The 57,671-nt window shown below is 25.0% G+C and carries 45 protein-coding genes (2 of these 45 cut by a window edge); 39 read left to right on the top strand and 6 right to left on the bottom strand.

Going from position 1 to position 57,671, the window contains the following annotated elements:
- The 17 genes from ABDZ71_RS06765 to hcp all read left to right on the top strand — a co-directional run.
- Positions 1–232, top strand: partial view of a hypothetical protein gene (locus ABDZ71_RS06765; RefSeq protein ID WP_343760156.1) — the final stretch only. It extends 509 nt beyond the left edge of the window; only the last 232 of its 741 coding nucleotides appear in the window; the start codon falls outside the window, past its left edge; the stop codon is at positions 230–232.
- 34 nt (positions 233–266) lie between these two features.
- A complete protein-coding gene (locus ABDZ71_RS06760) occupies positions 267–998 on the top strand; it encodes an ABC-2 transporter permease (protein ID WP_343760154.1) in 732 nt (243 codons plus the stop codon).
- A 270-nt stretch (positions 999–1,268) separates the two neighbouring features.
- A complete protein-coding gene (locus tag ABDZ71_RS06755; protein ID WP_343760152.1) occupies positions 1,269–2,201 on the top strand; it encodes an ABC transporter ATP-binding protein in 933 nt (310 codons plus the stop codon).
- 171 nt (positions 2,202–2,372) lie between these two features.
- The gene (locus tag ABDZ71_RS06750) at positions 2,373–3,119 is read left to right on the top strand and encodes an ABC transporter permease (protein ID WP_343760150.1); all 747 of its coding nucleotides are present in this window, start codon (positions 2,373–2,375) and stop codon (positions 3,117–3,119) included.
- 28 nt (positions 3,120–3,147) lie between these two features.
- Positions 3,148–4,053 carry a sensor histidine kinase gene (locus tag ABDZ71_RS06745; protein WP_343760148.1) on the top strand — a complete coding sequence of 302 codons (906 nt, stop codon included), beginning with the start codon at positions 3,148–3,150 and terminating at the stop codon, positions 4,051–4,053.
- Between the two features lie 698 nt (positions 4,054–4,751).
- A complete protein-coding gene (locus ABDZ71_RS06740) occupies positions 4,752–6,266 on the top strand; it encodes an L-lactate permease (protein ID WP_343760146.1) in 1,515 nt (504 codons plus the stop codon).
- Positions 6,267–6,549: 283 nt separating this feature from the next.
- On the top strand, positions 6,550–7,338 hold the full coding sequence (locus ABDZ71_RS06735; protein WP_343760143.1) for an electron transfer flavoprotein subunit beta/FixA family protein: 789 nt from the start codon (positions 6,550–6,552) through the stop codon (positions 7,336–7,338).
- Positions 7,339–7,374: 36 nt separating this feature from the next.
- On the top strand, positions 7,375–8,601 hold the full coding sequence (locus ABDZ71_RS06730; protein WP_343760141.1) for an electron transfer flavoprotein subunit alpha/FixB family protein: 1,227 nt from the start codon (positions 7,375–7,377) through the stop codon (positions 8,599–8,601).
- Positions 8,602–8,636: 35 nt separating this feature from the next.
- Complete coding sequence (locus ABDZ71_RS06725) at positions 8,637–10,037, top strand: FAD-binding oxidoreductase (protein ID WP_343760139.1); 1,401 nt, start codon at positions 8,637–8,639, stop codon at positions 10,035–10,037.
- 451 nt (positions 10,038–10,488) lie between these two features.
- Positions 10,489–11,184, top strand: a complete 696-nt coding sequence (locus tag ABDZ71_RS06720) for a FadR/GntR family transcriptional regulator (protein ID WP_343760136.1) — start codon at positions 10,489–10,491, stop codon at positions 11,182–11,184.
- A gap of 261 nt (positions 11,185–11,445) precedes the next feature.
- Entirely contained in the window at positions 11,446–12,030 is a 585-nt protein-coding gene (locus ABDZ71_RS06715; RefSeq protein WP_343760134.1) for a CD3073 family putative ECF transporter S component, read from the top strand.
- 266 nt (positions 12,031–12,296) lie between these two features.
- Positions 12,297–12,995 (top strand): Crp/Fnr family transcriptional regulator, encoded by a 699-nt coding sequence (locus ABDZ71_RS06710; RefSeq protein WP_343760132.1) that lies wholly within the window; start codon positions 12,297–12,299, stop codon positions 12,993–12,995.
- Positions 12,996–13,556: 561 nt separating this feature from the next.
- Positions 13,557–14,747 (top strand): ABC transporter substrate-binding protein, encoded by a 1,191-nt coding sequence (locus tag ABDZ71_RS06705; RefSeq protein WP_343760130.1) that lies wholly within the window; start codon positions 13,557–13,559, stop codon positions 14,745–14,747.
- Positions 14,748–14,749: 2 nt separating this feature from the next.
- Entirely contained in the window at positions 14,750–15,433 is a 684-nt protein-coding gene (locus tag ABDZ71_RS06700; RefSeq protein ID WP_343760128.1) for a GTP-binding protein, read from the top strand.
- Between the two features lie 18 nt (positions 15,434–15,451).
- On the top strand, positions 15,452–16,465 hold the full coding sequence (locus ABDZ71_RS06695; protein WP_343760126.1) for an ATP-binding cassette domain-containing protein: 1,014 nt from the start codon (positions 15,452–15,454) through the stop codon (positions 16,463–16,465).
- A 222-nt stretch (positions 16,466–16,687) separates the two neighbouring features.
- The gene (locus ABDZ71_RS06690) at positions 16,688–16,930 is read left to right on the top strand and encodes a hypothetical protein (RefSeq protein ID WP_343760124.1); all 243 of its coding nucleotides are present in this window, start codon (positions 16,688–16,690) and stop codon (positions 16,928–16,930) included.
- A gap of 203 nt (positions 16,931–17,133) precedes the next feature.
- Positions 17,134–18,837: a hydroxylamine reductase gene (gene hcp, locus ABDZ71_RS06685; protein ID WP_343760122.1), complete on the top strand. Its 1,704-nt coding sequence runs from the start codon at positions 17,134–17,136 to the stop codon at positions 18,835–18,837.
- A gap of 186 nt (positions 18,838–19,023) precedes the next feature.
- On the opposite strand, the gene ABDZ71_RS06680 is transcribed toward hcp, so the two are convergent.
- Together ABDZ71_RS06680 and ABDZ71_RS06675 are read right to left on the bottom strand one after the other, a co-directional pair.
- Positions 19,024–20,178 (bottom strand): VanW family protein, encoded by a 1,155-nt coding sequence (locus ABDZ71_RS06680; RefSeq protein ID WP_343760120.1) that lies wholly within the window; start codon positions 20,176–20,178, stop codon positions 19,024–19,026.
- Positions 20,179–20,386: 208 nt separating this feature from the next.
- Positions 20,387–21,529 (bottom strand): VanW family protein, encoded by a 1,143-nt coding sequence (locus ABDZ71_RS06675; protein ID WP_343760118.1) that lies wholly within the window; start codon positions 21,527–21,529, stop codon positions 20,387–20,389.
- A 367-nt stretch (positions 21,530–21,896) separates the two neighbouring features.
- Between ABDZ71_RS06675 and ABDZ71_RS06670 the strand changes: the two genes are divergently transcribed.
- The 4 genes from ABDZ71_RS06670 (at position 21,897) to ABDZ71_RS06655 (ending at position 25,696) form a co-directional block, all read left to right on the top strand.
- Positions 21,897–23,741: a hypothetical protein gene (locus ABDZ71_RS06670; protein WP_343760116.1), complete on the top strand. Its 1,845-nt coding sequence runs from the start codon at positions 21,897–21,899 to the stop codon at positions 23,739–23,741.
- Positions 23,742–24,054: 313 nt separating this feature from the next.
- Positions 24,055–24,669 (top strand): TetR/AcrR family transcriptional regulator, encoded by a 615-nt coding sequence (locus tag ABDZ71_RS06665; RefSeq protein WP_343760114.1) that lies wholly within the window; start codon positions 24,055–24,057, stop codon positions 24,667–24,669.
- A gap of 132 nt (positions 24,670–24,801) precedes the next feature.
- Complete coding sequence (locus ABDZ71_RS06660; protein WP_343760112.1) at positions 24,802–25,185, top strand: FMN-binding protein; 384 nt, start codon at positions 24,802–24,804, stop codon at positions 25,183–25,185.
- A gap of 25 nt (positions 25,186–25,210) precedes the next feature.
- Positions 25,211–25,696: a flavodoxin domain-containing protein gene (locus ABDZ71_RS06655; RefSeq protein WP_343760110.1), complete on the top strand. Its 486-nt coding sequence runs from the start codon at positions 25,211–25,213 to the stop codon at positions 25,694–25,696.
- 142 nt (positions 25,697–25,838) lie between these two features.
- Here the strand turns inward: ABDZ71_RS06655 and ABDZ71_RS06650 are convergent, their stop codons facing one another.
- Positions 25,839–26,921, bottom strand: a complete 1,083-nt coding sequence (locus ABDZ71_RS06650; RefSeq protein WP_343760108.1) for an NADH:flavin oxidoreductase — start codon at positions 26,919–26,921, stop codon at positions 25,839–25,841.
- Between the two features lie 363 nt (positions 26,922–27,284).
- Here ABDZ71_RS06650 and ABDZ71_RS06645 point away from each other — a divergent pair, with 363 nt between their 5' ends.
- The 3 genes from ABDZ71_RS06645 (at position 27,285) to ABDZ71_RS06635 (ending at position 31,084) form a co-directional block, all read left to right on the top strand.
- Entirely contained in the window at positions 27,285–28,343 is a 1,059-nt protein-coding gene (locus ABDZ71_RS06645; protein WP_343760106.1) for a CdaR family transcriptional regulator, read from the top strand.
- 318 nt (positions 28,344–28,661) lie between these two features.
- Complete coding sequence (locus ABDZ71_RS06640; protein ID WP_425544698.1) at positions 28,662–29,915, top strand: GntP family permease; 1,254 nt, start codon at positions 28,662–28,664, stop codon at positions 29,913–29,915.
- A gap of 32 nt (positions 29,916–29,947) precedes the next feature.
- Entirely contained in the window at positions 29,948–31,084 is a 1,137-nt protein-coding gene (locus ABDZ71_RS06635; protein WP_343760104.1) for a glycerate kinase, read from the top strand.
- Between the two features lie 218 nt (positions 31,085–31,302).
- On the opposite strand, the gene ABDZ71_RS06630 is transcribed toward ABDZ71_RS06635, so the two are convergent.
- Together ABDZ71_RS06630 and ABDZ71_RS06625 are read right to left on the bottom strand one after the other, a co-directional pair.
- A complete protein-coding gene (locus ABDZ71_RS06630) occupies positions 31,303–31,443 on the bottom strand; it encodes a hypothetical protein (protein WP_343760102.1) in 141 nt (46 codons plus the stop codon).
- Between the two features lie 288 nt (positions 31,444–31,731).
- The gene (locus ABDZ71_RS06625; RefSeq protein WP_343760100.1) at positions 31,732–35,469 is read right to left on the bottom strand and encodes a collagenase; all 3,738 of its coding nucleotides are present in this window, start codon (positions 35,467–35,469) and stop codon (positions 31,732–31,734) included.
- Positions 35,470–36,126: 657 nt separating this feature from the next.
- Here ABDZ71_RS06625 and ABDZ71_RS06620 point away from each other — a divergent pair.
- The 15 genes from ABDZ71_RS06620 to ABDZ71_RS06550 all read left to right on the top strand — a co-directional run bounded on the left by ABDZ71_RS06620 (position 36,127) and on the right by ABDZ71_RS06550 (position 56,558).
- Positions 36,127–37,806, top strand: a complete 1,680-nt coding sequence (locus ABDZ71_RS06620) for a methyl-accepting chemotaxis protein (protein ID WP_343760097.1) — start codon at positions 36,127–36,129, stop codon at positions 37,804–37,806.
- Between the two features lie 341 nt (positions 37,807–38,147).
- On the top strand, positions 38,148–38,684 hold the full coding sequence (locus ABDZ71_RS06615) for a chromate transporter (RefSeq protein ID WP_343760095.1): 537 nt from the start codon (positions 38,148–38,150) through the stop codon (positions 38,682–38,684).
- Positions 38,684–39,214, top strand: coding sequence for a chromate transporter (locus ABDZ71_RS06610; protein ID WP_343760093.1), 531 nt, complete (start codon positions 38,684–38,686; stop codon positions 39,212–39,214). The genes ABDZ71_RS06615 and ABDZ71_RS06610 overlap by 1 nt, the downstream gene beginning before the upstream one ends.
- A gap of 130 nt (positions 39,215–39,344) precedes the next feature.
- Entirely contained in the window at positions 39,345–40,796 is a 1,452-nt protein-coding gene (locus ABDZ71_RS06605) for a DEAD/DEAH box helicase (protein ID WP_343760091.1), read from the top strand.
- Between the two features lie 208 nt (positions 40,797–41,004).
- Entirely contained in the window at positions 41,005–44,289 is a 3,285-nt protein-coding gene (locus tag ABDZ71_RS06600; RefSeq protein ID WP_343760089.1) for an SNF2 helicase associated domain-containing protein, read from the top strand.
- 31 nt (positions 44,290–44,320) lie between these two features.
- Positions 44,321–44,527 (top strand): hypothetical protein, encoded by a 207-nt coding sequence (locus ABDZ71_RS06595; RefSeq protein WP_343760087.1) that lies wholly within the window; start codon positions 44,321–44,323, stop codon positions 44,525–44,527.
- A gap of 162 nt (positions 44,528–44,689) precedes the next feature.
- A complete protein-coding gene (locus ABDZ71_RS06590; RefSeq protein WP_343760085.1) occupies positions 44,690–46,009 on the top strand; it encodes a hypothetical protein in 1,320 nt (439 codons plus the stop codon).
- A gap of 78 nt (positions 46,010–46,087) precedes the next feature.
- Positions 46,088–47,467, top strand: a complete 1,380-nt coding sequence (locus tag ABDZ71_RS06585; protein WP_343760083.1) for a hypothetical protein — start codon at positions 46,088–46,090, stop codon at positions 47,465–47,467.
- A gap of 86 nt (positions 47,468–47,553) precedes the next feature.
- Positions 47,554–48,900 (top strand): hypothetical protein, encoded by a 1,347-nt coding sequence (locus ABDZ71_RS06580; RefSeq protein WP_343760081.1) that lies wholly within the window; start codon positions 47,554–47,556, stop codon positions 48,898–48,900.
- Between the two features lie 84 nt (positions 48,901–48,984).
- Positions 48,985–50,331: a hypothetical protein gene (locus ABDZ71_RS06575; RefSeq protein ID WP_343760080.1), complete on the top strand. Its 1,347-nt coding sequence runs from the start codon at positions 48,985–48,987 to the stop codon at positions 50,329–50,331.
- A gap of 79 nt (positions 50,332–50,410) precedes the next feature.
- Entirely contained in the window at positions 50,411–51,757 is a 1,347-nt protein-coding gene (locus ABDZ71_RS06570) for a hypothetical protein (protein WP_343760079.1), read from the top strand.
- Between the two features lie 86 nt (positions 51,758–51,843).
- On the top strand, positions 51,844–53,169 hold the full coding sequence (locus tag ABDZ71_RS06565) for a hypothetical protein (RefSeq protein ID WP_343760077.1): 1,326 nt from the start codon (positions 51,844–51,846) through the stop codon (positions 53,167–53,169).
- A 149-nt stretch (positions 53,170–53,318) separates the two neighbouring features.
- On the top strand, positions 53,319–53,996 hold the full coding sequence (locus tag ABDZ71_RS06560; RefSeq protein WP_343760075.1) for a response regulator transcription factor: 678 nt from the start codon (positions 53,319–53,321) through the stop codon (positions 53,994–53,996).
- A 32-nt stretch (positions 53,997–54,028) separates the two neighbouring features.
- Complete coding sequence (locus ABDZ71_RS06555) at positions 54,029–55,492, top strand: HAMP domain-containing sensor histidine kinase (protein WP_343760073.1); 1,464 nt, start codon at positions 54,029–54,031, stop codon at positions 55,490–55,492.
- A gap of 175 nt (positions 55,493–55,667) precedes the next feature.
- On the top strand, positions 55,668–56,558 hold the full coding sequence (locus tag ABDZ71_RS06550) for a metallophosphoesterase (protein ID WP_343760071.1): 891 nt from the start codon (positions 55,668–55,670) through the stop codon (positions 56,556–56,558).
- Positions 56,559–56,779: 221 nt separating this feature from the next.
- Here the strand turns inward: ABDZ71_RS06550 and ABDZ71_RS06545 are convergent, their stop codons facing one another.
- Positions 56,780–57,671, bottom strand: the 3' portion of a protein-coding gene (locus ABDZ71_RS06545; protein ID WP_343760069.1) for a 2-hydroxycarboxylate transporter family protein. 404 nt of this gene lie beyond the right edge of the window; the window shows 892 of its 1,296 coding nt (coding positions 405–1,296); its start codon lies beyond the right edge, outside the window; the stop codon is at positions 56,780–56,782.

The raw sequence follows: 57,671 nt of genomic DNA, 5'->3' as shown, positions 1-57,671 counted from the left end.
AGTATTATTTTTATCTTTGATAAATTTCTATAATGCTGCAATAGTTATGTTATCAAGAAGAGGAGCACATTTACCTAAAGGAATCTTAGAATATATGAAAACTCCTTTCTATAATGCTACAAATATAATGTATTATGATTTTCCTATAAAATCAATACTTATAAACGTTACTTGGGGAATTATCTTTTTTATAGGGGCAACTATTATTATGAACAGAAGAGAAATAAAATAATTTATATAAGATTAACTAAATTGGAGGGTTTGACGTGGAAAGAACATTAAAAGTTATGACTTTAGATGCTAAAAAGAGTGGATTTTTTAAAACTATAATAATAAATGTATTAACTTTGTTATCTATGTTTTGTTTAGTATATGCTATAGATAAAATATATAAATTTGGGGCAAATATTGATATACCTTGTATGATGATTACAGTTATACCTTATCTTCTCATAATAAATTTTTCAGTGTCTTTAGGTGAAGAATTTACAAATAAAACAGATAAAATAGTTTTTACTGGAATGTTTAAAAGAGATGAGATTATTGTTTCTAAATTAATTAGTTTTTGCATAATGAGTATAGTTATGTTTTTATTATATGATATTATTTTTATTGTATTTAATGTTTTTATAGGAAAAAATTTATCAGAAGTTTTAACTTTTGGCAATTTATTTAAAAACATATATGTATTTCTAATATATTCTTTTACTTTAGGTGCTTTTTCTTTATTAGTTTCTAGTATTACAGAAAAAGGAATGTTTACAGGAATAGTTACTTATATAATGTATTTTGATGTAACATTATTAGTTATGTCTCAGGCTTTATATAGTTCTAAAAATCAGTTGTTAAAAACTGTAATAAGTAATTGTCCTTTTTATATAGCAAATACAGGATTTAGAATACAAAGATATACTTTAAATCAATCTCTTATTATGATTGTTAGTGGAATAGTGTTTTTAGGTTTAACAATATTTGTGATTAATAAAAAAGATATGTAATATTTAATATGAGGAGATTTAATTAAATATAATTTCCATTTAAACAAAAATTTTGGTAATATAATAACGTATTATTAAAAATATATATTATAATATGTAAATGGATTTTGTTTATAATATATGTTTTGAAGTTTTAAAATGGAATTTAAATTATATGTTTAGATCTTAGATGAATTTAATTTAGAGTAGATATGAGTAATTCTAAGTAAATAAATATTTTTAAATTTGTAATTCTTTTAATAATAAAAGATAGAATTAGAGGTTAATAAAATGGATGAAATTATACTGAAAACAAACAATCTCACAAAGTTTTACAGAAAAGTTGAAGCTGTTTCAAACATTAATATGACTATAAAAAAAGGAGAAATCTATGGTCTTATTGGAAATAATGGAGCAGGGAAGACTACATTAATTAAACTTATAACAGGGCTTTCAAAAAAAAGTAGTGGAAGTATAGAATTATTTGGTGAGCTTGAAGATAGAAAAATAGAAAAAGCAAGAAATAGAATTGGGGCCATAGTTGAAAGTCCAGGAGTATATTTAAATAAAAGTATATATGAAAATATGAATATATATAGAATGGAAAAAGGAATTGCTGGGAAAGAATGTATAGAAGATATATTAGAAAAAGTAGGAATTCTTTCTATAAAAAATAAGAAAGTCAAATCCGTATCTCTTGGGATGAAACAAAGATTAGGAATTGCTATGGCACTTTTAGGAGACCCTGAATTTTTGATTTTAGATGAACCTTTAAATGCAATAGATCCTACGGGAATAATTGAAATGCGTGAACTTTTAAAAAACCTAAATGAAGAAAAAGGGGTAACTATTTTAATATCTAGCCATATATTAGATGAACTTTCTAGATTAGCTACATCCTATGGCATAATTCATAAAGGAAAGCTTATAGAAGAATTAACATATAAAGAACTAAAAGATAAATGCAAAAATTTTATTCATATTAAAGTTGATAATACTTCAAAGGCAACAGTTATATTAAATAAAAAATTAAATACTAGTAATTTTGAAATTGATGGAAATAATGCTATAAAACTATATGATCATTTAGATATTATAGGAGAAATAGCTAAAATTTTAGTAGATGAAGGATTAGAACTCCAAGAGTTAATGATAAAAGGAGACAAGCTTGAAAACTATTTATCTAAATGTATAAAAGAATTTGAATCAGATAAACCACAATAAAATAAGGCATATGAAAATAAACAATATAAGTTAAATATCCTATCATACTGATTAGTTATTTATTTGAATGTGAATAAGAGTGAAATTAATTATAAGTTTATTAATTCTTATAGGTAGAAAGAAGGGGAGTAAAAGTGAGAAAATAAAATTATTAGTTCTCACTTAATTAATATGTTTAATTTATTAAAAGTTGAACTACATAAATTAAAAACATATAAGCTTTTTTATTTTATGATTTTTTTAGGAGTATTGCAAGCTGTTGTATTAGTAGGATTTTCAGATATATTTTTAGCAGAGAGTAAAGAAAGTATGTTAAACATTGCTTTTAACACACAAGAAGGTTTACCTAGTATTATTTTTATAGGAGTATTTGTAGGGGATTATATAGTAAAAGAGTTTACTTCAGGGTATATAAAGAATTTAATAACTTATGGGCATAGAAGATGCAATATATTTATTGCTAAAAGTTTAGTTATACTTTTAGCAGTTATGGTGTTTAGTTTAACAGGTCCTACTATACTTTTTATAAGAAGTTTTGTAGTTAGTAGGTATACAAATTCTTTTACTTTAGAAAGTATTATGTTTTTAATTAAATTTATTATAATTATATTATTTGTCCAAAGTGCTCGTGTAGCCATATCAATTTTATATAGCGTTTTGTTTAGAAATTCATATACTACAGTTATTTCTTTAATCTTAGGAATGTATTTTATTAATATAATAGTTGGATTTATTTCTACAAAGATTAGTTTTGTGAAAAAAATTTATAGTAATAGTATATATAATAGAATGCTTCAAACAATACAGCATAATATACCTTTAGCGGAATTATTAAATATAATATTATTTTGTTTAGTTCTTATAATTATTTGTACTAGTTTATCTATATATATATTTGAAAGAGTAGATATAAAATAAAAATCTATAAGAAAGTTGAGGAATAAATATGATATTTATAAATATAGTTCTTATAATAATTATTATAATTTTACTTTTTCAAAAGATGTATAGTAAAAGAGAAATAAAAAATATAACAAAACAACTTAAGTATATAAATGAGGGTAAGATAGATAACAAAGTTACTATAAGACTTATAAATAAAGAGATAGAAGAGTTAACTAAAAATATAAATAAATCTATAGATATAAGAAAGCAATGTGAAGAAAGAGAATTTAAATTGAAAAAACATTTAAAAAGAACTGTTGCTGATATGTCTCATGATTTAAGAACTCCTTTAACTTCTATAAAGGGATATATACAATTTTTGAAATTAGATGATTTAAAAGATAGTGAAAGAAAAGAATATATATCTATAGCAGAAGAGAGAGTAGGCGCTCTTGAAATATTAATAAATGATTTTTATGAGTTATCTCTTATAGATTCTATGGATTTTAAGATAGAATTAAAGAGATTAAATATAACTAAAATCTTAAAAGAGTGTATACTTTCTAGATATAATGATTTTAAGTACAGAGATTTAGAACCTAATATAGATTTATGCAAAGATTATCTATATATAGTAGCAGATGAAAAACTTATAAAGCGTGTAATTTCGAATTTATTACATAACACAATAAAGTATGCAAAAGATAGTTGCTTTATATCACTTAAAAGAGAAGATGATAAAGTGACTTTTAAGATTTCTAATAATGCAGAGAATATCACATTAAAAGATGTAGAGCATATATTTGATAGATTTTACATGGCAGATAAGACTAGGTCAGGTAAAGGAACAGGACTTGGACTTTCAATAGCAAAAAACTTAACTAAAAAAATGAAGGGAAGTATAGATGCTAGATTAAATGGAGATGTTTTAGAAATATCTTTAACATTTAAAGCAATGGATATTTAACTGTTAAAATTTTAAACATTAATGATATTAACATATTGTTTTTATATAATATATTAGTTTCATATGATACAGTATTTATATATATAAATATAAAATAATATTTTAGTAGAAAAAATCATATTTACTATAAATATAATAATTAGGTTAATTATTTATTTAACGGAGCAGAAATTCTAAAATTAATATTATTTATATAAAAGGTACTTAATTTAAAAACCTTTAGTTTTTAATTAAGTATCTTATTTTTATATATAAAATTAATGAATAAGGTATATATATTGAGCTATACTATTATAATTTGAATTATTGACAATATTTAATGTAAACATAAACATTTAAAATGAAATTTAACCTATTATATAATTCAGATTTTAAAACTATATAAAATTCAGAATTTTAATTGGAAAAAATATATATAAATAGAAATTAAAACTTTAACGTTAAAAAATATACCTATTTTAGAGTTATTTTTAAGTTATAAAAAAAATTTAAAAAATTTTTTAGTAAATATATAAAGTAAACTTTTACAATAGGCGGATTTGCAATAAATTTATAAAATTTACCATATTGTTAATAGATAAACTATTATTTTAATATTCTAAAAATTATGATAGCATTAAATTACAAAATAAATGGTTATACCAGTAGCCCAGGCGACCAGTTTTCATAATAATAATTTTATAAATTGGAGGGAAAAGATGAACAACTATGCACTATTTTTTATAGCCCTTATACCAATTGTATGGCTAATAGTTTCACTAGGAGTTTTAAAAATTAAAGGTCATATAACATGTACATTAACTTTAATAACTACTATAGTTCTAGCTATTCTAGTTTGGAAAATGCCAGTTAAAAATGCTTTTACTGCAACTTTTGAAGGAGTAGCATTAGCACTTTGGCCAATAATGATAGTTATCATTGCAGCAGTATTTACTTATAATCTATCACTACATACAAAAAGTATGGACATTATAAAAAAAGTTTTATCTAATATAACTACTGACAAAAGAATTTTAGTTTTGATAATTGCTTGGGGATTTGGCGGATTTTTAGAAGCAGTAGCAGGATATGGAACAGCAGTTGCTATACCAGCAAGTATTTTGGCAGCTATGGGATTCAATCCACTGTTTGCATCAGTAATATGTTTAATAGCAAATACAGTGCCAACAGCTTTTGGAGCTATAGGAATACCAATTTCAACTTTAGCAAAACTTACTGGACTTGATGTAAACCTTTTAAGCTATTATGCAGCTATTCAATTAGTTCTCTTTATAATATTAATAACATTTGTATTAGTAATGCTTACTACTAAAAGCATAAAAGGAGTTAAAGGAGTATTTTTAATAACTCTTGTATCAGGACTTAGTTTTGCCATTCCAGAACTTTTAGCAGCAAAATATACAGGAGCTGAACTTCCATCTTTAATAGGAAGTGTGTGTAGTATGGCAGCTACAGTATTTATGGCAAAAGTTTTTTATAAGAATACTTCAGACACACAAGAAAAAATGGACAAAGCCACTGTTTTAAAAGCTTGGACACCTTATATATTAATATTTATATTTATGATTTTAAGTAGTCAACTTTTCCCAAGTATAAGTAATACTTTAGGAAAAATAAAAACAAGTGTAAACATATATACAGGAGAAGGAGCCAAGCCTTATATATTTAAATGGATAGCAACTCCAGGTTCATTAATTATAATAGCAGCCTTTATAGGTGGAAAAATTCAAGGAGCTAAATTTAATGAGATATTTAGTGTTTTAATAAAAACAATAAAGCAAATGAGTAAATCAGCAATAACTGTTATAGCCATTGTATCTTTAGCAAAAGTTATGGGATATAGCGGAATGATAAATTCAATAGCAGAAGTTTTAGCAAGAATTACAGGAAGTTTTTATCCACTGATTGCTCCAGTTATAGGTGCTCTTGGAACTTTTGTAACAGGAAGTGACACCTCATCTAATGTATTGTTTGGAAAACTTCAAGTTGATGTAGCAAATTCAATAGGTGCAAATCCAACATGGCTTGCAGCTGCTAGTGCTACAGGAGCTACAGCAGGAAAAATGATATCACCACAAAGTATAGCCGTTGCAACTGCAGCAACTGGACTTGTAGGGCAAGAAGGAAAAATACTTAATAAAACAATAAAGTTTTGTATTGGATATGTAGTGCTTCTTGGAATATTAGTTTATATAGGTGGACAGTTCTTGTAACAGAATAGATTTAAAATCTTTAATAATAAAATTAAATTAAATGAAAAGTTATAAATATAGTTTTAAATATAAAATAATTAGAGTTCATTAGATCAAAGTTATAAAGTTTTATAATTTATACATTGCTATTATTAGAACTAATAAGAAGATGTAGTAATTGTAATAAATTATAAAACTAAATGGTCTTACCAGTAGTCCTTTATAAGATAGATAAAAAATAGAGTTAGTTATTTATAAATATAAAGTAAAGAATATACATTCACATAAATGGAGGTTTATTAATATGGAAATGATAGTATGTATTAAACAAGTACCTGGAACTAACAAAGTAGAAGTTGATCCAGTAACAGGAGTTTTAAAAAGAGACGGAATTGATTCAAAGATGAATCCTTATGACTTATTTGCACTTGAAACAGCACTTAAGATAAAAGAAGAAAAAGGTGGATCGGTTAAAGTTTTAAGTATGGGACCTCCTCAATCAAAAGAGGTTATAAGAGAAGCTTATATGATGGGAGCAGATGAAGGGATGCTTTTATCAGATAGAAAATTTGCAGGAGCAGATGTTTTAGCAACGTCATATACAATATCTCAAGGTGTTAGAAAATATGGAAAATATGATTTGATTATTTGTGGTAAACAAACAACAGATGGAGATACAGCACAAGTTGGACCAGAAATGGCAGAGTATTTAGATATACCACATATAGCAAATGTTACTGATATAGTAGAAATAAAAGAAAAATCTATAGTTATAAAAATGGATATGTCAAATAGCATGCAAGTTGTAGAAGTTAAGTATCCATGTCTTATAACAGTAGAAAAAGATATTTTTGAACCAAGACTTCCATCTTACAGAAGAAAATTAGAAACAGAAAATAAAGAAATAGAAGTTATAGGTTTAAAAGATTTTGAAGATAAAGATGAAAAGAAATATGGGTTAAATGGATCACCAACACAAGTTGAAAGAATATTCCCACCATCTCATGATAAAAAGCAAGAAGTATGGGAAGGAAATAGTGAAGATATATCAAATAAAATGACAGATAAATTAAAAGAACTTAAATTCGTTTAATAATTATAGGATTTTATAAAAATTGGAGGAGTAGCTATGGGAAAGTTAATAATAAATAAGGAAAAATTAAATGAAGAAGTTATAAAAGAGTTAGTAGGTATATGTCCGTTTGGAGCAATGGAAGAAAAAAATGGAGATTTAGATATAACAGCAGGATGTAAAATGTGTAGATTATGCGTTAAAAAAGGTCCTAAAGGAGTAGTTTCTTATATAGAAGATGAAGAAAAAGTTAAACTTGATAAAAGTAAATGGAAAGGCATAGCAGTTTACGTTGATCATGTAGATGGAGATATACACCCAGTTACATTAGAACTTATAGGAAAAGGGAAAGAACTTGCAAACAAAATAAATCACCCATTATGTTGTGTCTTTGTAGGCTACGGAATAAAAGAAAAAGCAGAAGAATTATTACATTATGGAGTAGATGAAGTATTTGTTTATGATTATAAAGAATTAAAAGATTTTAGAATAGAACCTTATACAAAAGCTATGGAAGATTTCATAAATAAAGTAAAACCATCATCTATATTAGTTGGAGCAACAACAATTGGAAGATCATTAGCTCCAAGAATTGCAGCAAGATTTAAAACAGGTCTTACAGCAGATTGTACTATATTAGATGTAAAAGAAAATACAGATTTAGATCAAATAAGACCAGCTTTTGGTGGTAATATAATGGCACATATTCATACTCCAAATAATAGACCACAACTTGCAACAGTAAGATATAAAGTTTTTGATGCACCAGAGGCAATAGTTGAAGTTGAAGGAAAAATAACAGTTTGTGAAATAGATGAGAATACTCTTAAATCGGATATAGAAGTTTTAGAAGTAATAGAAAAAGAAAAAGAAGAAAGCATATCAGAAGCAGAAGTTATAGTAGCAGTTGGAAGAGGAATAAAAAATGAAAAAGACATGGAAATGGTTAATGAACTTGCAAATCTTTTAGATGCTAAAATAGCAGGGACAAGACCACTTGTAGAATCAGGATGGATAGATGCTAAAAGACAAATAGGTTTGAGCGGAAGAACAGTAAAACCAAAACTTATAATTACACTTGGAATATCAGGAGCAATCCAATTTGTAGCAGGAATGAATAATTCAGATACTATTTTCGCTGTAAATAGTGATAAAGATGCAGCAATACTTAAAGTAGCAAATTATGCAGTAGTAGGAGATATATATGAAATAGTTCCAAAATTAATAGAAAAAATAAAAGAAAATAGAGGACTTATGGAAGCGGCAGTTGCTATAGAGGACTAGTAGATTAAGTTTATTTAAAATAGGAGGGTTAAGTTATGAGTAACTATAAAAAAATAGATGTTAAAGATATAGAATTTTTAAAGGGTGTAGTTTCAGATAAAAACATTTTTACAGGAGAAGATATAAGTGAAGATTATAGCCATGATGAATTAGGCGGAATAAGTAACTATCCAGAAGTTTTAGTTAAAGTTCATTCAACTAAAGAAGTTTCAAAGATAATGAAATATGCTCATGAAAATGTAATACCAATAGTTGCAAGAGGATCAGGTACAGGACTTGTAGGAGCATCAGTTCCACTTCATGGCGGTATAATGATAGATCTTACTGAAATGAATAAAATATTAGAACTTGATAAAGAAAATTTAACACTTACAGTAGAACCAGGGGTTTTACTTATGGAGATTGGAAAATATGTAGAAGATCAAGACTTTTTCTATCCACCAGATCCAGGTGAAAAGAGTGCTACAATAGGTGGTAACATAAGTACAAATGCTGGAGGGATGAGAGCAGTTAAATATGGAGTAACAAGAGACTATGTAAGAGGACTTGAAGTTGTACTTCCAAATGGAGAAATATTAAATCTTGGAGGAAAAGTTGTTAAAAATAGTTCAGGCTATAGTATAAAAGATTTAATAGTAGGTTCAGAAGGAACACTTGGAATTGTTACAAAAGCTATACTTAAATTATTACCATTACCTAAAAAATCAGTAAGTGTTTTAATACCTTTTGAAAATCTTGAAAAAGCAATAGATACAGTACCAAAGATTATAAAATCAAAAGCAATACCAACAGCAATAGAATTTATGGAAAGAGAAGTTATACTTGCAGCAGAAGAATTTTTAGGAAAGAAATTCCCAGATAACTCATCAGATGCTTACCTTTTATTAACTTTTGATGGTAATTCAAAAGCTCAAGTTGAAAATGACTATTCAAAAGTTGCGGACCTTTGTTTAAAAGAAGGAGCATTAGATGCCTTTATTGTTGATACAGACGAAAGAAAAGAAGCAGTTTGGTCTGCAAGAGGAGCATTTTTAGAGGCGATAAGTGCTACAACACCTGAAATGGATGAATGTGATGTTGTTGTTCCAAGAAACAATGTAGCAGAATTTATAAAATATACTCATAAGCTAGCAAAAGACTTTAATATTAGAATACCTAGTTTTGGACATGCAGGAGATGGAAATTTACACGTATATATTTGTAAAGATAAATTAGATAAAGAGGATTGGGAAACAAAACTAAAAGAAGTATTTGGATGTATGTATAAAAAATCAGAAGAATTAAAAGGATTAGTATCTGGAGAACATGGAATAGGATATGCTAAAAGAGAATTTATGTTTAATCAATATGGAGATGAATATATGATTCTTATGAAAAATATAAAATTAGCTTTTGATTCTAAGAATATCTTAAATCCAGGTAAAGTATGTCAGTAATATCTTAGTATATAAAATATTATATCTGAATGATTATAAATTAAGAAAACTATGGTTAAAATTAAAACACTTTAACTATAGTTTTCTTTTATTATTAAGACATTTATCAAATTCTTTATAAAATAATTAGATTGAATATAAATGGATTTATGGATAAAAGTTTATGTAAAATTGTATTAAGTATCTAATTTTAAGGATTTAAATTTTTGTTTAACATACATAGATAATAATAGTTTAACAAATATTAGTATATTATATCACTATGAATTTAGAGATGGATATTAAGCTAGGAGGATAATTATATTATAAATTAATAGTTATTTATGAGGATAGTTCTAATATTTTTAGCGTTTTATGCAGAAAATAGAAAGAATTTTGATTTTTATATATAATAAATTGTATAATTAGTTTAAGGATAAAAATATATTTATATATTAGAGAGGAGATAAAATTGTTTACTGAGATAAAATCAACAAGAATATATGAACAAGTTATTGATCAAATAAAAGAAATGGTTGTAACAGGAAAGCTAAGGAAGGGAGATAAACTTCCATCAGAAAGAGAACTTACATCAAAGCTAGGTGTTAGCAGATCCTCAATTAGAGAAGCTATTAGGGTTCTTGAAGTTATAGGAATAGTATCTTGTAAACAAGGAGACGGAAATTTTATAAGGACAGATTTTGAAAATATTTTATTTGAACCTTTATCTATTATGTTTTTATTAAATAAAAGTAGTGAAAGGGAAATATTTGAACTTAGAAGAGTAATAGAAGTAGAAACAGCAGGACTTGCAGCAAAAAATATTACTATCAAACAGCTTCAAGAAATTAGACTAATATTAGATGATATGGAAAAAACTGAAGATGAAGATTTAAAAATAAAATTAGATAAAAAATTTCATTACAAAATAGCAAAGGCTTCTAATAACTTTTTAATAGTTACAGTTTTAAATACAATATCTGAGCTTATAGATTCATTTATAAAAGATGCTAGGGCGAAAATTTTAGAGACTAGAAAAGAAAAAAATATAATTGAAACTCATCATGAAGAAATATATGATGGATTAGTAAACAGGGATAGTAAAAAATGTTCCGAAGCTATGAGAAAACATATGAAAATGATAAGTGAGTGTTTTATAGAAGAATAGTTTAAAGGTATTAATTAATTTACGAATATTGTAAACGTATAAAATAGGAACAGTTAAATTAGCTGTTTCTTTTTTTTATAAAATATCTATCATTTTTAAATTTTAACTATTAGTAATACTTATAAGTTTAAGTTTTACTATTCTTATTTGTTATTTAATCTATATGTTTATTCTACGAAAAAAATTTATATAAGAAGTGTAGTTATATAATTTTTTAATAAAGAAAGATAATTTAATATTTTATCTTAGAGGAGTGTACATATGAGAAATAATAAAGTAAGAATTTTGGTATTATGTTCAGTAGCTATAGCATTAAATATAATACTAGGTATTATAGCTAGTAGTTTGAAATTACCACTTTATTTAGATACAATTGGTACTATATTTATTGCAGTATATTTTGGACCTTTTTATGGAGCTACTGTAGGTGGAGCAACTAATTTAATTACAGGAATTATATTTAGTCCAAAAGATATACCTTTTTTAATAGTTAGTGTTGTAGCAGGATTAGTTGTTGGATTTATAAGCAAGAAATTTCAATTTAATTTTATAACAGCAACAATAACAGGTATAGTGTTAAGTATACTATGTCCATTGATAGGAACTCCTATTGGAATTTTCGTATATGGAGGACTTACAGGTACAGGATTGGATTTATTATTTGTGTGGTTAAAGGAAAGTGGAAATAGTATTTTTGTAGCTTCTTTTATTCCTAAAGCTATAAATAATTTATTAGATAAAATAGGCTCTTGTATTATTGTTTATTTTATTATTAAATCAATGCCAGATAGATATAAAATTAGGACTAAGAGAGGTAAAAGTGTAAATTACATTAGCTATCATTAGATTTTTTTAATTATGACCTTATTAAGTTTTGATTTCTTTATATTAAAGAAACCAAAACTTTTTTTATAAATTAATTAATTTAAAAATAATTAGATTAAAGATATATTTTTTGGTAAGAATTTCTTTGTTCTTGTAGTTTTTTTATTAATACATTAGAATATATAATTAAAGATAGTAATCTAATATGAAGAATCAGTATTCTGATATTCATTTAAATATTTTTAGAATGGATTATGAGAGAATTATATAAAACGAAGGAGTAATATATGTATAATAAATGGATAGATTTGTTGGTTAAGGTACCTCTATTTAAAACTATTGAAAAAGAAGAGCTAAGTAAAATATTAATGTGTTTAAGGCCTAAAAAAATCACATATAAAAAGAAAGATTTAGTTGCAATTTCCGGGGAAAAGTTTACTGGTATAGGTATAATTGTTGAGGGGGAAGTTATTATTACAAAAGAAACTCCTTCAGGTAATAGAGTGATGATGCAGAAATTTAAAAAAGGCGATTTATTTGGAGAAATGATAGCTTTTTCAAGTAAAGATAAATGGATAAATACAGTTGTTGCAGATAAAGAGGCTACTATTTTATTTTTAGAACCTTATAAAATTATAGGCAATTGTCCTAAGATGTGTATAGGACATAAAATTTTGATTCAAAATATGCTTAAAATAATCTCTAAAAAAGCTCTTATGTTAAATAAAAAAATAGATTATTTATCTATAAAAAGTATTAAAGGCAAAATAAGTGCTTATTTATTAGAGCAATCTAAAATTTTTAATAGAGATACCTTTACTATTTCTTTAAAACGTAGTGAACTTGCGGAATTTTTAAGTGTTTCAAGACCATCTTTATCAAGAGAACTTATAAATATGAAAGAAGATAAGTTGATTGATTTTTATAAAGCCTCTTTTAAGATATTAGATAAAAATAGTTTAAAGAATATATATGATGAAAGTTAGTATAATGAAACTAAGTATATGATAATTTAAAGAAAGTATTACAAAACTGTAAGAGGAAAATGCTGTGTTGTAAGCTCAATGAATTGTTTTTAAAATATTAAGGATATATAATATTATTAAAGATTGATTGAGGAGGTAACTAATGAAGAAGATATTATTAATTAGTATAGCTACAGCTATAGTAGGAGTTTCTCTTGCTTTCAAAAGAAAAAATATAAGAAAAAAAGCTTAAAAAATATTTTGAATAGTATATATGATTTATATAAAATAGTAAAATGAACTTTAAAAGTTTATTTTGCTATTTTTTTTATTAGGCAAATTATAAGTTCTATTAAGAAATATATTAGGTTAAAATAGCTAGAATCAACGGATAAGAAATTTATATAAAATTATACTATATGCATTTATAATTTCTGTATTTATAATTCAGTTTTTGGTAACTTAGGATACGGAAAAAGAATAGATAAAAATTTATAATTAAAGCATGATATTGAAAAAAGAAAAAATTAACATATAAATTTTAGTGAAATTACACACAATAACAAATGAGGAGGAACAATAATGAGTAATAAGTATTTTGATTTTAAAGATACACTATATGATATAACAAGCAAATATAGTGAAGCTATAGATTTATTATATGACCTAGGACTTCAATATATAAAAGATGAAAAGAAAAGAGAAACTTTAGGGAAAAGTATAAGTCTTGAAATGGCTCTTAATATGAAAAAAATTGATAAAGAGTATTTTGAAGATGAATTGATAAAAAAAATAAAAGAGAATAAAACTTATGATGTAACTATTAAGGGGATACTCCCTTGTCCTGTAAGAATTCCTTTAGTGGATGCTTTTGAAGAATTTTTAAAAGATAAAGAAGATTTAAAAGAAAAAATAAGTTATGAACTTAAAGCAGCTTCTATGGGAGTAGATTGGCTTGTAGAATGTTTTGAAAAATCTGATGGTTATAAAGATCTTCCAGATTTATTTATATCAGCTGGATTTGATTTATTCTTTGATAAAAACCTTATGGGACAATATAAATCTGAATTTGAGGATTTTACTTTAATAGAAAACTATAATAAAGATTTTGAAAATGATTATATAAAGTTAAAAGATCCAGATAATGAATATAGTATGTTAGGCGTTGTACCAGCAGTATTTTTAGTTAACAAAGAAGAACTTGGTGATATTGAAATTCCAACATCTTGGAAAGATTTATTTAAAGATGAATTTAAAAATAAAGTTAGTTTACCTATAGGTGATTTTGATTTATTTAATGCTATATTACTAAACATTTATAAAACTTATGGAACTTTAGGTGTTGAAAAATTAGGTGAAAGTCTTTTAACTAGTATGCATCCATCACAGATGGTTAAATCTCATAAAAGAAAAACAGAAAAACCTATAGTTACAATAATGCCGTACTTTTTTACAAAAATGGTAAATGAAAATGGACCAATGGCTTTTGTTTGGCCGAAAGATGGTGCAATAATAAGTCCAATATTTATGTTAAGCAAAAAGGATAAGAAAGAAAAACTAAAACCAATAGTAGATTTTTTCTCATCAAAAAAGGTAGGAGAGATTTTAGCTCATAATGGTAAATTTCCTAGTATACACCCTGATGTAGATAATAGAATTCCAAAAGAAAATAAATATATGTTTTTAGGATGGGATTATATAAAAAATAATGATATAAAAGATATTTTAGATAAATGTGAAAAAATGTTTTATAAAGGAATTAAGGAGGAATAGATATGAATTTAGTAACAGTATCAGGACCACCATCCTCTGGTAAAACAGCAGTTATTTTAAAAATGATAAATGCACTTTCTAAAAGAGGAATATCTGTTGGAGTAGTAAAATTTGATTGCTTATACACAGATGATGATGTTTTATATGAAAAAGCAAATATACCAGTAAAAAAAGGATTGTCAGGATCCCTATGTCCAGATCACTATTTTGTAAGTAATATACAGGAAGTTGTAAGATGGGGAAAAGAAAAAAAATTAGATTTATTAATAACTGAAAGCGCTGGACTTTGTAATAGATGCGCCCCTTATATAAAAGATATAAAAGCTATTTGTGTTATAGATAATTTAAGTGGTATAAATACTCCTAAAAAAATAGGACCAATGATTAAAACAGCAGATATTGTAGTTATAACTAAAGGAGATATAGTATCACAAGCAGAAAGAGAAGTGTTTGCATCAAGAGTAAGATTTGTAAATCCTAGGGCTATAACTATGAATATAAATGGATTAACTGGTCAGGGAGCCTATGAATTAAGTAAAATTGTTTATGATGAAAAAGAAAATATAGATACAGTAAAAGGATTAAAATTAAGATTTTCTATGCCTTCTGCTCTTTGTTCTTATTGTTTAGGAGAAACTCGTATAGGAGAAGAATATCAAATGGGTAACGTTAGAAAGATGAAATAATAAAGTGAGGTAGAGTAGATGATTAGTAATGATAGATTAAAGAAGATGCCACTTCAAAAAATAAAAGAAAAATTTCCTTTTTCTGAAACTTTTTTTGAAAATAATGGATTGGATATAAAAGGATTCGAAACTAAAACATTTATAGAATATTTACAAAATTTTAGTGAAGAAGAAAGAGAAGAATTAGCTATAGATACTCATAAATTAGAGGATGATTTTATAGATTACATGGAGCAAATGATTGAATTTATGGGTATAGAAGATAAAGATACAATAGATTCTTTAACTATACTTCCAGGTAAAAATAAATCAGGGGAAGGAGAAACCTTTGGTGAATTTACTATTAATAAAAGTGAAATAGTAGCTATAGTAGGTCCAACAGGTTCAGGGAAAAGTAGATTGCTTGCAGATATTGAATGGACTGCAAACAAAGATACACCAACAGACAGAACTATTTTAATAAATGGAGAAATTAAAGATAAAGATTATACCAGTTATTCTTATAATTCTTTAGTTGCACAGCTATCTCAAAATATGAATTTTGTTATGGATCTTTCGGTAAAAGATTTTTTAAGTCTTCATGCTAAAAGTAGGATGGTAGAAGATAGAGAAACTGTTATAGAAAAAATAATAGATGCTGCAAACAATTTAGCAGGAGAAAAATTTGATTTAAATACTCAAATTACAAGTTTAAGTGGAGGTCAATCAAGAGCCCTTATGATAGCAGATACTGCTATTTTAAGTTCTTCACCTATAGTTTTAATAGATGAAATTGAAAATGCAGGTATAGATAGAAAAAAAGCATTAGATCTTTTAGTTAGTGAAGAAAAAATCGTTCTTATGGCAACCCACGATCCTAGTTTAGCTTTGATTGCAGATAAAAGAATTGTAATTAGAAATGGTGGTATTTATAGAGTTATACAAACAGATTCTAAGGAAAAACAGATTTTAAAAGAACTTGAAAAAATGGATAAAAAAATAAACGGTTTAAGAGCTAAATTAAGAAAAGGTGAAATTCTAGAAAATTTATAATTTTACCTTAAACTGATTAAAAAATTAAAATTTAAAAATTTATTTTATATAAATAGTTAAAATTATTTCTTTATTAGACAAGCTAGTACTTAATCTTAATATAAATATTATTGTTAAACTTTTCAATTTGAATTCATGAATTGAAAACAGTTTTTGATTTTTATGAGTTTAGCTTGCTAATAAATCTAAATAAATTTAAACAAAAGAAAAGGAGTGTTAAAAATGCACGAAGGATGTTCAGGAAGTTTTGAAAATGGTAAAGAAATAGTGGATAAGCTAAGAATGATGGGATTTTCAGATCAATCAATGCCTGTCCCAGTAACTATAAAATGTGAAGAGTGTGGAGAAGAATTCTTAATGGATACATTTGAATTTAAGTGTCCTAAATGTTTTATGGTATATGGGGTAACTCCATGCCACGCCTTTGATAAGGAAAATATTAAATCAGCAGGAATTGACTATTAAGATTTAAATTTTGCGTAACTTAGGATACGGAAAAGATAAAGAAAATGATGTACTATTGTATCAACAGCTAAAGAAAAAATATAAATAAAAATTAATTTTAAATAACAAAAGATAAACTAACTTATATGTGGCCGCATATTAGATTTATAAAGTGTAATAAAAAACAAATGATGAAGTTTTAAAATTTAAGGAGGAAATACAAAATGGGAATGTTTTGCTATCAATGTCAAGAAGCTTTAAAAGGTAAAGGATGTACTTTAAGAGGCGTTTGCGGAAAATCAGAGGGTACCGCAAAACTTCAAGATCTTATGATATATACATTAAAGGGAATTGCACAAGTTACAGAGGAATTAAAAAAAGTAGGTAAAGAAACAAGAGAAGCAGATAGTTTTGTTATGAATGGACTTTTTATGACAATTACAAATGCAAATTTTGATGATGCTGCATTTATTAATAAAATAAAAGAAGGATTAGTTTTAAGAGAAAGTTTGAAATCAAACTTAGAAGTTGAACTTAGAGATTCAGAGGACAAGCCTAGTTTTTTACAAAATTTAAAAGACAAATTAAGTGGTAAAGAAGTGAAAAATGTTCACGATGCACTTATATGGACTGCAGAAAGTGATGAAGAAATATTAAAGAAAGCTAAATCTAAAGAAGTTGGAGTTTTAGCTACTGAAAATGAAGATATTCGTTCTTTAAGAGAACTTATTACTTATGGATTAAAGGGAATGGCTGCATATGCTGTGCATGCACATAATCTTAATAAAGACAGTAAAGAAGTAAATGATTTTATGATGGAAACTTTAGCATCTTTATTAGATGATACTTTAACAGTAGATGATTTAGTCTCTTTAACTTTAGAATGTGGAAAATATGGAGTAGATGTTATGGCTCTTTTAGATGAAGCTAATACTAAAACATATGGTAATCCAGAAATTACAGAAGTTAATATTGGAGTAAGAAAAAATAAAGCTATATTAATAACTGGTCATGATTTGAAAGATTTAGAAGAATTATTAAAACAAACAAAAGGAACAGGAGTAGATGTTTATACTCATGGAGAAATGCTTCCAGCTCACTACTATCCTGAGTTTAAAAAATATGATCATTTTGCAGGAAACTACGGAAATGCATGGTGGAAACAAAATGAAGAATTTGAATCATTTAATGGACCAATAGTATTTACAACTAATTGCTTAGTACCGCCTAAAAATAGCTACAAAGATAAAGTTTATACAACTGGTGTAGTTGGATTTGAAGGATGCAAACATATAGAAGAAAAAGAAGATGGAACTAAAGATTTTACACAAATAATAGAGCATGCAAAAAGATTAGATGCTCCAAAAGAGATAGAAACAGGAACTATAGTAGGTGGATTTGCTCATGCACAAGTATTCAAATTAGCTGATAAAGTAGTTGAAGCTGTAAAATCTGGAGCAATCAAAAAATTCTTTGTAATGGCAGGATGCGATGGAAGACATAAGGAAAGATCTTATTATGAAGATTTTGCAAAGAAACTTCCAAAAGATACTGTTATATTAACAGCAGGTTGTGCAAAATATCGTTATAATAAATTAAACTTAGGGGATATAGGTGGTATTCCACGTGTGTTAGATGCAGGTCAATGTAATGATTCATATTCACTTGCAGTTATAGCTTTAAAATTAAAAGAAGTATTTGAGTTATCTGATATAAATGAATTACCAATAGCTTATAATATAGCATGGTATGAGCAAAAAGCTGTTATAGTATTACTTGCTTTATTACACTTAGGAGTTAAAAATATTAAATTAGGACCAACACTTCCAGCATTTTTATCACCAAATGTTGCGAATGTTTTAGTTGAAAACTTTGGCATAAATCCAATCACAAATGTAGATGATGATATGGAACAATTTTTAGGATAAGATTAAGATATATGTAGGATATATTATTAATAATATGATTAATATGTAATTTAACACAATTTATTTTAAATAATACATTAATGAAAAATTAATTAAGCCATCTATTATTTATAAGATGTAACATAAGTTGCAAACTTAGTAAATAATAGATGGCTTTAATTGTAATTTAGTTTAAGTATATATTTTTTATTTTTTCTTAGAATATATATTTACAACAACTTTACCGTTTTTAGCATACGATTCTATATATATAGGGTATGAATAAGTATTTTTAAATTTATAATCTATACTTCCAAAGGCAATTGCTACATCTCTTCCTTTTTTAGCATAGTATACAGGCAAGGAATGACTAATTCTTTCTATTGATTCTAAATTAGCTTTATCAACAGCAGTAAATAATGTTGTTGATACTTGACATATTCCTCCGCCCATTCCAGGTACGAATTGATTATTTACAATAATAGGAGCGTTTTTATATCCTTTATCAGCAGTAGTATTTCCAACTATATTATTAAAGCTAAATATATCTGCTGGCATTAGTAGTGTACCATTTATTGCTTTAGCAGCTAATTTAAGATTAGTTGCTCTTTCAGGAGTTGATTCTGAATCTGAACCATCATCTTTATAGTTTGTAGAGTGAGTTGCTATTTTAGTATCTATTTCAGAAAGTTTATCTGCTGTAATTCTTGGCTTAGTTTCATTAATCACTAAAGGTTTAGTTATGTTATTAAGATTTTTTGAAGTAATAAGAGCAATTATTTTTTCTCTTGATTTTTCCTTATTTAGTGTTTTGCCATTTTGTTCATTTATAATTTTAATCTTTCCTTTATTTAAAGTTACAGATGCATCTTTAGGATTAGATTTTATACTTTTACTAATTTTAGAAAGAAAAGAATCTATATTTTTTTCATCATATTTAAAGTCTAATTTAAAATTCTTTTCTTTATGGTTTATAAGGTAATATTTTTTTATGTAACTTAGATTTTTACCATAATTAAAAGCATTATCGATTACTTTATTTATATTGGTAGAAGGGTTTAACTGAGAGTACTTTAATGTATATATTTTATTGCCATCTTTAAGATTGATTTTTTTGTTCAATAACTTATTACAGTAATTTTCATTAATTAATTTTGAGGCTTCCTTTTTAGTTTTTCCAGATACATTTATTCCTTCTATAGATACTTTAGGATATATTAGATTATCAAACTTCTTTATTTTTAAGTATTGATAGGTTACAAATCCAATAAATATAAATAACAATAGAGAAATTATTATTATATTAGTATTAGTTAGATTTTTTTTAGTAAGTTTTTTGTAGTTTATTATTTTATTGTTCAATTTGTTCCCCCTATGTGTCTATTAAAACTGTTTTTGATATAGATAGTTTTATTTTTTATTAAGTAAGTTATAACTTAAAAAAATTTATTATCCTAAAGCAGTTAATTTACTGTATAACTTATTTATATTACATTGTATAATCTAAGTTTATAGTTTTTATGTTTAAGTTTAAAATAAAGAGTAGATTGAATTTATATAGTATATAATTCTATTTTCCACTGGAATAAATATTAAATGTAACTTGTCCATTTTTAGTAATAGCTTCTATATATACAGGGCTTGAAAGTGTATTTTTAAATTTATAATCTAAAGACCCAAAGGCAATTGTAGCATCTCTTCCTTTTGGAACATAGTGCACTTCTAAAGAATGATTATGTCTTTCAGTTGATTTTAAATTAGTAGTATCAACTGCGTTAAACAATGTAGTTGATACTTGGCATACTCCTCCACCAAAGCCAGGTACTAATTTATTGTTTATAATAACGGGAGCTTCTTTATAACCTTTATCACCAGTAGTATCTCCTACAGTATCATTAAAACTAAAAACATCTCCAGGCATTAATAAAGTACCATTTACAGCTTTAGTTGCTAGTTCAACGTTAGTTTTTCTTCCAGATTGTGAACCTGAATAATCAGTAGAATAAGTTCCTATTTTAGTATTTACTAAAGAAAGCTTATCTTCTGTAATTTCTGGATTGATTGTGTTTATAACTGCAATCTTAGTAACATCATTGAAGTTTTCAGCAGTAATAGTAGAAATAATATCTTTTTGCAGTTTATCTTTATTTAGTCTTTTACCATTTGTACCAGGTGTAATTGTAAAGCTTCCATTGTTTAAGGATAGAGATGCATTTACAGGATTAACTTTTACATCTTTATCAATGTTAGATACAAAAGAGTCTATAGCTTTTTTATCATATTCAAATTTTAAATCAAATTTCTTACCTTTTTTATCATTTATAATATTGTATTTTTCAAATAGATTTAAGTTTTTACCATAAGAAAAAGCATCTGTTATCATTTTATCTAAATTACTAGTAGAGTTTAATTTTGAGTACTTTAAAGTATAGGTTTTGTCATTAACTTTTACATTGATTTTTTTATTAAGTATTTTATTCCAGTATTTTTCTTCAATTAGTTTTTTAGATTGTTCTTTAGTTTTTCCAGATAAGTCTATTCCTTCTATAGATACCCCAGGATATATTAGATTATCGAAACTTTTTACTTTAGAGTATCTATGAATTAGAAATCCACCTAATATAGATAATACTAATAAAAAAAATATTATTGCACAAATTTTAAATGTTTTTTTAGGATTTTTTTTGTCTACTTGTACTGTTTTATTTTCCAATTTATACCTCCTGTTTTAAGACTATAGGTATTATATATTAATATAATAATTTTACAAAATATATATAAATAACTTAGTCTTAACCTTTTTTCTACATTTAATTATACTATATGATTTTAGATAAAATATAATATTATTACATTTTTAATTTTTTTTTAATTAATTTTAATAATTATTTATATTTTAAAAATTAATGTAATCATATTTTATCAAATAAATTTCTACAAAATTTAAAATATGTGTATATGAAATGTAAAATATATTTTTTGTATTTTTTACATTTATTATATTATAAATAAAATAATGTATATATTGGACGAAAATACTATAAGGACTTATAAAGATATAAATATAGGAGGAAGTGAATATGAAAAAAGTATCAGTTAAGAAAATAGTAATATTATTTATTAGTATGTTTGTAATATTTGGGAGTAATGCCGTTGTTTATGCTAAAAATAGTGATAGCATGAATGAATTAACTCTTTTAAATGTTGTGAAAACATGGACAAGTATTGAGGATTGTTCCTGGGAGAGGCATGCTAATATAAAAGCAGCACCAGGATATCAATTGTATGAAGCTGCTATTTGGAATGATTCAGTAAGATTATACAAATTTGATAGTAGTTATGATTCATCAAAACTAAACAAAGATTACAGAGAAAAGTTTTTAGTATCTAGTTATCCAATACCAGGTGGAAGAGATTCAGAAAATGCAAGTTATTATATAGGAGAAGCTTTTAAAAATATATTTAGGATTATGGTTGAAAATTCTCCCGCTAAGCATTATGGAATAAAGTGCACAGGACATGGAAGTGGTCCAGGATATATGTTTACAAGTATGATTAAACCTAAAGATGTGCAAAGTTTTATGAAGTATGCAACAGAGTTATTAGGTAGAAAAATAGATTTTTATGATATGAGTTCAAATTGTAATCAAGGTACAGTTTCAATGATGAATGCGTTTTATCCATATTTTGATTATATTTTAGCATCAGAGTTGTCTGTGGGAGGATATTCACAAGATGATTCTAATATGACGAAATTCATGGAAGTATTTGATTTTAACAACTATCCGTTAATTTTCAAAGAAAATATATCTTTAGAGAAAAAATTAGAAAAATTACTTGAACTAAAAAGAAAAGATTGGGAATACAGTAAACAAAATATGCTTAGAAAAAGAAAAGAACAATCTGTTAATCTTTATAAGATGGATGAATATAAGCCATTAATGAATCATGCAAGAAATATGTTTAAAGAAAAAAATATCCAACTGCAGAAATATAATAATGACCTAAAAACTTTACTTAAAAGTAGGAATAATTCACAATTAATGGATGAATATAATAAGTTAGTTGTTGCAAGAAAGACAAATAAAGATTTTTTCAATTGGGATAAGGATATAGATGCATTATTTATATATAATATGGATGATATAATAAACTTTGATAAGTATGATAAGGATAATGTAAAAAATGTACCAGGTAAAGATGATGATAATAATGAAAAGCAGAATAATAATGATGAATACTGGCAATTTGAAAATAAATTGATTGAAAGTAAACATAATTATTCTAATAAGTCTTATGATTTAAAAAAGTATACTAAACCTAATGCTAAGTATATTTCTCTTTATTTTTCAAAAATACAAACAGAAAAAGATGTTGATTATGTATATATATTAAATAAAGATAAAAAAGTAGTTGAAAAATATTCTGGTAAAAAGGAAAATATATGGATAAACGTACCAGGGGATACTGCATACATATATCTAGTAAGTAATGATGAAAATACAGATTATGGATATAAAGTTGAAAAAGTTGCTTATCATAAAGAATCTTATGAAAAAGGTGAAAGTAACAAAGGAAAAGACGGAGAAAAAGATAAAGATAATACTAATGAAGATTGGTGGCAGTGTGAGGATACTTTAATTAAAAGTGAATATGATAATTACAATAATTGTTATAAATTAAAACAATATACTAAAAAAGGTGCACAATATGTAGCTATTTATTTTGAAGAACTTGAAACAAAAGGGCAAGAAGATTATATATATATTTTAGATAAACAGCAAAAAGTAGTTAAAAAATATAAAGGTAGTATGAATAATATGTGGGTGACTGTTCCAGGAGATACTGCATATATTTATATACCAACTAGTAATTCTAATGGAAAATATAATTATGTTGTAAAAAGAGTAGGCTACCATAAATAAATGTATAAACCCAAATTAGTAGTAAATTAATATAAGAAAATTACTATATTAATTATTAATAATAATTGATAAGAACTATAAAAAACTATGGAATTATATAAATACAATTCCATAGTTTTTTATAGTTAAGTTAATAATTTTAGTAACTGAATTGATTTTTTGAAAAATAAGGGCTATAATATATTTAACAGTGTTAAATATATTTACAACGTTAAATAAATATTATTAAGATTAATTTTTAGTTTAGATGATAACTAAAAATTAAAGATGTTATATAAAACTATTTTGAGTTCATATGTTAAGGAGAATAAAAATGAGTATAAAAATTCGTAGAGAAAAAGAAAAATCAGAGATGAAAAAGAATATATTAAAAGCTGCTAATGAAATTATAAAAGAAGAAGGAATAGATAATTTATCTATTAGGAAAATAGCTAAGAAAATAGATTATTCAGCTCCTATTGTATATCATTATTTTAAAGATAAAGAAGATATAATAAATACTATTATGATAAGAGGTTACCAAAAAATTATGAGAGAAATAGCTTCTTCTCAAAAAAATTATAAAAATCCAAAAGAAAACTTAGAAAAAGGAATAAGAAGATATATAGAAATATCTTTAGAATCTTCTTATGAATATAAATCTATTCTCTTAAATAGTTCAAAAGAAATATTAGATTATACAGCTCTTCTTTTTAAAGGAGCAGCATCAAAGAGACAGGGGATAGCTATGTTATGTAATTCTATAAAAGATATTTTTGAAAGTGAAGGAAGAGATATTGATGATAGTGTAATTGAACTTAAATCTCAAATTATATGGGTTTCTATGTTCGGTCTTATTATGAAACTTATAGTTGAAAACAATATTAATAAAAATCAAAAAGAAAGACTTATAGATACTCTTATAGATTATGCTATTAAAGGCATTTAAAGTTTATATTATAAATTTTAATAACTAGTTACAAATTATTTTTTATATCTTATATATAAGTAAAAAAAGTGTTTTAAATTGTATAATTAATATCTTTAAATTAAATATAATCATAAAGATTGGAGTGGAAATATGAAAAAGATCTTTAGAGTTATAACTGTTATATGTGTGATTTTTATAGTTTCAATTGGTGGTTTTCTTTATATAAAATCTAAAGATTTGCCTACTATTAATGTAAGTAATATAGATCTTAAAAATGTTTCTGATGGTTCCTATATAGGAGAATATAGTACAAGTTTAGTTAAGGCAAAGGTAAAGGTTAATATAAAAAATAATAAAATATTATCAATTGATATTATAGAGCACAAGTGTGGATTGGGTAAAAAAGCTGAAAAAATAACTAAAGAAATAGAAAAATCCCAATCCCTTGATGTAGATTTGATAACTGGAGCCACTTTGTCTAGTAAAGTAATTTTAAAGGCAGTTCAAGTAGCTATAAATAAAGGAATAAAATAAATTTATGTAAAAGGAGTAGTGTAAAGTGAAAAGTATAATAATTTATTCAACTAAGTATGGTAGTGCTGAAAAAGCTTCTGAACTTTTAAAAGAAAATATGGTAGGGGAAGTAGAATTGGTGAATATTATGAAACAAACAGTTCCAGATATTAAAGGTTATGATAATGTTATACTTGGAGGATCAGTTTATATAGGAAAGATACAAAAGAAGTTAACAAATTATATAAATGAAAATATAGATGAGCTTTTAAAAAAAAGAATTGCACTATTTATTTGTTCAGGGTCTTTAGATAAAAAAATAATACAAAAATATATTAAAGAGCTTTTTAACCCTAAATTATATAATAAAGCAATATGCACGGATACATTTGGATATGAAATATGTTTTGAAAAAATGAATTTTATAGAAAAATTTATGATGAAAAAAATGAAAAAATCAACAGAAAGTGAGTATTGTTTAAATAAAGAAAATATTAAACGTTTTGCTAAAATTATATCTACTAATAAATAATATACAATGTAATCAATATTTAAATTTATTAGCATTTATTTAAATGCAATTTTTATGCTGTTAGGTAAAATAGGCATATGAAAATAAGATAGCTAGAATGTTAATTAGATATTTATTTAAATATGCCTAAAAATACTACAATCTAATTAAAAATACAGTAGTTACCATCTTCATGCCTACATTTAGAACATCTTATACAAAGGCAAGAATAGTCAGGATCTTTTTTCCATTTTTTTATTAAGTCAGGTTCTCTAATTAAAGGTCTACATAAAGCAAATAGATCTATATTAGTTGAGTTTAGTGAATCTTCCATAGTATTAAAATCATTAAAGCCACCAACAGTCATAACAGGAATATTAACTAAATTAGAAATAATCTTTGCATATTCAATGAAAAAACCTTCTTTTTTTAGTTCTAATCCATCGAATTTTTGACCTACCATAGATTTTGCTTTACCGTGTATATTACCAGATATATCAAGACAGTCTATTCCAATAGATTCTAGTCTTTTGCATATAGTTTTTGTTTCATCGAAAGTGAGTCCCCCTTGAAAGAATTCTGTAGCAGTTAATTTTACAAGTATTTTAAAATTATTACTTACAAGTGATCTTGTTTTTTTACATATTTCAGTTAAAAATCTCATCCTATTTTCTAGGTTTCCACCATATTCATCTTTTCTTTTATTGTAGTAAGGACTTAAAAATTGGTTTATGAGGTAGCTGTGAGCTCCATGGATTTCTACTCCGTCAAACCCAGAGTCGTAAGCTCTTTTAGATGCTTTGGCGAAGGCTTCAATAATGTATTTTATATCTTCCTTTGTCATTTCAGTTCCAAGTACTTTTGTATCTCTTTGAGCTATAGAGCTTGGAGCAAAAATTGTTCTATTTTCAACATTGAATTTGGTTTTAGTACCGCCATAACATATTTGAAGTATTATTTTTGAGTCATAACTATGTACTAAGCTGGTTAATTTTTTATATTCATCTATAAAAGAGTCATTATAGATACCTATCATTCCTTTATTAGGTTGTTCTTCTTTTACAATATTTGCATAGCCTGTTATTATAAGTCCTATATCGTTTTTAGCTAAATCTTCATATATTTTATAAAGTTTATCTGTAAGATGACCTTCTTCAGTAGCCATACATTCCCATGTAGCACTTCTAACAAACCTATTTTTCAGTTTTAAATCTTTTATATATGTAGGTTCAAATAATTTTTTCATTATTATTACATCCTTTCAAATATGTTTTATTGTTAAGTTGTTTGTTAATAAAATAATTTTAATATAAGATATTTTATAAAAAATAGTATTTAAATATAAAAATACACAATAGTACAAAATGATTTGTTTTGTTATATATGGCTTGTTTAAAAGTATAGAATATATATAGTTATTAAACAAGTACGTACTTTTTAGTTAGATATCTTACCTTAAAGTAAGATATAATTTAAATAGCCAGCAATTTTAATTATTTTTCCTTTGTTTAGGTATTTAAATAATTTATTTAGTTTAGTAAGTAATTTTAACAAAGGGTATAATAAGATTATAGGATTAAGATATTATTAAAAGATAAGGAAGATTAAAATGAATAATCTTACAGAGGTATATGCAAAGCAAATTGTAGAAAAAGTAATGAATGTTATTCCTTATAATATAAATATGATGAATAATGAAGGAATAATTATAAGTAGTGGAGATGAAAATAGAATAGGATATTTACATGAAGGGGCTTTAAAGGCTATTTTAAATAATAAGATAGTTACTATTTATAAAGAAAAAGGTGGGTCAAGGCCAGGAGTAAATATGCCTATAGTTTTTCAAAATAGTGTTATAGGTGTAATTGGAATAAGTGGAAGTCCTAATAAAGTTATGCCTTTTGCATCATTAGTAAAAATAACAGCGGAGCTTTTATTAGAACAAGAATATGTATTTAATCAAAAAAGAGTTAAAGAAAAGATAAAAGAAGAATTTTTATATCAATGGGCATATGTAAGTGAATATGATGATACTTTTTTAGAAAGAGCGGATCTTTTAAAAATAGATTTAAATTTAGAAAGGATAGCTGTAATAATTAGTTTTAAAGACAAAATAATAAATGTAGATATTATAAAGGCCTATCTATGTACTACAGAATATGTTTTAAGATTTAATCAAGAAGATATATTAATATTTATGAAATGGGATAGAGATTTTCTAAATAGGATAAATAATATTAAAAGTGCTTTTATTAACATAAATAAAATTGCTATAGGAAGTAAAAATAAGTTTTTTGCTAAATCAGTAAAAGAAGCTAGAAAAGTAATTAGTATTATGAAAAAGTTAGATATACCTTATGATATATGTAAATATGAAGATGTTAAGTTTATAGATATTTTATCTAAACAAAAGGATAATAAAAAATTATTAGATATAATAGAAAAATTAAAAAAAGATGGAAAAGGATTAGAACTTATTGAAACATTAAAAATGTATATTTTTTTTAATGGAGAAGCTAGTGTTGTTGCTAAAAAAATGTATATACATAGAAATAGTCTTAATTACAGATTAAAAAAGATTAAAGATATAACGGGAAAGAATCCTAAAAAAACTATAGATTTATTAGAACTTTATGCAGCCTATGTTGTTTATAAATTAAAAATATAGTATTAAAATGTATTTAAATAAACAACTAGTAGGTAAGATGATTTTTTTATTTTTTAGTTATTTTATATGATTGTAATATATAATTTTCAATTTGAAAGATTGAAAATTATATTTTTTTGTTATTATTAAAGAATTTATAAATTTTATTACTGAAGTAATAGTCTATGTACTATGTACTAATATATGTTTTTGTTCATTTGAACAAAAAATATCATAAAATAATTAGAATTGTGAATGATGAATTTTATTTAAGTAGAATTTATAATTAATAATATAATATGTAAACGAAAACAAAAAACAAAGGATGGAGGTATAATTATGGAAGTAACAGCTTTAGGAGCTATTGTTGGATTAGTTGTTGCCATTGCACTTATTATTAAAAAAGTACATCCAGCGTACGGTCTTATATTGGGAGCTATAGTAGGAGGATTAGTTGGAGGAGCAGGACTTACTACTACTGTAACATTAATGATAAAAGGTGCCCAAGGTATAATGCCAGCAATACTTAGAATATTAACAGCAGGTGTACTTGCAGGTGTACTTATAGAATCAGGGGCAGCAGGGAAAATTGCAGAAACTATAATAGATAAAATAGGAGACACAAATTCGTTAATAGCATTGGCTTGTTCTACATTGGTACTTACGGCAGCAGGAGTTTTTGTAGATGTATCTGTTATAACAGTGGCACCAATAGCATTAGCTATTGCAAAAAGAGCTAATATTTCAAAAACAGCAATACTTTTAGCTATGATAGGTGGAGGAAAAGCAGGTAATATAATGTCACCTAATCCTAACGCTATAGCTATATCAGATTCTTTTAAAATACCACTTACATCAGTTATGGCAGCAGGGATAATACCGGGAATAGTAGGACTTATAGTAACTTGTATAATTGCAAAAAGATTAAGTAAAAAAGGAACCTTTGTAGTATCAGAAGAACTTTCTTCTTCATCAAAGGATATGCCAGGATTTTTATCTTCAATTGCAGGACCATTTTTAGCAATAATATTATTATCTCTTAGACCCTTATTTAATATAAAAATAGATCCACTTATAGCACTTCCATTAGGAGGAATTGTAGGGGCTCTACTTATGGGTAAAATTAAAAATATAAATAAATACGCACTTAGTGGAATTAATAAGATGGCACCGGTTGCCATACTTCTTATAGGTACTGGAACTATAGCAGGAATTATAGCTAATTCTGGACTTAAAGATGCTATTATAGGAGGACTTAATGCAGTAGGATTGCCTGCATTTGCATTAGCTCCAGCAGCAGGAATTTTAATGTCAGCTGCAACAGCATCAACAACTTCAGGTTCCGTAGTTGCAAGTCAAATATTTGGAACTACTATAACTGATCTTGGAGTTAATCCTTTATCAGCAGGAGCTATGATACATTCAGGGGCAACTGTTTTAGATCATCTTCCACATGGAAGTTTCTTTCATTCAACAGGTGGAAGTGTATTTATGAAGATGAAAGAAAGATTATGGCTTATACCTTATGAATCACTTGTAGGACTTTCAATGACTATAGTATCCACATTGATATTTGGTATAATTTTTAAATAATTAGATTAGTATTTTAGAAGGGATTGAATAAAATGAAATTTGTTTTAGCTCCAGATTCTTTTAAAGAAAGCATGACAGCTAAAGAAGTAGCAGATGCCATGGAAAAAGGAATTAAAAAAGTTTTGAAAAATGCAGAGTGTGTAAAAGTTCCTATGGCAGATGGTGGAGAGGGAACAGTTCAATCTTTAGTAGATGCTACAAAGGGTAAAATAGTTGATGTTAAAGTGACTGGTCCAGATGGTATAAATAAGGTTGATGCTGTGTTTGGAATACTTGGAGATGGTAAGACTGCTATTATAGAAATGGCTAGTGCTAGTGGTCTTCATCTTGTAGAAAAAGAAAAGAGAAATCCATTAAATACTACAACTTATGGAACTGGACAGCTTATAAAGGCTGCTTTAGATAGAGGTGTTTCCACAATACTTATAGGAATAGGCGGAAGTGCTACAAATGATGCTGGAGTAGGAATGCTTCAAGCTCTTGGAGTAAGATTTTTAGACAAAAGAAGAGAAGAAATTTCTTTTGGTGGTGGAAGTTTATATAAGATAAATAAAATTGATTTGAATAGATTAGATGAAAGATTGAAAAATATAGATATAAAAGTTGCCTGTGATGTTGATAATCCATTAGTAGGAGAAAAAGGAGCTTCTTATGTTTTTGGTCCTCAAAAAGGGGCTACTCCTGATATGGTAAAACAACTAGATGAAAATTTAGTGGGTTTCGCAGATATTGTAAAAGATCAAATGGGAAAAGATATAAGAGAAGTAGAAGGTGCAGGTGCAGCAGGAGGATTAGGTTTTGGACTTATGGCATTTTTAGATGCTAAACTTAAAAAAGGTATCAATCTTGTTGTTGAATATACAAAATTAAGAGAAAAAATAAAAGATGCAGACTTTGTATTTACAGGAGAAGGAAGTATTGATTTTCAAACTGTATTTGGTAAAACACCTTTTGGGGTAGCAAAAGTTGCAAAAGAATTCAATATACCGGTTATAGCTTTCGCAGGACATATTGGAGAGGGTGTAGAAGTGCTATATGAAAGTGGAATTGATTCTATTGTCAATATTTTAAGAGGAGCAACAGATCTAAAAACTGCTCTTAAAGAAGGTAAGATGAATATAGAGAAAACTAGTGAAAATATTACTAGAATTTTAAGTTTAAGATTGTAAATTTTAAATATAGGTATCATATAGTATGAGTTTAAAAATAAATACTTAGATATGATGCAATTGAAATTTTAAGATGTATTAAATAATATAATAAAAATAATTTATTATATTAATATAAAAGGAACTTAAATATATAATTTTTAATTTATATATATTTAAGTTCCTTTTTGGTTTAGTTTATATTTTTGTAGTATCATTTATATACCTCTAATTTAAATTTAAAACATTAAGTTATTATTTAATATAGAATTTAGTTCTAAAGCTTGTCTTGAAAGTCCTCTGTAATCAATTTTATCCTTTTTCTTATTTTTTAACTTTTTACTATCTAGTAATCCTAATATTTCTTTTAATTTTTTCATTTTCTATTCCTCCTAAAAATTATTTATCTTATGGTTTAATTATAAGATATGTAAAAATTTGTAGCCATTTATTTAACTTACATATTATAGTTTTAATATTACAATTTTGTACGATTAATTTAAGATTAAAGAAATAGATATTGATTAAGTATTATTTTTTATTATTTTAAAAAATATTAAAGTTACTGTTAGAATGTTTAAATTTAATAAATTCACTCTTAAAACAGTTATATGTGAATTTAAGAGTGAATTTATATAAATTGTTAAATTAGAAATTTGATTATATTATTATTTTATTGTTACGGAATAGCTACCACTGTTACCAGAGTATTTATATACATATAGATAATATTTGCCAGGAGTTACATGAGTTTTTCCTGATATAGTATTTCCTGATTTTGAACCATATCCAATATAGTTAGTTAAATCTGATTCTTTGTAAATAGTCCATGCTAAACCTAAATTATTTAAATTAGTTAATCTTATATTTAAATCTTTAGCTTCTTTAACATCAAATGAATATATATCTTTTAAATCTTTATTATTAAGACCACCAATTACAGGTGCATCAAGTATAATCTTATTTGCAGTTTTAAAAGAATTATTGTCTTCTTTTTCATGGATTTCCTTGTTTAGTGGGGCTTTATCTATATCACCATCTATATCTAATTTATAGTTGATTTTATTTGTACGATTTTTATATGCTACAATATAATATCTTCCAGGCTTATCTACTTTAAAACTTCCTGTAATTTTATTACCTTCTGTTTTTGTAGGATATCCTATATAGTTAGTAGTATTGTCACTACTATAAGCAAGCCAATTAAATCCTTTAGAGCTGTCACTTGTATTTTCCATTGTTACATTTACAGTTCCTTTAGTTAAAACATCAAAGTAATAAGTATCACGAGAGTCATTAGTATCTAAACATGCTAATACGGATTGGTTTTTACAAACTCTATTAGCTTTATCAAATGAATCGTTAGATTCTTTTTCGTATATAAATTTATCATCTTTACTAGGTTTATCACCGCCAGTATTAGGTTTATCACCACCAGTATTAGGCTTATCACCGCCAGTGTTAGGTTTGTCACCACCGGTATTAGGTTTATCTCCACCAGTATTAGGTTTGTTTGTAGATGAAGATATAGCCCCTTCTACAGTAAATTTATAATCTGTTTGTTTTCCAGCAGTTTGGTATACTACTAAATAATATTTTCCAGGTTTATCTATTTTTATAGTTTTAGAAAGTTGATTTCCGAATGTTTTACCTGGGAATGCAATATATTTTGAAAGATCTTTATCATTAAATAAAAGCCAATTAAATTTACTGTCATCTTTATTAGTTTTTTCTACAGTTATAGTTATATCAGAAGGTTTAGTAACATTAAAAGAAAAAGTATCTTTACTATCGTTAGAGCTAATAGATCCATTCATTAAGTCATTTAAATAAACAGGGTTAGCTTTTGTAAAGTCATTATTGTTTTCTTTTTCTGATTTTTTAGTTCCTTTAAGAGTTTTAGTTATAGCTATAGTTGAGAATTTTTCAGCTTTTAATCCTTTATCATCTGTAATTGTAAGTTTTACTGTGTAATTACCAGCTTTTTTATATACATGTATAGGATTTTCTTCAGAACTTGTAGTACCATCTCCAAAATCCCATGAATATGAAGCTATTTTTCCATCATCTTTTGAACCTTCACTAGAAAATTTAATTTCTTCGTCTGTGTTAGATGTTTTAGGACATTCCATTTTAATTGTTGGTTCTTGATTAAAGTTTTTGTTATGAGTCAACAATCCATGGAAAGTTACATCATACTCTACTTGATTGTATGAATTTATTTTAGGATTTGAGAAATAAGCAGTGACTGTTTTATATGCACCCCAGTCTGACTTATCTAATTTATTTAAAGCTTCATTGATTTTATCGTTCATACTCTTCCAATTTGCAATTTCACCTTTGTTTGAATTTAATGTATAAGTTGATTTTAGAGTGTAAGTATCAAAGTATTGAGAAGTTTCTTTAGTTATCTCTGAGTTTCTCAAACCAATAGTTTTTTCGATATCTGATTTTATTTCATTTAAAGTTTTATTATCGTATCTTTTCATATAGTAATCAGATACTAATGGAATATTGTAATTGCTATAATTATCAACTAGTTTTTGCATATGATTTTGGTAATCTTTATTAATTGCAAAATCTTTACTTGTGTTTTCTATTAAAGATTCATATCCTTTAACATCATTATTTTTCATAGTAGTTACTAAATCATTAAATAATTTTTTATTGTTATTATACATATAATCTGAAAAAGTATATCCATATGTATAAAATTTCCATCCGTCGTCATATTTTGAATGTAATGTTTTATATGTGCTAAATCTTTCTTGAGGATCTCTAGATATTCCACCTACCATAGATTGTCTTGGCTTAACTGAAGTTCTAGTTGAGCCTGCAAAAAATTCAGCAGTACCTTCTTCAAACCAAGTGATTCTTCCATTGTTACCCTTATAAAAATCTCCTTGATTAAATAATCCAGGTACTAAATAACGACCTTGTAAGTAATGGGTAAATTCATGACGGAATAATTCTTCTAGGCTGTATATACTTTCTTGAGGTGTTCTTTCATAAGTAAAGAAAGTACCAATACCTTCAATATATATTCCACCATTATCTACACTATATCCATATAAACTTCTGTTTACTTTATATTCTTTTGGACTGTTGTAGATAACCATAGTTAAAACGTCATCTGCATTTCCTTTTTCTAAAGGCTTGTCGTTTCCAATTATTCTATGAAATTGAGATTTTACTTCTTTAGATGCCCAGTAAAGTCTTTGGATTTTTGATTCGGATACTTTATCACCGGCTTTTATAATCATTTTTCCGTTGTCAAAAGTATAAGTTTTAGGTAGAAAATGTTTTTTTCCATCTTCGAATAACTTCTTGATATCTATAACATTACCTTTTGAATCTTTAGAGGCAAAATCATTTTTTAATCTTTCTAATGTAAGATAATATTGTTGACTATATTCTGGAACAGTTTGTAAACAATTATCTATTACTGAGTGAGGAATAGATGGATTACTATGAAATTTAGCTAGTTTACTAGTATAGAATATTCCATTGTTTACAACCCAATCGTTATTTTCAGTAATTTTAGATATTGATGCAAATTTTGAAACTGAATTTATGAAAGGATCTATTTTATTAGTCCAAGGAGTGTTTTTACCATCTCTAATATTATGATTAAACGTATATTGGTTTAAATCATAGTTTATTTCTTTCATAAGTCTAAGAATTCCATCAGCTTTTAACTTATCTTTTGGATATTGATTCATTTCGTTGTAGTATTGTTCTAAAATAGGAACAGTTTTATTAACTACTTCAGGATTACATGAACCATTTCCTATGAATTTGCCTAAAGCCATTATTACTGTATCTTGACCTTTTTCACCTAATTTAAAATTTCTATTATTTTCTATAGCAAGTAATGCTGGTATACATTTATCTTGGAAAGATCTATCATTTAAGTATTTTAAAGAAGTATTATTATAACCTAAATAAAATGCAGATCTTAAGATTTCAACTAATGTATCAATTCCTTTATCATCAGTAGCTGTATAACTTCTACCTTTTTGATATAATCCATCAAATAATGCTTCCATACGTTCTTTATTAGAATAAAAAGCATAAGTATCTCCATTATATTCAAATAGATCTGATATATCACTCCATTTTATCTTACATGTTAAATCTAAAATTTCATTGGTACTCATTCTGTTTAAATCACTAAAGGAATATTTAGATGTTTTAGGTTTAGTAGCACTTAGCCCTAAAGGTTCAGTTTTAGTAGTAGGAATCCTTTCTGACTCTATAGTACTACTGTTTGTTGGAAGATTGTTTTGTTTTGCATTAGTTTTACTATGATCAGTAGGGGATGCAGATACTTTAGCTATAGAGCTTGTACTTATCATACAACCTATTGCTACTGAACACAGCAGTTTAATAAATTTTCTTTTCATTTTTACACCTCACACAAATATGTATTATATTATTTTAATGTTTAATATGAATTTTAATTAAATTAATAACAGATATTAAAACAATATATTATTTATTATACATATTTTTGAATAAATTTCAAATTTATTTACAAATATAGAAAATAATATATTTATTATATGTTTTTTACATAAATGAAAAATATTAAGGTGTTCTTAAATTAATTTAACCATATATAAATAAATTATAGTATTACTGTAATTTATTTATATTTTTATGATAATAATCAATAAATTAGGCTGTGATTTTAAGTAAAAATAAAAAAATAAAAAATAAAACTATATACTTAAAAGTTACAAAAAGTACATAGTTTTATATGAATGTTTATATATTTGATATTTTATTAAATTAACAAATTTATTAATCTATTTACTAGTAAAATAAATGATAGAATGTTTTTTATATTAAGATATTTTGTTATAAAATGTTATATATGGTATTATATTATAAAAAGATACTATAATGTAAAAAATTAAATCGGTAAATAAACATAGGTCATTTTTCAATTAATTAATCTTATTTATGATTTATGTATTAATAGCTAAAATTTTTTATTTTACTTATTAATTTATATTAATAAGGTTTATATAAAAAACAACAAAAAAGGAAGGACAAAAATGAAAAAAATAAAATTAAAAAGTATATCAATAAAAACAAAACTTACTATAATACCAATTTTTTTGTTTGGCATTACAATATTAAGTAGTGCATTTATTTGTAAAGCGGTTATAAAAAATAAAATGCAACATACACTTCTTCAAAATAGCATAGAACAAGCTCGTGAAATTGCGGATCAAGCGGAGATGCTATTGACATATGATAAAAATAAAGTAGTTAGTCTTCAAAATTTTGTAGAAAAAAAAGCAAATCAAGATAATATAGCTTATGCAGTTGTAATTAATAGGAATGTTAAAGCAATAGCTCATAGTGATAAACAGAAAATAGGGAAAATTTATAAAGATGATTATACTATAGATGGTGCTAAAAATGGTAATGAAAAGACTTCTAGATTTTATGCAGATATACAGAAAATATGGACATATGATGTTATGGTACCTATATACAAAGACAGAGAACTATATGGAGTTTTAGATATTGGAATTCCAGAAAAGGGAATTAAACAAATTATAAGTACTACTGTAGTAATTCAATTAACAATATCTATTATAGGATTTCTTTTAATAGGAGCGATACTTACAATTATATTTAATAAAACATTTAAGCCTTTAGAAAAATTAGTTAGTTTTATACAGAAAACCAGTGAACTAAATTTTAAAGAGGATGCTGAATTAGAAAAACTAATTTTAAGAAATGATGAAATAGGAAAAATTGCAAAAATAGTAGAGAATATGAGAAAATCATTAAGAGATATAATTAATTCAATAATGAAGTCTTCAGCAGTTGTTAATAAATCATCAGGAGAGTTATCAAGGATATCTGATGAAACTTTATCATCTGTTAATGAGGTTGCATCATCTATAACTAATATAGCAGAAGGAACTGAATCACAAGCAGTAGATATGCAAAAAGGATCAGAAAAGATTAATGAGTTATCATTAGATATAGATAAAGTTATTAAAACTACTGACTTAATAGGAGAAGAAACAATAAAAACTAATAAATTAAGTAAAGATGGATTAGAAAGCATAGAAAAATTATCCTTTTGGTCAAATAAAAATAAAGAATCATCAAAAGAAGTAGAAAAAATTGTTACAGATATGGATAAAAACTCTTTGGAAATTACCAATATAGTAGATACAATAAATGAAGTTGCAGATAAGACTAATTTACTTGCCTTAAATGCTTCTATTGAAGCTGCTAGAGCTGGGGAAGCTGGTCGTGGATTTTCTGTAGTAGCTGATGAAATAAGAAAGCTTGCAGAGCAAACTGCTATTTCTACAGAAGAGATAAGAGGAAAGATAAATAGTATTAAAGAAAGATCAGGAGAAGCTGTTAATGTTATAAAAGAAAGCGTAGAGATTGTTGATAAAAACAATGAATCTGCAAATTCAACTAAGAAAATATTTAACAATATATCAGAAGTTTTAATTAGTTTACAAGATAGAATAGAGGAAGTAGTTAATCATAGCAAAAATATGAAAACAAGTAAAAATAACATTGTTGAATCTATAGAAAATATATCTTCACTTGCAGAAGAGAATTCCTCAAGTACTGAAGAAATATCATCAATGTCAGAAGAACAAATAAAAGATATGGAGATTTTATCTAAACATGCAGAAGAATTAACTGCTTTATCAGACAGTCTACAAGAAGAGATAAATAAATTCACATTATAATTTAAACAAGATATAAAAAAGGAAGCTATCTAAAAATTTGATTTAAGATAGCTTCCTTTTTCTATATTATATTTTCTAATTTATATGTAATTATAATAAAAATTTAAAGTTTATATATTACTATTAGATATTCATAATTATTTGTTGACAAGTAGAAATAGTAATAGTTAATATTAATGATATGAGAAATACTAATTTAAAATAAAACTTGAAATAATGATATAAATAGTATTTCTTTTTATTAACTTAATAATAATAATTAAATTAATAAAAAAATTTAGATATTAAAATGGAATTATATATTAAAATTAAAAATTAATACAATTTAGGAGTGAAATGGATTGAAAAAACTTTTGCTTATGTTTTTGACATTTTTTAAAATAGGGGCTTTTACTTTTGGGGGAGGATATGCAATGATTCCACTAATTGAAGAGGAAATAGTTAAAAGAAGAGATTGGATGTCTAAGGAAGAATTTTTGGATATAGTAGTTATAAGTCAAAGTTTTCCAGGGGCTTTAGCTATAAATAGTAGTATATTTATAGGATATAAAATTGGAGGTCTTAAAGGTGCAATTTTATCTTTATTAGGTGTAGTTATTCCTTCTTTTACTATAATTTTGCTTATAGCTAGTTTATTTATGCAGTTTAGAAATAATTATTATGTAGATTTAGTTTTTAAGGGTATAGGAGCGGCAGTACCAGTACTAGTTTTGACTGGAGTAATTAGTTTAGGAAAAGCACTTAATAAAAATATAGTGACAGTAATAATAGTAATAGTATCTTGTATACTAACTTTAGTTTTTAAAGTACATCCAGTTATAATTATATTAGTGTCAGCAATCTATGGAATAATATTTTTACAAAAGAAGGTGAAATAATGGCTTTATTTATAAAAGTATTTATATCTTTTTTGAAAATAGGAGCTTTTGCTTTTGGTGGAGGCCTTGCAATGGTACCACTCATACAAAGAGAAATAGTTGAAAAAAATCATTGGCTTTCTATTAAAACTTTAAAAGATATAGTAGGAATATCACAGATGACACCAGGACCTATAGCAATAAATTCAGCTACTTTTGTAGGATATAAAGTTGATGGTATTTTAGGAAGCATATTTGGAACTTTAGGGGTAATTACAATTTCTTTTATATTAGTTACAATTGCATCTCATTATTTTGAAAAATTTAAGGAAGCAAAAATATTAAAAGCAGCATTTTTAGGAATGAGACCTGCAATTGTTGGATTAATACTTTCAGTTGTTATAAATTTTTCAAAAGATGCTTATGTAGATATAAAATCTATAATAATAGCCTTAATAATTGGAGCTATGCTCTTTAGTAAAAAGATCCATCCTATAGTTGCTATAATATCTTCAGGAATTTTAGCAATATTACTTTATGGGTTTATATAAATTTGTAGTGTGTTATAATGTAGTTTGTTATAAAGTTATAAAGTATAAAAATATTTAAATGCTGTATCTTTAGTATATAGAGTACAGTATTTAATTAAAATGTACTATTAAGTTAAATAAGGAGTAATTTATGGACAATAATATACAACAATTTAATGAGTTTAAATTAAGTGAAAATATATTAAAGGCATTAAATAATTTAGGTTTTTTAAGCCCATCAGATGTGCAAAAAGAAGCCATACCAAGACTTTTAAATAAAGAAGATATTATAGTTAAATCCCAAACAGGTAGCGGTAAAACAGCAAGTTATGGTATACCTATTTGTGATAGAGTAGAAATTGAAAACTCAAATATTCAAGCCTTAGTTTTAGTTCCTACAAGAGAACTTGCTCTTCAAGTTAAAGAAGATATATCAAATATAGGAAGGCTTAAAAAGATTAGATGTGATGCTATTTTTGGAAAACAACCTTTTAACGAACAAGTAAGAAAACTAAAGCAAAGAGTGCATATTGTAGTAGGAACCCCTGGAAGAGTAATAGATCATATAGAAAGGGGTAATTTAACTTTAAAAAATTTAAAATTTGTGGTTATTGATGAAGCTGATAAAATGCTTAATATGGGTTTTGTAGATCAAATAAAAAAAGTGCTAGAAAACATACCAAAACTAAGAACTACTGCTTTATTTTCAGCTACTATTCCACAGCAAATTGAAAATTTATGTTCTGATTATATGAAAGAACCTAAAATACTTAATATAAAATCTAATATATTTAATAGAGATAAAATAAAAGAGAGTTATTTAGAAGTGGAAGATAAGAATAAATTTAAGCTTTTATGGAGAAAATTATATTCAGAAAATCCGGAAGCTGCTATTGTCTTTTGTAATACAAAAGATAAAGTTAAAAATATATTTGCAAAAATGAAAAAAGAAGGTTTTTTAGTAGAAGAACTTCATGGTGATATGGAACAAAAGGATAGAATAAAAACTATGGAAAGATTTAAAAATAAAGAATTTAAAGTGCTTATAGCAACGGATATAGCAGCAAGAGGAATACATATAAGCAATATAACCCATGTTTTAAACTATGAAGTTCCTATGGAAAAAGAAAGTTATGTACATAGAATCGGAAGAACAGGTAGAGCAGGAAAAGAAGGGAAAGCAATAACTTTTGTATCAAACTACGAAAAGAAATTTTTGAAATCTATAGAAGAATACATAGGTTATGAAGTTAAAAAAGATATAGAGCCTAAGGACGAAGAAGTTAAAGAAGGAAAAGTGAAATTTAAAGAAAGTCAAAAGGAGCTTAAGAAAAATTTAGTAAAAGTAAAGCAAAGTGTACATAAAGAAATTACTAAGATTCATTTAAGTGGTGGAAAAAAGAAAAAAATAAGAGTAATAGATATAGTGGGTGCTTTAAGCAATTTAAAAGGACTTACAGGTGATGACATAGGTATTATAGATATAAAAGATGGGTTTTCTTATGTAGATATATTAAATGGAAAAGGAAATCTTATTCTTAAGAAATTTAAAGAAATAACTATAAAAGGTAAGAAAATAAAATTACAAAAAGCTAAAAATTAAGTTTAATAAAAAATTATTTTAAAGCTTTAAATCAAAGTTATGAGTACATTAAAACTTATGATTTTTACATAAACAAACTAAAAATCTTGGTAAAATCCAAGATTTTTTTAATAAATATAAAAAACTGAAACTTTATTGTGATATTATATAATGTAGGTTAATTTTTTAAAAGCAAAAAATTATATATAAAAGTAAGGGAGTATTGTTTTTGAATATATTAATTAATAAAGATATAATAAAAAACATGGCAGGAAGAACTATATATGATAGAGGCGTTAAGTGTAAAGAAAATAATATAGTTAAATATTTAGATGTGGATTTAGTAGAAAAAGAAGAAGTAAATATTATAGATTTTAATGCTATTGTTAGATCATCTGATTTAAGAATTGATTATAGAATATTTCTAAGAGTAATAGAAAGCTATGATTCAATAACTTTAAATGGAAAGTGCAGTTGCCCCTATTTAGGAGAAATGTGTAAGCATCAGGTAGCTATACTTGTTGAGTTTTTGGATAATAAAGAGAAATATTTAAGAAAGTTTTATAGAAATGAAGATAAGAAAACCTTAAAAAGTGATCAAATAATTGAAAATATTAAAAGTAAATATTTGAAAAATGTAGAATCTAATTTTAAAAATCAGTTAGATGTTCAATATAAACTAATAGTAAGTAGTGGATATCTAAAAAGTATGTATTTAGAAATGAAAATAGGAGATGAAAGGCTTTATGTAGTTAAAAACATAAAGGAATTTATAGAAAGTATACTATCAAATAATACTATGTATTTTGGTAAAAAATTCACTTTTAATCCTAGTATTCATTATTTTAAAGAAGAAGATAAAAAGATATTTAAAATATTATATGCTATATATGAAACGGATCAAATGCTTCAAAATCCATATAATGTACAAGTAAATAAATATAATTTTTTCAAAGGAAAAAGTGTAAAACTTACAGATAGTAATTTACAAGAGATATTAAAACTTCTTAAAGGAAGAAATATAACTTTTCAAATAAATAATGAAGAATTTGAAGATGTTTATATAGGTAAAAATCAATTTCCTTTAGATTTTAAACTAAAGTACAAAGAAGATAAATTAGTACTTACCCAATTAACAGAAATAGCAGCTCCTATAACAGATAAAGGACAGTATTTTTTCTATAGAGGAAATATATATGAAGTGTCAGATGAGTATCTAACATATTATAAAGCTTTTTTAGATTATTTTATTAATGAAAATAAAAGAGAAATAGAATTTAGAAAAGAAGATAGTGAAGATATAGCTTCATACATATTACCAACCTTAAAAAAAATTAGTACAAATATAGATATAGATGAAAAATTCAAAGATAAATTCTTAGAAATTCCTTTAAAATCAATGATATATCTAGATAAAGAAGATAGGAATATAACTGCAAGCATAATATTTAAATATGGAAGTGAAAAGATAGATTCATTGTCTCAAGATGAAAGAGATAAAAAAGTTCAATTAGATAAGGTTTTAATAAGGGATATAAAGGGTGAAAATGAAGTAATAAATGTATTGAAATCTTTTGGATTTGAAAAAGAAATACATAAGTATAAATTAAAGAATCAAGATGAAATTTTAAATTTTATAGAAGATGGTATAGATAAATTAAGACAATGTGGAGAAATATATTATTCAGAGAATTTTAAAAATATAAAAGTATATAGACCTTCAAGTTACCAATCTAGTGTTAAATTAAATAGAGAAGATTTACTTGAATTTACTTTTAATATACAAGGTGTAGATAGAAAAGAACTTAAAGATATATTTGAAGCTTTAAATGAAAAGAAAAAGTATTATAGATTAAAAAATGGAGCGTTTATAGATTTACTAAATAATGATATAAGAGAAGCTAAAAGTCTTATAGATAACTTGAATATAACTTTTAGAGAGTTAGAAAAAGATAATGTTATACTTCCAAAATCTAATGCTGTATATATAGATTCTTTAATAAATGAAAATAAAATGAATTTCATAGAAGAAAGTGACAGTTTTAAAGAACTTATAGAAAATATAAATACTATAGATAAACTAAAATGGAAAGTACCAAAAAATTTAGATAAGGTAATGAGAAAATATCAAAAATTTGGTTTTAAGTGGTTTAAAACTTTAGCAAGTTTAGGATTTGGAGGAATACTTGCAGATGAAATGGGTCTTGGAAAGACACTGCAAACTATAGCTTTTATAAAATCAGAATCAGATGAAAAAGAGAAATTACCTTGTATAGTAGTTTGTCCAACTTCTTTAGTATACAATTGGGAAGATGAGATAAATAAATTTCAACCGGATTTAAAAATTGCAGTTGTATCTGGATCTAAAAAAGAAAGAATAGAAACAATTAAAAAAGTTAAGGATTTAGATATAGTTATAACTTCTTATGCATTAATGAGAAGAGATATAGAAAATTATATTGATATAAAATTTAAATACTGTTTTATAGATGAAGCTCAAAATATAAAAAATGCTAATTCTCTTAATGCAAAATCTGTAAAAGCTATAAAGTCAAAAAGTTATTTTGCATTAACGGGAACTCCAATAGAAAATTCTTTAGGAGAGCTATGGTCTATATTTGATTTTATAATGCCTGGGTATCTTTTTAATAAAGGTAAGTTTTCTAAAAAATATGAGATTCCTATTGCAAAATCTAAAGATAAAAGAGTATTAAAAGAACTAAACAGACGTATAAAACCTTTTATATTAAGAAGACTAAAAAAAGATGTTATAAAGGAATTACCATCTAAAATAGAACACAATATAGTTGTAGATATGACAGAAGACCAAAAGAAAATATATGCATCATTTTCTGAAAAAGCAAAATCACAGATGCTTGAAAAGATAAAACAAAAAGAATTTAATAAAAGCAAAATACAAATATTAGCTATGATTACAAGACTTAGACAAATATGTTGTGACCCTACTACATGTATAGAAAATTACAATGGTGGTAGTGGTAAAATGGATGCTTTGTTAAATATAATAACTAGCAACAAAATGGAAAACCATAAGATGTTGGTATTTTCTCAGTTTACATCTGTATTAAAAAATATATCAGAAAGACTTGAAGAAAATGAAATAGAACATTTGTATTTAGATGGAAGTGTAAAGTCTAATCTAAGAGGAGATATAGTTAAAAAATTTAATGAGGAAGATATAAAAGTATTTTTGATTTCTTTAAAAGCGGGAGGTACAGGTCTTAATTTAACTTCTGCAGATATAGTAATACATTATGACCCTTGGTGGAACCCTTCAGTTGAAGAACAAGCTACAGATAGGGCACATAGAATAGGACAAGAAAATACAGTTGAAGTAATAAGACTTATAGCAAAAGGATCTATAGAAGAAAAAATTAATAAGATACAAAAACAAAAGAAAGAAATGATTAAAAACGTAATGGATGAAAATGTAGGAAATGAGATTTCTATATTAAATATGAGTGAAGATGAAATAAAAGATCTTTTTAGTTAATATACTTGTTTGGTTTAAGGGGGAAGTATTTATGAATAACAAAAGCATACATAAAAAGAGTTTTATAAGAGCAATTTTTTATTCAGTAACTTTGATTATGGCTATGACTTTAGCTTGTGTTTTATCTAAACAAAAAATGCCTAATTTATTAATACTTTGGGCAGGTTCCTTTGCTGTATTTTATATAGCTTATTTTATTAAATATTTAATAAGAGATAAAACACAGAAAAAAAATTAATATAGATTTAAGGGTAATTTTATATAGAAATACTGGAGAAGGTAAAGCAACTTTCTCTGGTATTTTTTTATTTGTTTGTAATTATATAGTTAACATTTTGGCAACAATTTGCCTATAATTTGTAATTATATACTGATATTATATTTTCAGGAGGGGTAGTAAATGAAGAGTAATATCTTTAAAGTATCTAAAAATACAATAGTATTTTTTATATTAATAATAAGTATAATAATGTTTTCAGCTTGTTCTACTGATAAAAGTATAATGTTGGAGAATTATATGGAAAAGACTAGTAAGTCATTTCAAAGTAATATAAAGGTTAGTGAAAAATTTATTCACATTACTGAAAATGAAGATGGAAGTTGGTTTGTTCCTTCATTTTGGGAGAATGATAAACTATTTGGTACTTTGTTATATTATAAGACTAAAAAAGGAGAGAAATATATAAAAAAATATATGTCTGATTATTTTCATGCTTTAGATGTAAATAAAGAAGTATTAGAGAAGACAATTAAAAAAGCATTTTTTCCCTATCAGCGTTTAAATAAAATAATTGAAATTCCTCCATCTAGTGGTAATATATATTATTATGATTTTTCCAAGAAAGAAAGTAAGAAATTTTTTTTAGGAAAGTTTGATGATTTAAATAATTCAGGGCTTACTCAGTGTCGTATAGTTGAAGGAAATGAAAAATTTGGAGCTATATATCAATATAAAGAGGACAAGAACATGGAATCCATAAAATTAATTGATTTAAGAAGTAGAAGGGTATATAAAAACGATAATATAAGTGATATAGAAATAATTAAAGTAGTTTACATTAAGGATTTAAGAAAATTTATAGCTATTGATAAAAATGGTGTATGTTATGAAATCAAATTTAAAGAAAATAATTTAGAACTTAAAAAATATTCTAAAATAGATACAGGAGATTTAACACTTGAACAACCAATTAATGGAGTGTCTGCAATATGCAATGATAGTGAAGTTTATTTCATCAGTAGAAATGAAATTGGTAAAAACAAACTTATAAAGAATCGACTTATAAAATATGATTTTAAAACTAAAAAAACAGATTTTATATTAAATATAAATGAAAATGATAAAACACGAGCACTACAATATTTTCCTAAACAAAATATATTAATTTTAGAGAAAGTTGATAGATCTAAAGAGGATGGGACAAGAAGAGAATGTTCAGATATATATTTAGCTGAAATAAAAAATAATAAAGTAAATATATTTTATAAGAGTAAGTACAAAAATGAAGAAAATAAGTATAGTAAAACTTTAATTGAAAAATTAGGTTGCAAAACTAAAGATAAAAATTATATAAAGGACAATGATGATGACATGCGTATTCGTATAAATGATAAAGGAGATAAATTAGTTATAACACGAAATATTGATATTTTTCACACAAATATTAATAAAAATATAAAGAGACAAGTTGTGGATTACTATTATATAAAAAGAGATTAACAAAATCAATTTAGTTATAGAATAGTGTATACAAGATTTTTTCAGTTTGTAAGATAAGTCTAAAAGGTGGTTAAAATTATGAAAATAAATAAATATTCTACAATAAAAAAAATAGCATCAATTCTTACGATGTTCATAGTAGTAACAACATTTTTCGGATGTTCTAAAGTGAAAAGTGTAGTTTTACAGAGTAATGTAAAAAAGGCCAATAAATCCTTTGAAGGTAATATAAAAGTCAATGAAGATTTTATTTATATTCCTAAAAATAAAAATGAAATGTGTTTTGAACCTTCATTTTGGCAAAATGGCAAATTGTTTGGAACATTAACAAAGTCTTCAATAAGAGATAAGGAACTAAGTATTATTATAGACAAGTATATTCCTAAATATTTTCATGCTTTGGATATAAATAAAAAATTGTTAAATGAAACTAAAAAGAAAGCTTTTGCAGCTAGTCATTATGGGTTAAAAGAAATAAGTCGACTTTCTTTTGAAAAGGGTAATTTCTATTATAATGATTTTTCAAAGGAAAAAAGCCAACAAATTTTATTAGGAAAAGTTAGTGATTTAGAGGATTTATCAAATGACTCTCCTAAAAATATACCTTTTGGTGATGAGTATATAGTTGATGGCAATGATAAATTTGCTACTTTTTATAGATATACTAAAATAATAAAAAATAACATATGTACAGGAACTGTAGGATTTATTAGATTATTAGATTTGGAAACTAAGAAACTATATAAAAATGATAACATAGGAGATATAGAAATAATTAAAGTATTGTATGTAAAAGATTTGAAAAAATTCATGGCTATAGATAAGAAAGGTATATGTTATGAAATTAAGTTTAAAGGGAATAGCTTGAAACTTGAAAAATTTTCTCAAATAGATACAGGTGATTTAACACTTCAGCAGCCATGTAATGGAGTAGCAGGAAGATGCAATGGTAGTGAAATTTACTTTATGAGTAAAAATGATATAGGTAAAAATAAGCTTATAAAAAATAGATTAATAAAATATAATTTTAAAACTAAAAAGACTGATTTTATATTAAATATGGATGAAAATGATAAAACTAGAGTGTTGGATTATTTCCCTAAACAGAACATACTAATTTTAGAAAAAACAGATATACCTAAAGAAGGAGTATTAAAAGGACCTTCAGAGATATATTTAGCTGAAATAAAAAATGGGAAAGCCAATATATTTTATAAGAGTAAGTATAAAAATGAAGAAAAGAAGTATAGTAAAAGTTTATTTGAAAAATTAAATACTAGCGGTAAAGAAGTTTCTAAAAACTATATAAAAAGCAATGATCTTTGTATGTATGCTACTATAAATGATAAAGGAGATAAATTAGCTATAATAAGAAATATTAATATTTTAAAAAAATATGTTCCTGAAGAACATATAAAAGGACAAGTTATAGATTATTATGATATAAAAAGAAAGTAATAAATATATGAAGTAAATGAATTGTAATTATAGATTTATATTGAATTTTAAAATCTATAATGTAACTTTAAAAGGTGGATAAATTTGTGAAAAGAAATGGATATTTTATAATAAAGAAAATAGTATCAGTTCTTATTATAGGTATAAGTATAACGACCTTTTTCGGATGTTCTAAGGGGAAAAGTATAGTTTTACAAGACGATGTAAAAAAAGCTAACAAGTCATTTGAAGGTAATATAAAAGTTGATGAAAAATTTATTTACATGAATGAAAATGAAGCAGGAAGAATATTTTGGCCTTCATTTTGGCAAAATGGTAAATTATTTGGTACTTTGATATATAGTTTTAAAAAAGAAGAAGAATTAGGTATAGAAAATTATATTCCTAAATATTTTCATGCGTTAGATGTAAATAAAAAAGTGTTAAAACAAACAAAAAAGAAAGCTTTTGCATCTAATCATTTTGGGTTAAAAGAAGTAAGTTCATTACCTAAACAAAACTGTAATGTGTATTATAATGATTTTTCAAAAGAAAAAAGCAAAAATAATATTATTTTAAGAAATGTTAATAGTTGTTATAGTCCACTTGATACCTGGTGGGGGTTAGTTGGTATGGTAGATGGTAATGATAATTTTGCAAATATATATGAATATGATAGTAGTAAAAATATAGCAGGTATAGAGTTAATTGATTTACAGACTAAAAAAATATATACAAATAATAATGTAGGAGATATAAAAATAGTTAAAATATTGTATGTTAGAGATTTAAAAAAATTTATGGTTATTGATAAAAATGGTGTATGTTATGAAATTAAATTTAAAAAAAATGATTTGGAACTTAAAAAATATTCTAAAATAGACACAGGAGATTTAACACTTGAACAACCGATTTTTGGAGTGTCTTGTATATGCGATGATAGTGTAATATATTTTATCAGTAGGAATAGAATGGGCAAAAACAAACTTATAAAGAATAGGCTTATAAAATATGATTTTAAAACTAAAAAAACTAATTTTATATTAAATACGGATGAAAAGGATAAAACACGAGTCTTAATGTATTTTCCTAAGCAAAATATATTAATTTTAGAAAAATCTGATATATCTAAAGATGGTCTTGAAAAAAAAGGACCTTCAGATATATATATAGCGGAAATAAAAAAAGGCAAAGTAAATATATTTTATAAGAGTAAGTATAAGAATGAGGAAAATAAATATAGTAAAACTTTAATTGAAAAATTAGGTTATAAAAATAAAGATGGAAATTATATAAAGAACAACGATGATGATATGCGCATTCGTATAAATGATAAAGGAGATAAATTAGCTATAACACGAAATATTAATATTTTTCACAAAAATATTAATAAAAATACTTATAAGAGCATAGAAAAGCAAGTTATAGATTATTACCAAATAAAAAGAGATTAAAAAAATATATATGAATAATTTATTATTATAGATTAATAATTCAGTCTTAAATTTATAATGTAACTTTAAAAGGTGGATAAATTTATGAAAAGAAATGGATGTTTTATAATAAAGAAAATAGTATCAATTTTTATTATATTTATAAGTATAACGACCTTTTTCGGGTGTACTAAAGGAAAAAGCATAGTTTTACAAGACGATGTAAAAAAGATTAGTAAGTTCTTTAAAACTAATATAAAAGTTGATGAAAAGTTTATTTATATTACTAAAAACAATAAAGGAAGGTGGTTTGAACCTTCCTTTTGGAAAAATGATAAATTGTTTGGGACATTAACATATTCTCCTGAAAGATTGAAGGAACTAGGTATGGAGAAGTATACTCCTAAGTATTTTCATGTTTTAGATGTAAATAAAAAATTATTAAAGGAAACAAGAAATAATGCTTTTGCATTTGTGCATGATGGTTTAAAAGAAATAAGTCCACTTCCACTTGAAAAGCGTAATTTATATTACAATGATTTTTCAAAAGAAAAAAGTCGACATATATTTTTAGGCAAAATGAATGATTTTCGTAATCCATTAGATAAATCATCCTTTGGGCCTATTACTATGGTAGATGGTAATTATAATTTTGGCTGTGTTTATGGATATGGGGACAGTAAAAAGATGGGAGATATAAAAATAATTGATTTAAAAACTAAAAAAATATATAAAAATAATAATATAGGAAATGTAGAAATAATTAAAGTATTATATGTTAAAGCTTTGAAAAAATTTATGACTATAGATAAAAAAGGTATATGCTATGAAATTATGTTTAAAGGGAATAGTTTGGAACTTAAAGAATATTCTCAAATAGATATGGGGGATTTGAGTTTTGAAGTACCTTATTATAGTGTGTTGGGGAAATGTAATGATAGTGAAATTTATTTTATAAGTAGAAATAAAATTGGCAAAAACAAATTTATAAAGAAGAGACTTATAAAATATGATTTTAAAACTAAAAAGACTGATTTTATATTAAATACTAATAAAAATGATAATACAAGGGTATTAGATTATTTTCCTAAACAAAATATATTGATTTTAGAAAAAGCAAGTATATCTAAAAAAAATGGAATGAAAAAACAATGTTCAGATATATATTTAGCTGAAATAAAAAAAGACAAAGTAAATATATTTTATAAGAGCAAGTATAAAAACCAAGTAAATAAATACAGTGAATCTTTATTTAAAGAATTATCTAATAAAAGTAAAAAGGAAAATTTTTCTGAAAATCATGAAAAGAATAGTGATAATCAAATACGTGCTTATATAAATGATAAAGGAGATAAGTTAGCTATAATGAGAGATATTAGTATTATTGAAGATTCTGTATTTCGTATAAGCGATAACCAGGTTATAGATTATTATGATATAAAAAGAGATTAGTGAAATTAATGGAATATATAAATTAATATATACAAGATTTTTTAAGATAATAAGATAACTTTAAAAGGTGGATAGAATTGTGAAAACAAATAAGTGTTTTATTGTAAAAAAAATAGTATTAATTTTTATTATATTTATAAGTATAACGACCTTTTTCGGGTGTTCTAAGGGAAAAAGTATAGTTTTACAAGATGATGTAAAAAAGATTAATAAGTCATTTGAAGGCAATATAAAAGTTAATGAAAAATTTATTTATACTGATGAAATTAAAAAAGGCAGCATATTTAGTCCTTCATTTTGGAAAAATGATAAATTATTTGGAAGATTATCATATGATAGTAACAAAAAAGAAAAATTAGGTTTAGAGACAAAGAAGTATATTTCTAAATATTTTCATGCTTTAGATGTAAATAAAAAAGTATTAAAAAAAACCCAAAATAAAACATTTGGAGCTCATTATGATTTGAAAGAAATAGTACCATTACCTTTAGAAGATGGCAGTTTGAATTGTAATTTATACTATAATGATTTTTCCAAAGAAAAAAGCCAACATATATTTTTAGGTAAGCTTAATGATTCCGATGAGTCAGGAAATAATGGAGGAGGAGGGATTTGTATGGTAGATGGTAATGATCAATTTGCTACCACTTATACATACAATTGTGATAAAAAAATAGGCGGAATTAAATTAATTGATTTAAGAAGTAGAAAATCATATAAAAATAATAATATAGAAAACATAGAAATAATTAAAGTATTATATGTTAAAGATTTGAAAAAATTTATGGCTATAGATAGGAAAGGTACATGCTATGAAATTATGTTTAAAGGGAATAGTTTGGAACTTAAAGAGTTTTCTAAAATAGATACTGGTGACTTAACACTTCAATATCCACTTAATGGAGTCTTAGGAATATGTGATGATAGTGCAATTTATTATATGTGTAGTAATGGAATAGGTAAGAACAAACTTATAAAGAATAGACTTATAAAATATGATTTTAAAACTAAAAAAACTGATTTTATATTAAATACGGATGAAAAGGATAAAACACGAGTGTTAATGTATTTTCCTAAGCAAAATATATTAATTTTAGAAAAACCTGATATATCTAAAGATGGTCTTGAAAAAAAAGGACCTTCAGAGATATATTTAGCTGAAATAAAAGGTGGAAAAGTAAATATATTTTATAAGAGCAAATATAAGAGTGAAGAAAAAAAATGTAGCCATGAATTATTTGAAAAGCTAGGCAATAATATTAAAAATAAAAATTGTAGAAAGCGTAATGATATAAATATAGTTCCTTTTATAAATGAGAAAGGAAATAAATTAGCTATAACAAGAAACATTGAAATTATTGATGAAAATATTCCTAAGATTATAGAAAGACAAGTTATAGATTACTATGATATAAAAAGAGATTGATAAAATTAGTCTATGAATGTTTTATGATTATAGATTAATAGTGTAGTTTAAAACTTATAATGTAACTTTAAAAGGTGGATTAAAATATGAAAATAAATAAATATAGTATAATGAAAAATATGGCATTAGTTTTTATTATGATTATAGTAGTACCGACGTTTTTGGCTTGTTCTAAAGATAAAAGTATAGTTTTAAATAATGATGTTAAAACAAATAGTAAGTCTCAGCAAGATAGTATAAAAGTTAATCAATCCTTTATTAATATTAATAGTAATAAAGGTGAAATGTTTATCCCGTGCTTTTGGAAAGATAATAAGTTACTAGGAGTACTAGAGACTCCTAAAAGAATTGATATAGATATGCCTTATTCTGATAAATTTTATTCTATTAATATTAATGAAAACAGCTTAGATAAAACAAATCAAGAATCTTATTCTTGTGCTGTAGATTCAATAAAAGGACCAGCACTAGATGAAAAAGAGAAATTATATTATTATGATTTTACAGAAGATAAAAGCAAAAGGTTTTATATTAAAGGATATAATGAAGGATTAGATGAAAATTATAAAGCTACTAACGGAAATATGTATAATGTAGATGGTAATAATAGATTTTTAACGTATCATACTTATAGAATAAATTACCGAACTAACAAACAGATAGGTACTATTAGTTTATTTGATTTAAAAACTAATAAATTATATAAGAATAATAATATAGGAGACATAAATATATCTATAGTAGGTTATTGTAAGTTCTTAAAAAAATTTATTGTTTTTGATAATAAAGGGGAAATTTTTAAAGTTAATTTTAACGGGCAAAATTTAGAGATTGAAAAAATTTGCAAAATAGATATATCAGATTTTCGATCAAATAACATGGATATATCAGATTTTCAATTAAATAACATGGATATAAATGCAAAGATTCAAAATGATAATATTTATATAATAAATTTTGATGGAAATAAGCTCTTGAAATATAATATTAAGACTAAGGAAAGTAAAGTTTTATTAGATAAAAGAAAAGAAGGCATAAAAATGCTTGATTATTTTCCTAAACAAAATGTATTGGTTTTAGAAAAAGAAAATGAAGTTAAAGATAATAATATAAAAACTAAGATGTATTCTGATATATATTTGGCTGAAATAAAAAATGATGAACTTAATATATTTTATAGAAATTCGTATAAAAACATAGCTGAAAAATATAAAAAAGAAATGTATGAAAAACTTCTTAATAGTAATAAAAAGGAAGATTTGATAAAAATGAATCATGCTTTTATAACTAATATAAATGATAAAGGAGATAAACTATCTATAATAGTGAACATTGAAGTAGGAAATAAAAAAAATAAGAATATTTTAGAACGTAGCCAAGTTGTAGATTACTATAATATAAAAAGAAATTAGAAACTAATAAGATATTTTAAGCTTCATATAAAATTTTATATGAGGTTTAGAGTTTTTTAGATATTAACTATTAATAAGATAACTCTTAAAAAATGTAGTATTATAGGATGATTTAATATTGCAAATACTGTATAAAGGAGAAAATATAAATGCCTAAAGAGAAAATTTTAGTTGTAGAAGATGAATTTTCAATAAATGATATATTAACCACATCACTTTTAAAGGAAGGCTATGAGGTTAAGAGTGTATTTAATGGTAGGGATGCTTTAAACATAGTGGAAGAATTTAATCCAGACTTAGTTTTATTAGATTTAATGTTACCGGATATAGATGGGTTTGATATATGTAAAAGAATATATCAAAAGTATCAAGTAATAATGATAACTGCAAGAGATGATATTGTGGACAAGCTTTTAGGCCTAGAACTTGGAGCTGATGATTATATAACAAAACCTTTTGATATAAGAGAAGTAAAAGCTAGAATAAAAGTTTTATTTAGAAGACCTAAAATTAGAAGAGATGAAGAAGAAAGTTATATAGATTTAACAAAGGCTGTGAAATTTAATCCTAAAAGCAGAGAAATATTGAAAAATGATAAAATAGTAGATTTAAAAAGAAAAGAATTTGAGCTATTTTTATATCTTTATAGAAATAGAAATATAGTTTTATCTAGAGAAAATATTTTGGAGAAAGTTTGGGGTTATGAGTATTTAGGAGATACTAGAACCGTAGATGTACATATAAGAAGAATAAGAAGTAAGATTGATATTAAGGAAGGTCCGTCTATTATAGAAACAGTATTTGGAGTAGGTTATGTTATGAGATAGAGATTTATAAAAAAACTGATGTTTAATGGAGTGTGATTCTTATAAAACTAAAGTATGGATTTAGAACATTAAAATCAAAAATAATATTTGGAATAATTATAATATTGGTATCACTGCTTGGAATTTTAAACGTTATACTAGCAAATGTGCTTAATAAAAATTTAGAAAATAGCATTATAAAAGAGATGAATTATATAGGTAATATAGAAAATGTTAATATTAGAAATCATATACTAATAAATAGTGAAAAGGATTCACAGGATATTTTTACAGTGATAAATAAAATAAGCAGAGATTTTAAAACATATATAGCTTTTAAAGATACAAAAGATAAATTAGAATATACAACAGGTAATATGATTGATATTAAAGAAGTTAATAAAGTTATAAATGATAGCAAAAATACAAAGTCTATTTTAAACTTAAGTTATGAAGAGGATAAACTTCTTGCTACTTGTAGTTATCCAGTTTATGTACAAGATACATTAAAAGGAGTAGCTGTTACTCAAAAAGAGTTTAATAATATGTACACATATAATAAAAAACTAATGTCAAAAATAATTTTTTCAGAGATAGGTATCTTTATTATATTTATAATATTATTATATATTTTACTATATAAAACTACAAAGCCATTAACAAATTTATCTAATGCTATGAAGCAAGTAGAAAAGGGAAATTATGATACTAAAATTTTAAGTAAGAGTAATGATGAAATAGGAGAGCTTTCTAATAATTTTAATATGATGAAAGAAGAAATACAAAATAAAATAGAAATTATATCTAAAGAAAAAGAGAAAATAGAAAACCTTCAAAAGACTACTACAGAATTTTTTAATAATGCAACTCATGAAATGAAAACACCAATAGCGGCTATATCAGGATATGCTCAGCTTTTAGAAGAAGATTCAAGAATTGATACCTTTGAAAATAGAGCATTAAACAGAGTTATATTAGAAAGTGATAGAATGCATAAGTTGGTATGTAATTTGATCCAAGTAGCAAAAGGAAAAGCTATAAAAAGCAAAGCTAAAACAGAATTTAATTTTAAAAAATTATTAGGTGAAGTTATAGAGGAATCAAAAGTTAAAATTGATAAACAAAATATGAAACTAAATATTAATCTACCTAAATTAAATGTATATGCAGTAGAAGAAGAAATAAAGGAAGTTATAACAAATTTAATAGATAATTCTATAAAATATTCTAAAGGGAAAGAAATAGATATAGAAGGGTATAGTAAAGAAAAATTTTCTATTATAGAAATTTCAAATAAATGTAGTGATATTCCAAAGGATATAAAAACTAGATTATTTGATCCTTTTATAAAGCATACTTATGGAGATATTAAAGTAAGCAGTTCAGGACTTGGATTATATATATGCAAACAAATAGTAGAAAAAAATGAAGGATATATTAGTTACCAAATTAAAAAGGGGAAAATAACTTTTGTTTTAGAATTAATACGTGTTGAAAGATTAGAAGAAGAAAAATAAGTTTATCAATATAAAATATACTATTATAAAGTTGAAATTAAAATAAATTTTAGTAGTTATAAAAAATAATTTCTTAAAAATTATAATAGTGTAAATTACTAAAAGTCTACAAATAAATTATTGAATCATATATTGTATTGAAAGCAATATATGATTTTTTTGTAGAGGTAGTTTAATGTTTACATCTAAAAGGCTTAGTGAAACATATAAAAAATCAAAAGAAATAAACATTGATGATTCATCAAAAGTGGTATTAATTAGTGACTGTCATAGAGGGGACAATAGTAGAGCAGATGATTTTGCAAATAATAGACCATTATTTTTAAGTGCTTTAAATTATTATTATAAAAATAATTATATATATATTGAAATAGGTGATGGAGATGAACTTTGGGAAAACAGAAAACTAGAAGAAATAAAAAGATGCCATAAAGATGTCTTTGAACTTATGAGTAAATTTTATAAGAAGGATAGATTTTACATGATTTTAGGAAATCATGATATGGTTAAGAAAAGTGAAAAGTATGTAGAAAAGAATTTATATTATTACAAAGATAAAGAAGGTAAAAAGAGAGAACTTTTTAATAAAATAAAAGTATATGAAGGAATAATTATAAATTACTTAAATAAAAAAAATAAAATATTTATTGTACATGGACATCAAGGGGATTTAATAAATGATAGACTCTGGTTTTTAGGAAGATTTTTAATTAGGTATTTATGGAGACCTTTATCTATCTACTTAGGATTTAAGGATCCTACAAGTCCTGCTAAAAATTATAAGAAAAAGAGGAAGGTAGAAAGAAAAATAATAAGATGGGTAAAAGAGAATAATCAAATGCTTATAGCAGGTCATACTCATAGACCAATGTTTCCTAAGACTTCAGAAACTCCTTATTTTAATGATGGTAGCTGTGTTCATCCAAGAGCTATAACTTGTATAGAAATTGAAAAAGGAGATATAACCTTAGTAAAATGGAGTATTACAGCTAAAAAAGATGGAACTTTATACGTAGATAGAGAAATAATTACAGGACCTAAAAAACTTGAAAAATATTTTAAATAGGATTATTTAAATACTAGAATTATTAGTTAACTTTTTAAATTTATTTAAAAGAGTATAAGATTTTATAAATATATACTTAATATACCTAGTTTTTAACATAGGAGATAGAATTAATTATTATAATAAACTATAATATTAAAAAGATAAAATTATAATTAAAACAAAGATGTAATCAAAAAATTGATGGTAAATTATATTTACCATCAATTTTAATCCTATTATCATGCTAAAAATCTTAACAAGGTACTTGCAAGTATAAGCATAAAAGCTCCACCTATACGAGAAGATATCTGGGCAAAAGGCATAAGTTCCATTCTATCCGATGCTGAAAGAACAGCAACGTCTCCAGTTCCACCCATATTAGCCATACATAAGCCAGCAGTTATTGCAGACTCTATAGGATAAAATCCAACTAAAAATCCTCCGAATCCTGAACCTAAAGCGGAGCCGATTATGACCATAGATACAAGTAATAGATATTGGAAGTTAAAGGCTTGTATTACTTGATTTAAATCTGTATAAGCAATTCCTATTCCTACAAGAAGTGCGCATGTTAAATTAGTCATTACAAAAGAGAACCATTGTTTAGAACTAAGTTCATATTTCCTAGGTAATACCCCTATTATTTTACATACAGCAACCATTATAATCATCCAAGCATAAGTATGAATAACTGGTATAAATTTATTAATAATACTTCCTAAAGTATAAAAACATAAAGATATTGCAAGGCCTGTACCTAAAGATTTAAGAGTTATTTCATTGACTTCTTCTTTTTCTTTTAAACAAGATTTATTACTGTTTTTCATTAAGTTTCCATTACCAGATAAAGAAGGTTTTATTTTTCCTAGTTTTGAAAGCAATCCACCAAGGATTATTGCTAATGCATTTCCAAGAGCAACAGCAGGTATCATCACAGATAGCATACTTGTAGGATTAGTATTTAATGCTTCTCCAAATATTTTAGATAAAGGAACAGCACCGGCTCCCATTCCACCACCCATGATAGGTATACCTATATAGAATATAGCTTTTTTAGCACCAAAACCGATTAATTCGCCTACTATTCCAACTAATGCAAGAGAAACTAAGACACCGCAAATTATTGCAGGT

Origin of the sequence: Clostridium oceanicum (assembly GCF_039521385.1) — a bacterium.
GTDB lineage: Bacteria > Bacillota > Clostridia > Clostridiales > Clostridiaceae > Clostridium_F > Clostridium_F oceanicum.
Note: the sequence above shows the minus strand (reverse complement) of the source record. Positions and strands in the feature narration are given on the sequence as shown.

What these genes read in the sequence shown, in the direction of transcription:
- ABDZ71_RS06585 (WP_343760083.1), top strand. Translation starts at nt 46,088, where the DNA reads ATGAAAATAAATAAATATTCTACAATAAAAAAAATAGCATCAATTCTT.
- ABDZ71_RS06560 (WP_343760075.1), top strand. Translation starts at nt 53,319, where the DNA reads ATGCCTAAAGAGAAAATTTTAGTTGTAGAAGATGAATTTTCAATAAAT.
- ABDZ71_RS06645 (WP_343760106.1), top strand. Translation starts at nt 27,285, where the DNA reads ATGAATAATCTTACAGAGGTATATGCAAAGCAAATTGTAGAAAAAGTA.
- ABDZ71_RS06750 (WP_343760150.1), top strand. Translation starts at nt 2,373, where the DNA reads ATGTTTAATTTATTAAAAGTTGAACTACATAAATTAAAAACATATAAG.
- ABDZ71_RS06690 (WP_343760124.1), top strand. Translation starts at nt 16,688, where the DNA reads ATGCACGAAGGATGTTCAGGAAGTTTTGAAAATGGTAAAGAAATAGTG.
- ABDZ71_RS06735 (WP_343760143.1), top strand. Translation starts at nt 6,550, where the DNA reads ATGGAAATGATAGTATGTATTAAACAAGTACCTGGAACTAACAAAGTA.
- ABDZ71_RS06670 (WP_343760116.1), top strand. Translation starts at nt 21,897, where the DNA reads ATGAAAAAAGTATCAGTTAAGAAAATAGTAATATTATTTATTAGTATG.
- ABDZ71_RS06710 (WP_343760132.1), top strand. Translation starts at nt 12,297, where the DNA reads ATGTATAATAAATGGATAGATTTGTTGGTTAAGGTACCTCTATTTAAA.
- ABDZ71_RS06550 (WP_343760071.1), top strand. Translation starts at nt 55,668, where the DNA reads ATGTTTACATCTAAAAGGCTTAGTGAAACATATAAAAAATCAAAAGAA.
- ABDZ71_RS06605 (WP_343760091.1), top strand. Translation starts at nt 39,345, where the DNA reads ATGGACAATAATATACAACAATTTAATGAGTTTAAATTAAGTGAAAAT.
- ABDZ71_RS06700 (WP_343760128.1), top strand. Translation starts at nt 14,750, where the DNA reads ATGAATTTAGTAACAGTATCAGGACCACCATCCTCTGGTAAAACAGCA.
- ABDZ71_RS06630 (WP_343760102.1), bottom strand. Translation starts at nt 31,443, where the DNA reads ATGAAAAAATTAAAAGAAATATTAGGATTACTAGATAGTAAAAAGTTA.
- ABDZ71_RS06610 (WP_343760093.1), top strand. Translation starts at nt 38,684, where the DNA reads ATGGCTTTATTTATAAAAGTATTTATATCTTTTTTGAAAATAGGAGCT.
- ABDZ71_RS06730 (WP_343760141.1), top strand. Translation starts at nt 7,375, where the DNA reads ATGGGAAAGTTAATAATAAATAAGGAAAAATTAAATGAAGAAGTTATA.
- ABDZ71_RS06640 (WP_425544698.1), top strand. Translation starts at nt 28,662, where the DNA reads ATGGAAGTAACAGCTTTAGGAGCTATTGTTGGATTAGTTGTTGCCATT.
- ABDZ71_RS06665 (WP_343760114.1), top strand. Translation starts at nt 24,055, where the DNA reads ATGAGTATAAAAATTCGTAGAGAAAAAGAAAAATCAGAGATGAAAAAG.
- ABDZ71_RS06590 (WP_343760085.1), top strand. Translation starts at nt 44,690, where the DNA reads ATGAAGAGTAATATCTTTAAAGTATCTAAAAATACAATAGTATTTTTT.
- ABDZ71_RS06625 (WP_343760100.1), bottom strand. Translation starts at nt 35,469, where the DNA reads ATGAAAAGAAAATTTATTAAACTGCTGTGTTCAGTAGCAATAGGTTGT.
- ABDZ71_RS06620 (WP_343760097.1), top strand. Translation starts at nt 36,127, where the DNA reads ATGAAAAAAATAAAATTAAAAAGTATATCAATAAAAACAAAACTTACT.
- hcp (WP_343760122.1), top strand. Translation starts at nt 17,134, where the DNA reads ATGGGAATGTTTTGCTATCAATGTCAAGAAGCTTTAAAAGGTAAAGGA.
- ABDZ71_RS06660 (WP_343760112.1), top strand. Translation starts at nt 24,802, where the DNA reads ATGAAAAAGATCTTTAGAGTTATAACTGTTATATGTGTGATTTTTATA.
- ABDZ71_RS06745 (WP_343760148.1), top strand. Translation starts at nt 3,148, where the DNA reads ATGATATTTATAAATATAGTTCTTATAATAATTATTATAATTTTACTT.
- ABDZ71_RS06705 (WP_343760130.1), top strand. Translation starts at nt 13,557, where the DNA reads ATGAGTAATAAGTATTTTGATTTTAAAGATACACTATATGATATAACA.
- ABDZ71_RS06565 (WP_343760077.1), top strand. Translation starts at nt 51,844, where the DNA reads ATGAAAATAAATAAATATAGTATAATGAAAAATATGGCATTAGTTTTT.
- ABDZ71_RS06635 (WP_343760104.1), top strand. Translation starts at nt 29,948, where the DNA reads ATGAAATTTGTTTTAGCTCCAGATTCTTTTAAAGAAAGCATGACAGCT.
- ABDZ71_RS06575 (WP_343760080.1), top strand. Translation starts at nt 48,985, where the DNA reads ATGAAAAGAAATGGATGTTTTATAATAAAGAAAATAGTATCAATTTTT.
- ABDZ71_RS06695 (WP_343760126.1), top strand. Translation starts at nt 15,452, where the DNA reads ATGATTAGTAATGATAGATTAAAGAAGATGCCACTTCAAAAAATAAAA.
- ABDZ71_RS06715 (WP_343760134.1), top strand. Translation starts at nt 11,446, where the DNA reads ATGAGAAATAATAAAGTAAGAATTTTGGTATTATGTTCAGTAGCTATA.
- ABDZ71_RS06740 (WP_343760146.1), top strand. Translation starts at nt 4,752, where the DNA reads ATGAACAACTATGCACTATTTTTTATAGCCCTTATACCAATTGTATGG.
- ABDZ71_RS06755 (WP_343760152.1), top strand. Translation starts at nt 1,269, where the DNA reads ATGGATGAAATTATACTGAAAACAAACAATCTCACAAAGTTTTACAGA.
- ABDZ71_RS06725 (WP_343760139.1), top strand. Translation starts at nt 8,637, where the DNA reads ATGAGTAACTATAAAAAAATAGATGTTAAAGATATAGAATTTTTAAAG.
- ABDZ71_RS06595 (WP_343760087.1), top strand. Translation starts at nt 44,321, where the DNA reads ATGAATAACAAAAGCATACATAAAAAGAGTTTTATAAGAGCAATTTTT.
- ABDZ71_RS06650 (WP_343760108.1), bottom strand. Translation starts at nt 26,921, where the DNA reads ATGAAAAAATTATTTGAACCTACATATATAAAAGATTTAAAACTGAAA.